Annotated in this window: 55 protein-coding genes and 1 tRNA gene (2 of these 56 running past the window's edge); 30 read left to right on the forward strand and 26 right to left on the reverse strand. The window is 69.2% G+C overall.

The window, feature by feature from the left end:
• The 5 genes from smc to EDC29_RS06895 all read left to right on the forward strand — a co-directional run.
• Positions 1–1,588: the final stretch of a chromosome segregation protein SMC gene (smc, locus tag EDC29_RS06875; protein WP_132229111.1), read on the forward strand. Its footprint begins 1,904 nt before the window's first position; the window shows 1,588 of its 3,492 coding nt (coding positions 1,905–3,492); the start codon falls outside the window, past its left edge; its stop codon occupies positions 1,586–1,588.
• A 342-nt stretch (positions 1,589–1,930) separates the two neighbouring features.
• Positions 1,931–2,656: a cell division protein ZipA gene (locus EDC29_RS06880; protein WP_123139376.1), complete on the forward strand. Its 726-nt coding sequence runs from the start codon at positions 1,931–1,933 to the stop codon at positions 2,654–2,656.
• The gene (ligA, locus tag EDC29_RS06885; protein WP_132229113.1) at positions 2,653–4,920 is read left to right on the forward strand and encodes an NAD-dependent DNA ligase LigA; all 2,268 of its coding nucleotides are present in this window, start codon (positions 2,653–2,655) and stop codon (positions 4,918–4,920) included. Before EDC29_RS06880 ends, ligA begins: the two co-directional genes overlap by 4 nt.
• A gap of 370 nt (positions 4,921–5,290) precedes the next feature.
• Positions 5,291–5,563 (forward strand): segregation and condensation protein A, encoded by a 273-nt coding sequence (locus tag EDC29_RS06890; RefSeq protein WP_123139374.1) that lies wholly within the window; start codon positions 5,291–5,293, stop codon positions 5,561–5,563.
• A gap of 4 nt (positions 5,564–5,567) precedes the next feature.
• The gene (locus EDC29_RS06895; RefSeq protein WP_123139373.1) at positions 5,568–6,350 is read left to right on the forward strand and encodes a carbonic anhydrase; all 783 of its coding nucleotides are present in this window, start codon (positions 5,568–5,570) and stop codon (positions 6,348–6,350) included.
• A 46-nt stretch (positions 6,351–6,396) separates the two neighbouring features.
• Here the strand turns inward: EDC29_RS06895 and EDC29_RS06900 are convergent, their stop codons facing one another.
• The 3 genes from EDC29_RS06900 to EDC29_RS06910 form a co-directional block, all read right to left on the reverse strand.
• Complete coding sequence (locus EDC29_RS06900) at positions 6,397–7,233, reverse strand: peptidylprolyl isomerase (protein ID WP_132229115.1); 837 nt, start codon at positions 7,231–7,233, stop codon at positions 6,397–6,399.
• A 122-nt stretch (positions 7,234–7,355) separates the two neighbouring features.
• Positions 7,356–7,667, reverse strand: coding sequence for a YciI family protein (locus EDC29_RS06905; protein WP_123139371.1), 312 nt, complete (start codon positions 7,665–7,667; stop codon positions 7,356–7,358).
• Position 7,668: 1 nt separating this feature from the next.
• Positions 7,669–8,343 (reverse strand): inner membrane-spanning protein YciB, encoded by a 675-nt coding sequence (locus EDC29_RS06910; protein WP_132229117.1) that lies wholly within the window; start codon positions 8,341–8,343, stop codon positions 7,669–7,671.
• 210 nt (positions 8,344–8,553) lie between these two features.
• On the opposite strand from EDC29_RS06910, the gene EDC29_RS06915 reads away from it, so the two are divergent.
• Entirely contained in the window at positions 8,554–9,891 is a 1,338-nt protein-coding gene (locus tag EDC29_RS06915; RefSeq protein WP_123139369.1) for an alanine/glycine:cation symporter family protein, read from the forward strand.
• Positions 9,892–9,907: 16 nt separating this feature from the next.
• Here EDC29_RS06915 and EDC29_RS06920 read toward each other — a convergent pair whose 3' ends face one another.
• The 7 genes from EDC29_RS06920 to petA all read right to left on the reverse strand — a co-directional run bounded on the left by EDC29_RS06920 (position 9,908) and on the right by petA (position 15,080).
• Positions 9,908–10,225, reverse strand: coding sequence for a BolA family protein (locus tag EDC29_RS06920; protein ID WP_123139368.1), 318 nt, complete (start codon positions 10,223–10,225; stop codon positions 9,908–9,910).
• On the reverse strand, positions 10,222–11,118 hold the full coding sequence (locus EDC29_RS06925; protein ID WP_123139367.1) for a hypothetical protein: 897 nt from the start codon (positions 11,116–11,118) through the stop codon (positions 10,222–10,224). Before EDC29_RS06925 ends, EDC29_RS06920 begins: the two co-directional genes overlap by 4 nt.
• Before the next feature lie 318 nt (positions 11,119–11,436).
• Positions 11,437–11,895, reverse strand: a complete 459-nt coding sequence (locus tag EDC29_RS06935) for a PAS domain-containing protein (protein WP_132229119.1) — start codon at positions 11,893–11,895, stop codon at positions 11,437–11,439.
• Between the two features lie 51 nt (positions 11,896–11,946).
• Entirely contained in the window at positions 11,947–12,405 is a 459-nt protein-coding gene (locus tag EDC29_RS06940) for an SRPBCC family protein (protein WP_123139365.1), read from the reverse strand.
• Between the two features lie 301 nt (positions 12,406–12,706).
• Entirely contained in the window at positions 12,707–13,261 is a 555-nt protein-coding gene (locus tag EDC29_RS06945) for an ankyrin repeat domain-containing protein (protein ID WP_123139364.1), read from the reverse strand.
• An 81-nt stretch (positions 13,262–13,342) separates the two neighbouring features.
• The gene (locus EDC29_RS06950) at positions 13,343–14,329 is read right to left on the reverse strand and encodes a hypothetical protein (protein ID WP_132229121.1); all 987 of its coding nucleotides are present in this window, start codon (positions 14,327–14,329) and stop codon (positions 13,343–13,345) included.
• Positions 14,330–14,486: 157 nt separating this feature from the next.
• Positions 14,487–15,080, reverse strand: coding sequence for a ubiquinol-cytochrome c reductase iron-sulfur subunit (gene petA / locus EDC29_RS06955; protein WP_123139362.1), 594 nt, complete (start codon positions 15,078–15,080; stop codon positions 14,487–14,489).
• 240 nt (positions 15,081–15,320) lie between these two features.
• On the opposite strand from petA, the gene EDC29_RS06960 reads away from it, so the two are divergent.
• From EDC29_RS06960 to EDC29_RS06980, 5 genes are read left to right on the forward strand one after another with little or no spacing between them, the layout of a single operon-like run.
• Positions 15,321–15,695, forward strand: coding sequence for a DUF134 domain-containing protein (locus EDC29_RS06960; protein ID WP_132229122.1), 375 nt, complete (start codon positions 15,321–15,323; stop codon positions 15,693–15,695).
• Positions 15,695–16,063, forward strand: coding sequence for a NifB/NifX family molybdenum-iron cluster-binding protein (locus tag EDC29_RS06965; RefSeq protein WP_132229123.1), 369 nt, complete (start codon positions 15,695–15,697; stop codon positions 16,061–16,063). The genes EDC29_RS06960 and EDC29_RS06965 overlap by 1 nt, the downstream gene beginning before the upstream one ends.
• A 23-nt stretch (positions 16,064–16,086) precedes the next feature.
• Positions 16,087–16,572: a NifB/NifX family molybdenum-iron cluster-binding protein gene (locus EDC29_RS06970; protein ID WP_132229125.1), complete on the forward strand. Its 486-nt coding sequence runs from the start codon at positions 16,087–16,089 to the stop codon at positions 16,570–16,572.
• Positions 16,573–16,575: 3 nt separating this feature from the next.
• Positions 16,576–17,424 carry an ATP-binding protein gene (locus tag EDC29_RS06975; RefSeq protein WP_123142846.1) on the forward strand — a complete coding sequence of 283 codons (849 nt, stop codon included), beginning with the start codon at positions 16,576–16,578 and terminating at the stop codon, positions 17,422–17,424.
• Positions 17,421–18,302 (forward strand): ATP-binding protein, encoded by an 882-nt coding sequence (locus EDC29_RS06980; RefSeq protein WP_242465990.1) that lies wholly within the window; start codon positions 17,421–17,423, stop codon positions 18,300–18,302. The genes EDC29_RS06975 and EDC29_RS06980 overlap by 4 nt, the downstream gene beginning before the upstream one ends.
• 18 nt (positions 18,303–18,320) lie before the next feature.
• Here EDC29_RS06980 and EDC29_RS06985 read toward each other — a convergent pair.
• The 5 genes from EDC29_RS06985 to EDC29_RS17260 all read right to left on the reverse strand — a co-directional run bounded on the left by EDC29_RS06985 (position 18,321) and on the right by EDC29_RS17260 (position 21,924).
• Positions 18,321–18,396 (reverse strand) — tRNA-Thr (locus tag EDC29_RS06985).
• Positions 18,397–18,947: 551 nt separating this feature from the next.
• On the reverse strand, positions 18,948–20,036 hold the full coding sequence (gene thiO, locus EDC29_RS06990; RefSeq protein ID WP_132229127.1) for a glycine oxidase ThiO: 1,089 nt from the start codon (positions 20,034–20,036) through the stop codon (positions 18,948–18,950).
• A gap of 130 nt (positions 20,037–20,166) precedes the next feature.
• Positions 20,167–21,114 carry a 4-hydroxy-3-methylbut-2-enyl diphosphate reductase gene (gene ispH / locus EDC29_RS06995; RefSeq protein WP_123139355.1) on the reverse strand — a complete coding sequence of 316 codons (948 nt, stop codon included), beginning with the start codon at positions 21,112–21,114 and terminating at the stop codon, positions 20,167–20,169.
• 95 nt (positions 21,115–21,209) lie between these two features.
• On the reverse strand, positions 21,210–21,692 hold the full coding sequence (locus EDC29_RS07000) for an FKBP-type peptidyl-prolyl cis-trans isomerase (protein ID WP_123139354.1): 483 nt from the start codon (positions 21,690–21,692) through the stop codon (positions 21,210–21,212).
• A 94-nt stretch (positions 21,693–21,786) separates the two neighbouring features.
• On the reverse strand, positions 21,787–21,924 hold the full coding sequence (locus EDC29_RS17260) for a hypothetical protein (protein ID WP_165913451.1): 138 nt from the start codon (positions 21,922–21,924) through the stop codon (positions 21,787–21,789).
• Between the two features lie 335 nt (positions 21,925–22,259).
• Between EDC29_RS17260 and rimO the strand changes: the two genes are divergently transcribed.
• Positions 22,260–23,564, forward strand: a complete 1,305-nt coding sequence (gene rimO / locus EDC29_RS07005) for a 30S ribosomal protein S12 methylthiotransferase RimO (RefSeq protein WP_200189299.1) — start codon at positions 22,260–22,262, stop codon at positions 23,562–23,564.
• 39 nt (positions 23,565–23,603) lie between these two features.
• Here rimO and EDC29_RS07010 read toward each other — a convergent pair whose 3' ends face one another.
• Positions 23,604–23,804: a YgaP family membrane protein gene (locus EDC29_RS07010; RefSeq protein ID WP_123139352.1), complete on the reverse strand. Its 201-nt coding sequence runs from the start codon at positions 23,802–23,804 to the stop codon at positions 23,604–23,606.
• Positions 23,805–23,918: 114 nt separating this feature from the next.
• Here EDC29_RS07010 and EDC29_RS07015 point away from each other — a divergent pair, with 114 nt between their 5' ends.
• On the forward strand, positions 23,919–25,520 hold the full coding sequence (locus tag EDC29_RS07015) for a bifunctional aminoglycoside phosphotransferase/ATP-binding protein (RefSeq protein ID WP_132229129.1): 1,602 nt from the start codon (positions 23,919–23,921) through the stop codon (positions 25,518–25,520).
• Positions 25,521–25,527: 7 nt separating this feature from the next.
• Here the strand turns inward: EDC29_RS07015 and EDC29_RS07020 are convergent, their stop codons facing one another.
• From EDC29_RS07020 to EDC29_RS07035, 4 genes are all read right to left on the reverse strand, one after another.
• A complete protein-coding gene (locus EDC29_RS07020; protein WP_123139350.1) occupies positions 25,528–26,406 on the reverse strand; it encodes an EamA family transporter in 879 nt (292 codons plus the stop codon).
• 15 nt (positions 26,407–26,421) lie between these two features.
• Positions 26,422–27,411, reverse strand: coding sequence for a tRNA dihydrouridine(20/20a) synthase DusA (gene dusA, locus EDC29_RS07025; protein ID WP_123139349.1), 990 nt, complete (start codon positions 27,409–27,411; stop codon positions 26,422–26,424).
• A 148-nt stretch (positions 27,412–27,559) separates the two neighbouring features.
• Entirely contained in the window at positions 27,560–28,951 is a 1,392-nt protein-coding gene (gene gorA / locus EDC29_RS07030) for a glutathione-disulfide reductase (protein WP_132229131.1), read from the reverse strand.
• Positions 28,952–29,136: 185 nt separating this feature from the next.
• On the reverse strand, positions 29,137–29,880 hold the full coding sequence (locus EDC29_RS07035; protein ID WP_123139347.1) for a glutathione peroxidase: 744 nt from the start codon (positions 29,878–29,880) through the stop codon (positions 29,137–29,139).
• A gap of 364 nt (positions 29,881–30,244) precedes the next feature.
• On the opposite strand from EDC29_RS07035, the gene EDC29_RS07040 reads away from it, so the two are divergent.
• From EDC29_RS07040 to galE, 16 genes are all read left to right on the forward strand, one after another.
• Positions 30,245–32,152, forward strand: coding sequence for a putative bifunctional diguanylate cyclase/phosphodiesterase (locus EDC29_RS07040; protein WP_123139346.1), 1,908 nt, complete (start codon positions 30,245–30,247; stop codon positions 32,150–32,152).
• A gap of 236 nt (positions 32,153–32,388) precedes the next feature.
• Positions 32,389–32,691: a sulfur globule protein CV3 gene (locus EDC29_RS07045; RefSeq protein WP_326490970.1), complete on the forward strand. Its 303-nt coding sequence runs from the start codon at positions 32,389–32,391 to the stop codon at positions 32,689–32,691.
• A gap of 129 nt (positions 32,692–32,820) precedes the next feature.
• Positions 32,821–33,810 (forward strand): glucokinase, encoded by a 990-nt coding sequence (gene glk / locus EDC29_RS07050; RefSeq protein ID WP_132229135.1) that lies wholly within the window; start codon positions 32,821–32,823, stop codon positions 33,808–33,810.
• A gap of 49 nt (positions 33,811–33,859) precedes the next feature.
• Positions 33,860–34,060: a CopZ family metallochaperone gene (locus tag EDC29_RS07055; RefSeq protein WP_123139343.1), complete on the forward strand. Its 201-nt coding sequence runs from the start codon at positions 33,860–33,862 to the stop codon at positions 34,058–34,060.
• 123 nt (positions 34,061–34,183) lie between these two features.
• Positions 34,184–34,993 carry an ion transporter gene (locus EDC29_RS07060; protein ID WP_123143484.1) on the forward strand — a complete coding sequence of 270 codons (810 nt, stop codon included), beginning with the start codon at positions 34,184–34,186 and terminating at the stop codon, positions 34,991–34,993.
• 221 nt (positions 34,994–35,214) lie between these two features.
• A complete protein-coding gene (locus EDC29_RS07065) occupies positions 35,215–36,918 on the forward strand; it encodes an autotransporter assembly complex protein TamA (protein WP_242465991.1) in 1,704 nt (567 codons plus the stop codon).
• On the forward strand, positions 36,915–40,916 hold the full coding sequence (locus EDC29_RS07070; protein ID WP_132229139.1) for a translocation/assembly module TamB domain-containing protein: 4,002 nt from the start codon (positions 36,915–36,917) through the stop codon (positions 40,914–40,916). The genes EDC29_RS07065 and EDC29_RS07070 overlap by 4 nt, the downstream gene beginning before the upstream one ends.
• A complete protein-coding gene (locus EDC29_RS07075; protein WP_123140047.1) occupies positions 40,916–41,842 on the forward strand; it encodes a lysophospholipid acyltransferase family protein in 927 nt (308 codons plus the stop codon). The genes EDC29_RS07070 and EDC29_RS07075 overlap by 1 nt, the downstream gene beginning before the upstream one ends.
• Positions 41,843–41,850: 8 nt before the next feature.
• A complete protein-coding gene (locus tag EDC29_RS07080) occupies positions 41,851–42,771 on the forward strand; it encodes a lysylphosphatidylglycerol synthase transmembrane domain-containing protein (RefSeq protein ID WP_223806169.1) in 921 nt (306 codons plus the stop codon).
• A 176-nt stretch (positions 42,772–42,947) separates the two neighbouring features.
• On the forward strand, positions 42,948–43,331 hold the full coding sequence (gene sdhC, locus EDC29_RS07085) for a succinate dehydrogenase, cytochrome b556 subunit (RefSeq protein WP_123143348.1): 384 nt from the start codon (positions 42,948–42,950) through the stop codon (positions 43,329–43,331).
• Entirely contained in the window at positions 43,328–43,672 is a 345-nt protein-coding gene (sdhD, locus tag EDC29_RS07090; protein ID WP_062271791.1) for a succinate dehydrogenase, hydrophobic membrane anchor protein, read from the forward strand. Before sdhC ends, sdhD begins: the two co-directional genes overlap by 4 nt.
• A gap of 8 nt (positions 43,673–43,680) precedes the next feature.
• Positions 43,681–45,444, forward strand: coding sequence for a succinate dehydrogenase flavoprotein subunit (sdhA, locus tag EDC29_RS07095; protein ID WP_123140050.1), 1,764 nt, complete (start codon positions 43,681–43,683; stop codon positions 45,442–45,444).
• A gap of 127 nt (positions 45,445–45,571) precedes the next feature.
• The gene (locus tag EDC29_RS07100) at positions 45,572–46,264 is read left to right on the forward strand and encodes a succinate dehydrogenase iron-sulfur subunit (RefSeq protein WP_005222533.1); all 693 of its coding nucleotides are present in this window, start codon (positions 45,572–45,574) and stop codon (positions 46,262–46,264) included.
• 87 nt (positions 46,265–46,351) lie between these two features.
• The gene (locus tag EDC29_RS07105; protein WP_123143347.1) at positions 46,352–46,621 is read left to right on the forward strand and encodes an FAD assembly factor SdhE; all 270 of its coding nucleotides are present in this window, start codon (positions 46,352–46,354) and stop codon (positions 46,619–46,621) included.
• 76 nt (positions 46,622–46,697) lie between these two features.
• Complete coding sequence (locus EDC29_RS07110; RefSeq protein WP_132229141.1) at positions 46,698–47,156, forward strand: protein YgfX; 459 nt, start codon at positions 46,698–46,700, stop codon at positions 47,154–47,156.
• Between the two features lie 50 nt (positions 47,157–47,206).
• Entirely contained in the window at positions 47,207–48,220 is a 1,014-nt protein-coding gene (gene galE / locus EDC29_RS07115; protein WP_132229143.1) for a UDP-glucose 4-epimerase GalE, read from the forward strand.
• A 6-nt stretch (positions 48,221–48,226) separates the two neighbouring features.
• Here the strand turns inward: galE and EDC29_RS07120 are convergent, their stop codons facing one another.
• The 6 genes from EDC29_RS07120 to mobA all read right to left on the reverse strand — a co-directional run bounded on the left by EDC29_RS07120 (position 48,227) and on the right by mobA (position 53,604).
• Entirely contained in the window at positions 48,227–48,490 is a 264-nt protein-coding gene (locus EDC29_RS07120) for a hypothetical protein (protein WP_123140054.1), read from the reverse strand.
• Entirely contained in the window at positions 48,487–49,449 is a 963-nt protein-coding gene (locus tag EDC29_RS07125; protein WP_123143344.1) for a DUF72 domain-containing protein, read from the reverse strand. Before EDC29_RS07125 ends, EDC29_RS07120 begins: the two co-directional genes overlap by 4 nt.
• Positions 49,450–49,453: 4 nt before the next feature.
• Positions 49,454–50,812: a Do family serine endopeptidase gene (locus tag EDC29_RS07130; RefSeq protein WP_123140056.1), complete on the reverse strand. Its 1,359-nt coding sequence runs from the start codon at positions 50,810–50,812 to the stop codon at positions 49,454–49,456.
• A 134-nt stretch (positions 50,813–50,946) separates the two neighbouring features.
• The gene (locus tag EDC29_RS07135; protein ID WP_123140057.1) at positions 50,947–51,420 is read right to left on the reverse strand and encodes an Hsp20 family protein; all 474 of its coding nucleotides are present in this window, start codon (positions 51,418–51,420) and stop codon (positions 50,947–50,949) included.
• 300 nt (positions 51,421–51,720) lie between these two features.
• On the reverse strand, positions 51,721–52,638 hold the full coding sequence (locus EDC29_RS07140) for a PEP-CTERM sorting domain-containing protein (RefSeq protein WP_200189297.1): 918 nt from the start codon (positions 52,636–52,638) through the stop codon (positions 51,721–51,723).
• Positions 52,639–52,965: 327 nt separating this feature from the next.
• Entirely contained in the window at positions 52,966–53,604 is a 639-nt protein-coding gene (gene mobA / locus EDC29_RS07145; RefSeq protein ID WP_123140058.1) for a molybdenum cofactor guanylyltransferase MobA, read from the reverse strand.
• A 133-nt stretch (positions 53,605–53,737) separates the two neighbouring features.
• On the opposite strand from mobA, the gene EDC29_RS07150 reads away from it, so the two are divergent.
• Positions 53,738–54,951, forward strand: partial view of a diguanylate cyclase gene (locus tag EDC29_RS07150; protein ID WP_132229145.1) — the 5' portion only. It continues 1,201 nt past the right edge of the window; 1,214 of the gene's 2,415 nt are visible here — the first part of the coding sequence; its start codon is at positions 53,738–53,740; its stop codon lies off the right edge, out of view.

Here is a 54,951-nt window from a genome sequence, read left to right on the forward strand (position 1 = left end):
CGGTCGCGACTGGTGGTGCGCGCCGCCGAGCGGCGACGATGGCGTGCTGGCGCGCGCCGAGGCGATCCGCGGTCTCGAGCAGCGGCTCGATGATCTGGCGGCGCGCGAGCAGGCGCTGCTCGAGGACGACGAGCAGCGTCGCGCCGCGCGCGCCGAGGCCGAGCAGGCGCGTGCTGCGAGCGCCGCCACCCTCGCCGAGTACCAGCGCGAGCTCTCCACGCTGCGCTCCGAGCTGGCCGGGTTGCGCACCCGTGACGAGCACCAGCGTGCCCGTCTGCAGGCGCTCGCCGAGGAGCGGACCGAGCTCGAGGAGCAGCGCGCCGAGGCGCTGCTGGAGATGGAGGACCGGCGCGAGCGCTTGCACGACCTGCTCGCCGAGGTCGACGCCCTGGCCGAGCGGCGCGAGTCGCTCGACGGCGAACGCGAGCGGCTGCGCGCGGTGGTCGCCGAGGGGCGCGAGCGCGAGCGTGGCTGTCGCGAACAGGCGCAGACGCTGCGGGTGCGGGTCGAGTCCAACCGCACCGCGCAGACCGCCACCCGTCACAGCCTGGACCGCGCCGAGGAGCGCGGCGCCCAGCTCGCCGAGCGCCGCGAGACCCTGCTCGACAGCCTGGAATCCGGGGTCGAGCCGCTCGCCGAGCAGCGCGAGCGGCTGGAGGAGCAGCTTGAACTGCGCCTCGAGGTCGAGGCCCGGCTGGGCGAGGCGCGTGCCCGGGTCGAGACCCTCGAGGCCGAGCAGCGCGCGCTCGAACAGGAACGCCAGCGTCTCGAACAGCTGCTCGCCGGCGCCCATCAGGGCTTGGATGCGCTGCGCCTGGCGCGACAGGAGCGGTTGGTACGCCAGCGCACCCTGGAGGAACAGCTCGCCGAGTCCGCCGCCAACGCCCCGGCGCTGCTCGAGGGTCTCGACCCCGAGGCCACCGAGGAGGTCTGGCAGCAACGCCTGACCCAGACCGGCAATCGCATCCAGCGACTCGGCGCGATCAACCTCGCCGCCATCGACGAGTTCAAGGAACAGTCGCAGCGCAAGACCTATCTCGACGCCCAGCATGCCGACATCTCCGACTCGCTCGAGACCCTGGAGCAGGCGATCCGCAAGATCGACCGCGAGACCCGCACCCGCTTCAAGGCGACCTACGAGCAGGTCAACAGCGGCTTCCAGGCCATCTTCCCGCGGCTGTTCGGCGGCGGTCACGCCTATCTGGAGCTGACCGACGACGACCTGCTGGAGACCGGGGTGAGCGTGATGGCGCGCCCGCCGGGCAAGCGCAACTCCAGCATCCATCTGCTCTCCGGCGGCGAGAAGGCGCTCACCGCGGTGGCCCTGGTGTTCGCCATCTTCGAGTTGAACCCGGCGCCCTTCTGCATGCTCGACGAGGTCGACGCCCCGCTCGACGACGCCAACGTCGGGCGCTTCTGCGAGCTGGTGCGCTCGATGTCCGACCGGGTGCAGTTCATCTTCATCAGCCACAACAAGGTGACCATGGAGATCGCCGACCACCTGCTCGGCGTCACCATGCACGAGCCCGGCGTCTCGCGCCTGGTCGCCGTCGACGTCGACGAGGCGGTGCGTCTGGCGGCGGTGTGAGAGCGAGCGACCAGCGACCAAGGGATTGAACCGCCAAGGCGCGAAGGACGCAAAGAAAAGTCCATGCTTACCGCTTCAGCACTGGCGCCAATCCCCGCTGGTGGCTGCTTGCTGGTAGCTGATCACTTTGTTCATCCTTTGCGCCCTTTGTGTCTTTGCGGTTCACCGTTACTGATCGCGCTCGCGCGGCGCTGCCCCTCTACAGCGCCGGGCCTTGGCATTGTTATACTCATGCGCACGAAAACGCGGGCCTGGGGCCGAGTCGCGCCATGGCCGTCCGCTGGAATCCCGCGCCTCTGCGCGGGGCGAGATCCCGTCACCCGTGCAGCAACCGAGAGCCGAATGGACGCCGATACGCTTCGCCTGATTCTGTTGGTCGTGGGGGCCATCCTGATCCTTGCCCTCTATCTCTGGGAGCGTGGTCACGAGCTCGAGGACCCCGCCGGTCCCGATGACGATGACGACGCCGGGCCCGCGCGCGCCTCGACCCGCGCCAAGCGCGAGCCGGCGCTCGGCGACTTCGATGCCGGTGACGAGCCGCGCGATCCCCGTCATCGTGAGGCGCGAGAGGACGCCCCCGAGGACTTCGATGACGCGCTCGAGGCCGCGCACCAGCAGGCGCTCGAGCCGCCTGCGCCCTTGTTGCTGCAGGTGAGCGTGGTCGCCCCGGACGAACGGCCCTTCACCGGCGAGGCGCTGATGGACGTGGCCGAGACCTGTGGCCTGCACCCCGGCGAGATGGAGATCTTCCACTACACCGATACCCTCGACGGCGAGCCGCGTTACGCCTTCAGCATGGCCAACATGGTCAAACCCGGTATCTTCCCTTTCGATGAGATGGAGACCTTCTCCACCCCCGGGCTGTTGCTGTTCGCCCAGCTCGAGGGTGAGCCGGAGGATATGGCGGTGTTCGACGAGATGATCGCCACCGCCCGCAAGCTCGCCACCATGCTCGACGGCGAGGTCCACGACGATCACCGCAAACCGCTGTCGATCAAGAAAGAAGAAGAGATGCGCCGCGCAGTGCGTGAGAACGAGCGCCTGTGGGCCGGAGTGACCCTGAATTGAACCCGCCCGATTCGGCGCGCGCCCGCGCCGAGGCGCTGCGCGCCGAACTGCTCCACCACAACTATCGCTATTACGTGCTCGACGATCCGGAGATCCCGGACGACGCGTACGATCGTCTGTTGCGCGAGCTGCAGGCGCTCGAGGCCGAATACCCCGAGCTGGTCAGCCCCGACTCACCGACCCAGCGTGTCGGCGCCGAGCCGCTGGCGGCCTTCGCCGAGGTCGAGCACCGGTTGCCGATGCTCTCGCTCGACAACGCCAAGAGCACCGAGGAGCTGGCCGCCTTCGCCACCCGGGTAGGCAGGGCGCTCGGGCGCGAGGCAGTCGACTTCGTCGCCGAGCCCAAGCTCGACGGGCTGGCGATTAATCTCACCTACGAGGACGGGGTGCTGAGCCGTGCCGCCACCCGGGGCGACGGTCGCCGCGGCGAGGATGTCACCGCTCAGGTGCGGACCGTGCGCAGCGTGCCGCTACGGCTGCGCGGCGCCGACTGGCCGCACCTGCTCGAGGTGCGCGGCGAGATCGTGCTGCCGACCGCAGGCTTCGTCCGGCTCAATGCGCGGATGCGCGAGAGCGATCAGCGCACCTTCGCCAACCCGCGCAACGCCGCCGCCGGCAGCCTCCGTCAGCTCGACCCCGCGGTCACCGCGACCCGACCGCTGGCCTTCGTCTGCTACGGCTTCGGCGCGGTCGAGGGCGGGCCGGCGTGCGCGACCCAATATGAGATGCTGCAGGCACTGCGCGATTGGGGACTGCCGCTCTCGCCGCAGCTCGAACGGGTGCGCGGGCTGGACGGCTGCGATGCCTACCAGCGCCGCATCGGCGCGCTGCGCGAACAGCTGCCCTATGACATCGACGGGGTGGTGTTCAAGGTCGACGCGCTGGCCGATCAGGCCTCCCTCGGCTTCGTCGCCCGCGCGCCGCGCTGGGCGATCGCCTTCAAATACCCGGCCCAGGAGGCGCTCACCCGGGTCGAGGCGGTCGAGTTCCAGGTCGGGCGCACCGGCGCCGTCACCCCGGTGGCACGGCTCGCCCCGGTCCAGGTCGGCGGGGTCACGGTCGCCAACGCGACCCTGCACAACATGGACGAGGTGGTGCGCAAGGACGTGCGCATCGGTGACACCGTCTATGTGCGGCGCGCCGGGGATGTCATCCCCGAGGTGGTGCGGGTGCTGGTCGAGCGCCGTCCCGCAGACGCCGAGGCGGTGGCGCTGCCCGCGCACTGCCCGGTGTGCGGGGCCGATGTCGTCCGTCCCGAGGGCGAGGCGGTGGCGCGCTGCTCCGGCGGGCTCTATTGCCCGGCGCAGCGCAAGGAGGCGCTCAAGCACTTCGCCTCGCGTCGCGCGCTCGACATCGAGGGGCTGGGCGACAAGCTGATCGATCAGCTCGTCGAGCGCGAGCTGGTGCACGGACCGGCCGATCTGTTCCGGCTCGATCAGGCACGGCTCGCCGGGCTCGAACGCATGGGCGAGAAATCGGCGGCGAACCTGATCGCCGCGCTCGATCGCGCCCGCTCGACCGATCTCGCCCGCTTCGTCTATGCGCTCGGCATCCGCGAGGTCGGCGAGAGCACGGCGCGCGCGCTGGCGCGTGGCTTCGGTTCGCTGGACGCGCTGATGGCGGCGCGCGAGGGCGACTTCGTGCAGCGGCGCGGGGTGCGCGGGATCGGTCCGGTGACCGCCGCGGCCCTGGCCGCGGCCCTGGCCGAGTCCGCCGATCCAGCCCCGGGGACGAGGCCGGTCGACTGGCTGCTCGGTCTCGGCGTACGCGGCCTGATCCGGCCTCGCGCCGAGACGCTGGTCGAGCACTTCGGCACCCTCGAGGCGCTGCGCGCGGCCGGCGCCGAGGACCTGCGCGCCGAGACCCGGAGCCTGATCGAGGGCATCGGTCCGGTGGTCGCGGCGCACATCGTCGCCTTCTTCGCCCAGCCGCACAATCGCGAGGCGATCGCGGCCTTGCGCGAGGTCGGCGTGCACTGGCCGGAGCAGGGCGCGGCGGAGGCCGATGACGCCCCGGTCGAGCCCGAAGCCCGACCGCTCGCCGGTCTGACCCTGGTCATCACCGGCACCCTGAGCCGCCCCCGGCCCGAGATCAAGGCGTGGGTCGAGTCGCTGGGCGCGCGGGTGAGCGGCAGCCTCTCGGGCAAGACCGACTATCTGCTCGCCGGCGAGGCCGCCGGCTCCAAGCTCGCCCGCGCCCGCGATCTCGGCGTCGAGGTCCTCGACGAGGCCGGCCTCGAGGCGCTGATCGGCGGCGCTGGGTAGGGGCGCCAGCCGCCAGTCGCCAGCAAATTGAACCGCTAAGACTCAAAGGGCGCAAAGAAAGCGTTTTAAAAGCGCTTTAGCGGCCGCTTTTCATGTGGAAGCTGGTACTCGACGACAGCGGTAAAGACGATCGAGACGAGCAGGGGAGGCTCTGCCCGCCAGTCACCAGTTGGTGGGCGGGCTCGTCTGTCGCCGCTGACGCCGGTGTGCACGCCCACTGGCGGCTGGGGGCTGATCGCTGGTAGCTGGCGACTGTCGCCCCTTCCCCCATTGCCCGGCGGCGGCGGCTGATGCAAGATTGGGGCGCGGGCTGGCGGTCTCGCCCGCGGGGTTTCACGGCGGCATGCCGCCCTCACCGCAGGGATCGATCATGAGCGAACTGTCCCCCGAGCAGCAGATCCTGATCACCATGCGCAAGACGCTGACCGCGATCGTGCGTGATCTCACTCCGCCGCAGGGGATGCGCCATCCTCTCTCGGCCTCCACCATCGACGACGTGCGTCGCTGTCTCGGCATGATCGCCGAGCGCGAGCGTCTGCTCGCCGAGCGCGACGGGCGCGGCGGCGAGCGTCCGGTCTATGCCGATCAGCCCGGCGCGGCGCAGGTGGTGCCGATCGACAGCCTCAGGTCGCGCAAGGACTGAGCCGGTGAGGAGCCAAAACCGGTGCGCGGTCGGGCTGGCCGTGCTGGCGGCGCTGTGGGGCGGCGGCGCGGTGGGCGATGACGGCCTGAGTTTCCCGGTCGATCCGCCCTGGGACTATGTCGGCGACGCCGGCCCGGAGCACTGGGGGGAGTTGGATCCGTCCTTCGCCACCTGCGCCGAGGGGCGTTCGCAGTCGCCGATCGATATCCGTGGTGCGCGCCGCATCGTCTACACGCCGCTGCTGTTTCGCTATCGCTCGCACCTGCTCGAGCTGGTCAACACCGGGCGGGGGATCCGACTGCTCACGCCGCCGGGGAGCGCGCTGGTGATCCGGGGCAGCGCCTACGATCTCTCCTACGTTGACTTCCATGTCCCTGGCGAGCACCGCATCGAGGGCGAGCGTTACGATGCCGAGCTGCAGCTGGTGCATCATGATCGTCAGGGTGGTCATGCGGTGGTGGCGGTGGGCCTGCGCGCCGCCGAGCGCGACAATCGCATCTTCGAGCGTATCCTCGATCATCTGCCGGCGCGCCCGGGCGAACGCACACGTCATCGTCAGATCGGGGTCAATCCGCTCTTCCTGCTGCCGCTCGATCGCGGCTATTTCCGCTATCACGGTTCGCTCACCCAGCCGCCGTGCCGCGAGTCGGCGCTGTGGCTGGTGTTCGGTGAGCCGCTCGAGGTGGGGGTGCGGCAGCTGCAACGGCTGCGTGCCGTGATCGGCGAGAATGCCCGCCCGGTTCAGCCGCGCAACGGGCGCGAGGTGCTGGCGCTGCCGCGCTACTGAACCGGGCGGGGGTGTCCCGCGTCCCGCCGGGACGCGGGGACTCGGGTCAATCCTCCTTGGGCGTGACCGTGACGATCTCCTCGTTGAGCTCGACCATGGCGCCGTCACGCATCTCGGTGAGCTGCTCGCCGAGCGCGCGACGCTTGAGCATGGCGCTGAGCTGCGGCTTGGCATCCTCGAAGCTCGGCGGCTCGGCCTTGCGGGTTTCCTGCAGTTCGATGACGTGCCAGCCGAACTGGGTCTGCACCGGCTTCTCGGAGTGGCTGCCGGGCTTCATCTCGGCGACCGCCTCGGCGAAGGGGGCGACCATCTGCCCGGCGTCGAACCAGTCGAGTTCGCCGCCGTTCTTGCCGGTCGGGCCGAGCGAGTGCTCCTTGGCCAGCTCGGCGAAGTCGGCGCCCTTGTCGAGTTGCTTGATCAGCTTCTTGGCCGTCGCCTCGTCCTTGACCAGGATGTGACGGGCCTTGTATTCGGTGCGGGCGGCACGCTCGACGACCTGGTCGTAGGCCTCCTTGAGCGCCTTGTCGGTCGGCTTGATGTCCTCGGCCATGGCGCCGAGCGCGGCGCTGGAGAGCACCTTCATGCGCTGCAGTTCAAGTGCCATGGCGACCTCGCGACTGTCGTCGAGGTCACGCCGCTCGGCCTCCTGGGAGGCCACCACCAGGTTCATGAACTCGTCGAAGGCGCGCTGCTGCACCGCCTGGGTGTCGGCCTCGGGGTTCTGCTGCAGCCGTTCCACATAGAACAGCCGGAAGAGGTCGAGCGGGTACTCGACACCGTTGACGGTGGCGATGACGGTGTCGGCGTCGGGCTCGGCCAGCGCGCTACCCGGTCCGGCGGCGAGCAGTGCGCAGACCAGGAGCGAGAGGGTGGATCTCTTCATGGTGAAACTTCCGTGGGTTGGGGTGAATGGGCAGGTGCCGGATCGCTCACGGGGCGACCTGTCGACGAATCCGCGTTCGGCGCTTTCTGCGACCCCGGACGGCGACGTCGGTTCCTTGGCGTTCAACCCGCCGTGGGCGGAAAGACCTGCTTGAAGGGGCGTACCTCGACCTCGGCGTAGACACCGGCGGCGCGATAGGGGTCGGCCTCGGCCCAGGCACGGGCGGCGTCGAGATCGGGGAATTCGGCGACCACCAGCGAGCCGGTGAAGCCGGCGCTGCCGGGGTCGGCGGCGTCGATCGCCGGGTGCGGACCGGCGAGCACCAGGCGCCCGGCGTCGTGCAGTTCGCGCAGTCGCTCGAGGTGCGCGGGGCGGGCCTTGAGGCGGCGTTCGAGGCTGTCCGGGGTATCGACGGCGATGATGGCATAGAGCACGTCAGTCGGCCTCCTGCGGGCGGGGTTCGTCTTCGATGTGACGGGCGAGATAGAACGCCTGGAGCAGCACGAAGACCAAGGTCATCCCCATCATACCGAACAGCTTGAAGTTGACCCAGATCTCCTCGCTGGCCTGGGCGCTGGTGCAGAGCGCGAGCAGCTCGCCCTGGAACTGGGCGGCGCAGCTGCTGAGGTCGACACTGGCAAGCCCGCTGCCGGCGAGCAGCGTTTGATGGGCGGCGAAGAAGCCGCTGGCGACATAGACCACGAACAGGTTGGTCAGTCCGAGCACCAGGAAGAAGACGACCCACATCAGGTTGAGCCGGCGCCACACCACCGGTTCGACGCTGACCGCGTGCCCCATGGTGCGCTCGACCAGGGTGCGTTGGCCGACCAGTTGGCTGGCGAGGAAGGCCGCGGCGAACAGCCAGTTGACGATGGTCGGCTTCCACATCACGAAGATCGGGTCGCGCAGGGCGAGGGTCATGCCGCCGAACACCACCAGCAGCCCCAGGGTGACCAGGTGCATGGTCTCGACCCGGCGCTGGCGCCACCAGGTCCAGCCGAGCTGCAGCGCCGCGGCGAGGATCGCCACCGTGGTGGCGACATAGATGCCGGCGAGCTTGTAGGCGACGAAGAACAGCAGGATGGGGAAAAAGTCGATCAGCAGTTTCATGGTGTGTGGTGGTGTCCTTCGTTGGCCTCTGGTCCGTGCCCGGCGCCGGATGGTCGCGCGACCGCTCCGGCGGCACCCGACTCCTCTTCAAGAGCATACGGGCAAGGGCCGGTCGCGGTAAATGGGGCCGCGCCGGCGTTGTAATCAACAGGGGCGGGCGCTGTATAGTGCCCGCTCGTCCTGAAGGCTTTGATTCGAGAGGAGGTGTGGATGGAATCCATGACGACATGGATCGGGGTGCTCAACGGCTGGGTCTGGGGGCCGCCGATGCTGGTGTTGATCCTCGGCACCGGGCTGTTCCTGCTGCTCGGCCTGCGGCTGATGCCCTGGCTCCGGCTCGGCTACGGCTTTCGCATGCTGTGGTCGGGACGGCGTGGGCGTGGCGAGGGGGACATCACCCCGTTCAACGCGCTGATGACCTCGCTGTCGGCAACCGTCGGGACCGGCAACATCGCCGGTGTCGGCACGGCGATCGCGATCGGCGGTCCCGGGGCGCTGTTCTGGATGTGGTGCACCGCACTGGTGGGCATGGCGACCAAGTATGCCGAGGGCGTGCTGGCGGTGAAGTACCGCGAGGTCGACGCCAAGGGCAACCATGTCGGCGGTCCGATGTACTACATCAAGAACGGTCTCGGGCGGCGCTGGTTGTGGCTGGGCGCGGCCTTTGCCGTGTTTGGTGCCATGGCCGGGTTCGGTATCGGCAACATGGTGCAGGCCAACTCGGTGGCCGACGCGCTCAACTCCAAGTTCGCGCTGCCCAAGGCCTGGGTCGGCGGGGTGATGGCGCTGTTGGTCGGGCTGGTGCTGATCGGCGGTATCCGCTGGATCGCCCAGGTCGCCGGCAAGCTGGTGCCCTTCATGGCGATCGCCTATGTGCTCGGCGGGCTGGTGGTGCTCGGGCTCAATGCCGAGGCGCTGCCCGGTGCGGTGGTGCAGATCGTCGAGTATGCCTTCTCGCCCACCGCCGCGGTCGGCGGGTTCGCCGGCGCGACCGTGATGATGGGCATCCAGATGGGGGTGGCACGCGGCGTCTTTTCCAACGAGGCCGGGCTCGGCAGCGCGCCGATCGCGCACGCCGCGGCGAAGAACGACAACCCCGTGCAGCAGGGCACCATCGCCATGCTCGGCACCTTCATCGACACCCTGATCATCTGCACCATCACCGGGCTGGTGATCATGGTCACCGGCGCCTGGACCAGTGGTGAGACCGGCGCCAGCCTCTCGACCGCGGCCTTCGGCGCCGGTCTGCCCGGAGTCGGCGGTTATGTGGTGGCGCTGGGTCTGGCGCTGTTCGCCTTTACCACCATCCTCGGCTGGAGCGTCTATGGCGAGCGTTGTGTCGAGTATCTGTTCGGGGTGCGCGCGATCCTGCCGTTCCGGTTGGTGTGGGTGGCGGCGATCCCGGTCGGCGCGATGGTCAAGCTGGAGTTCGTGTGGCTGGTGGCCGACACCCTCAACGCGATGATGGCGCTGCCCAACCTGCTGGCGCTGGTGCTGCTCAGCCCGGTGGTGTTCCGGCTGACGCGCGAGCACTTCGCCCGCGCCTGAGGTCGGGCTCCCGGGGTCAGGCGGCGCCGGAGCCGCCCTGGCAGGGCGGCGACTGCGGTGCGGCGCCGCCCTTCTCGTGCCATTCCTCCGGGGTCCAGGTGTGCTGACTGAGTGCGTGCAGGCCCTGCTCGAACTCGTCGGCGAGCAGGCTGTTGATGGCTCGGTGACGCTCGATCAGCGGCTGTCCGGAGAAGCCCTCGCTGACCACCAGCAGCTTGAAGTGCGACTCGGCGTCGGGGGCGACGGCGTGCATGTAGCTCTCGTCGACCACGTCGAGGTGCATGGGGTCGAATGCCTCGCGGATGCGGCGCTCGATGCGGGTCCGTCGGTTCATTGCTCATCTCTCCCTTGGTTCGATTGGATCGGCGGCGCTGCGCCGCCGGTGATCTCGATGTGCTCGGTCCAGCGCAGTGACTGTTGCATGGTCGCCAGGACCTGATCGAGCGCGGGGTCGTGACGCGGATCGGCGAGCGCGGCGTGGTCGATGCCCTCGACCCGGCCATAGAGCGCGCGGCGCAGGTGCTCGCGGGTGTGGATCTGGTGGCGCAGGTCCTCGATGAGGTGTTCGAGTTCGCTGCGGGTGGGCGCCTGACCGAGGGTATGGAACAGCTCGGCGAGCGCGGTGAACAGCCCCCGGGCACGAGTATCGAGCCCGAACTCGCGCGGATCCCAGTCGCGCAGCGTGGTGTCGCGTCCGACCCAGACCCGGTAGCTCTCCTTGTGCAGGGCGTGATAGAGCGCCTGCTCCGAGATCAGGAACACCAGCAGATGATGCCGGTTGGCGTCGTAGGGGGCGTCGCGTACCTGCCAACGGCACTCGCGCACCAAGCGATGGATGCGGATGTGTTCGCGGAAGTCGGCGGCCTGGAGCTGGTCGAGGATGAGCACCGTCGGTTCACCCTCGCTCTGCGCGCAGGCCTCGCTGACGGCAAGGTCCAGGGGCGCGATCGGCGGTTCCTCGCGACCGAGTTCGTCGCGGCTCGGTGGCAGGATCACCTCGGGCTGGGGAGGATGGGCGTCGGTGAAGTCGTGATAGACGATCTGGTCCATCCCCAGTGCCCGGGCCAGGGCGTTGGCGAAGGCGCTCTTGCGTCGGCCACCGTCGCCGGCGACATTGAGCGCGCGCAGCCCGCGCGGCCTGCTCTCGAGCAGACAGCGGATCTCGAATTCGTAGTCGTCGTTCGACTCGAACCCGTGCTCGGCCATGCGTTCGCGCAGACTGGACATGTACGGATGATAGCCGCTTGGTCGCGGCGGGAGCCAGCCTTCCAGCCGTCGGGCATTTGAGCCGCCGAGATATCAGCGACCAGCTATCAGCCTCCAGCGACCAGCGACCAGCGACCAGCGATCAGCCTCCAGCCTCCAGCCTCCAGCCTCCAGCCTCCAGTCGGGGAGACTGCGACTTGCCCGGTCTGCGGATCTGCAGACCGTTCGCTTGCTTTGCGTCCTTCGTGCCTTCGCGGTTCAATCCATGCTGGCGGCTGGCGGCTGGCGGCTGGCGGCTGGCGGCTGGCGGCTGGCGGCTGGCGGCTGGCGGCGCCCAACCTAGCCGCCGGCGTCCGTCTTGGCAAGCAGGGCGTTGAGGCGCGCGACCTCGGCCTCGGCCTCGACCTGGTTGGTGACGTCGTGCTGGATGCCGAGGTAGTAGATCAGCCGCCCCTCGCGGTCGAACAGCGGGCGGATGGTGAAGCGGTTGTAGAAGCGGCTGCCGTCCTTGCGGTAGTTGCGCAGGGTGACGGTCACCGGGTGGTTGCCGACCATCGCCTCGCGGATCTGCGCCACCCCTTCCTGATCGTGGTCCTCGCCCTGAAGGAAGCGACAGTTACGTCCGAGGATCTCCTCGCGGCTGTAGCCGGTGATCAACTCGAAGGCGGTGTTGGCATAGACGATGGGGTTGTCGTCCTGGTCGGGGTCGGAGAGGGTGATACCGTTGACGCAGGTGTCGAGGATCTGCGAGAGCACGAAGGGGATCACCCCCGCATCTTTGTCGACGACGAATTCCATGTGGTGACCTCGCTACAAGATTGATGGATCGTGCCTCGCCGGGTGTTTGCCTCAGTGCTGCGATACGGCTGTCGGGGCCTGTTCGAGCAGCCCCCTGATGTTGCCGACGACGCGCTCGCCGCCTTCCTGGATGGCGGCGCGGATCAGCTTCTCGAAGGGACGCATGAACAGCTCGAGCCGCGACAGTTCGAAGACGAAGGTCAGGCGGGTGCCGTCGGCGCTCGGCTCGAAGCGGTAGCTGATGTAGATCGGGGCGCTGAGTCCCTGGAAGTCGATGCGACGGTCCTGCTCGAAGACGCAGACCTCGAAGGTCGCCTCGGTGCGGCGACCGTGATCGACCCGTACCTGTCGGCCGCGGCTGCCCAGCCGGATCGGACCGGGCGAGAGCGCTTCGAGCGAGACCACCTCGGGCGACCAGCGCTGGTAATTGCTGAAGAAGTCGAGGGCGACGAAGGCGAAGACCTGATCCGGCGGGCGGGCGATGTGCGTGCTCGCTTGTGTTCTGACCATGGGTATCGGCTGCCGTGTGGCTGGAGTCGGCGCGTCCGTGCGCGGGCGGACGCTGGACGGGCATGCGCGATCGGGCCCGAAACGGCCCGCTGGTCTATCTGGCGGCGGGGTGGGGGGAATTCCAGGGGGCGGGTGCCAGTCACCAGTCACCAGTCATCAGCTTCCAGCCACCAGTCATCAGCTTCCAGCCACCAGTCATCAGCTTCCAGCCACCAGTAGGGATGGCGCTATGCTTTCGGCTGCTGGCTGCTGGCTGCTGGCTGCTGGCTGCTGGCTGCTGGCTGCTGGCTGCTGGCTGCGATCAACCCGCCTGCAGCAGTGCGAGGATCTCGGGCTTGTCGTTGAGGCGTGCCCAGTCGGCGGCGGTGTTGCCTTCGAAGTCCTTGAGGGTGCGATCGGCGCCGTGTTTCAGCAGGGTCTCGACGGCGGCGGTGCGGCCCTGGGTGGTGGCCCAGATCAGCGCGGTCCAGCCCTTGGTCTGCTCCTGGTGGTCGATCATCGCGCCCTGCTGCAACAGCATCTCGACGATCTCGGCGTGGTTGTTGGAGGCGGCGAGCATCATCGCGGTGTAGCCGCCCTTGTCCTCGGCGTCGACGGTGGCGCCGGCGGCGAGCAGGCGCTCGACCACGGCGGTGTGACCGTTGAGCGCGGCCTTCATCAGCGGGGTCCAGTCACAGCTGTCGCGCACGTCGGGGCGTCCGGTGCGCGAGAGCAGTCCATCGAGCGCGCCGAGATCGCCCTGTTCGGCGAACTCGAGCAGGGCGGGGTCGCCCGCCCCCTGGTCGTCCGGACCGCCGCAGCCGGTGAGGGCGGCGAGCAGCAGGGTGACGAGAAGGAGAATGCGTGCGGGAGTCATGGCGTTTTCCGAGTTGAATGATTGGTTATTATTCACCCGGCCTGACGTCCCGCGACAATGCGAATCCGCAATCTGGCGCCGTTACAGCAGTCCGCGACAGAGGCCGTCGTGACACTGCACCAGGATGCTGTCGGTGCCCTCGCAGGGGACCTTGTGGATCTCGCCATCGGAGCGGTTGTCGATCAGCACCGCGCCCTCGTCGGTCAACACGCAACCGCGCAATCTCGCATATTGCTCGGCATAGGCCGCCCAGGTGACGTCACGCTGCTGCGGGGTGAGGCTGAGCATCTGGGTCTGCGCCTGCGGCGGCTCGGGCGCGAGCGGCGGTGCCTCACGGAGCATCGGTGTGGCGTCGATCACCGGGGCCGGTCCCTGCTGAGGGCGCACGTCTCGCGAGGCGTTCGCCGGGTTGTCGGTCTGTGTCGCTGCAGTCAGCGGTTGGCGCTGTGTGGTCTCGCTGCCCTCGATGGGCGCGGCGGGGATGGCCGCCAGCGTCCCTGCCGGAGTCGCCTCGCCGTCGGTGCTCGGGGCGGGTTGCGGCGGCAGCGGCGGGGCGGCCTCGGCGAGTCGCTGGTGATGGGTCTGCCAGGCCCGTTCGAGCGCGGCGAGCGACTGGGTCAGCAGCGGCTGCAAGCGGCTGGTGACGTCGCGTCGTTCCGGCTCGGGCTGATCGGTGCGTGGGCGGATCAGGGCGGCGGCCGAGGCGACCCGCACGGCAGTCCCCTCGTCGATGAAATAGCTGGCGACCTCGAGTCTGGTGTCGGTCGGCAACTGCCCCGGGGGCAGGTCGAGGACACGGGCGAGCGTCGAGTCGGGCGTGACGGGGCGCTCGAGCAGCAGTCGTTCGGGGTCGCTCTGGGTGATCCGCCAGCCCTTGCTGCGGGCCGCGCCCATCGCCAGCGATCGCACCTGGTCGCGCTCGCTCGCCGCGAGCTGGATCTGGGGCAGGCTCGAGAGGTTGGCCGGGATCAGCGACTGGGGTCGGGTGTCGGGGCCGCTCGCGCAGCCGCCGAGCAGCCAGGCGGCGAGCATGAACAGGGGGAGATGGGCAGCCAGACGTCGGTTCACGCCGAGTCCTCTTGTCGGTTCTGGATGACGGGGAAGAGGCGGTCGCCTGATTGGGGGTGGGGCGACGGGCAGGTCGGACACAGGACCGGCGGTCGCGTGTCCGACCCAGGGGCGGAAATCTACGCCAAGCGTCTGGCGCTGTCGAGCGGGGGAGGGGTCAGGCGGCGCTGCCGTCCTCGCCGATCAGCAGGGTGGTGTCGTTGAGATAGGTGTGCTTGGGAATGACCAGGTTGGTCGGGGCCGGCACGCCCTTGAAGACGCGCGCGGCGAGATCGAAGCGCGAGCCGTGGCAGGGGCAGAAGAAGCCGCCCTTCCAGTCCGCGCCGAGGTCTTCGGGGGCGAACTCGGGGCGGTAGGTCGGCGAGCAGCCGAGGTGGGTGCAGATGCCGATGGCGACCAGATACTCGGGCTTGATCGAGCGGGTCGGGTTCTGGCAGTACTCGGGCTGCTGCGGCACCTCGGAGGCGGGGTCGACCAGCTTGGGGTCGTTGCTCGCCAGCATCTCGAGCATCTTCGGTGTGCGATGCACCACCCACACCGGTTTGCCGCGCCACTTGACGCGCAGCAGCGCGCCGGGCTCGATCTTGCTGATATCGGCCTCGACCGGCGCGCCTGCGGCACGGGCGCGCGCGCTCGGGTTCATCGAGGCGACGAAGGGTACGAGGGCGAAGCCGGCACCGACGGCGCCGACCGCGCTGGTCGCTGCGACCAGCAGGCGACGCCGTGTCTTGTTGACCGCTGTAGCGCTCATGATTCAAGGCTCCTTGTGTGATGCGTATCCCTGCATGGATGTCGGGTGGCGCTCGGGGCAACCGTGATCGCCCGGCGTCCGCTCGGGATGCGTGTCGTTGCGAAAAAGAATCTCTTAACGATGAATCCCAGTGTCTCGCCTTTCTTGACTAAAACACCCTGATATTTGTCAATGCAAAACGCACATATGTGCGTTTGAATGCATCCTCGAACCTACCCGAGACAGCCAAGCGGAGGCACTGTGCCCGGTCGAAGACGACGCGTCCGCCGGATCGGACTCGATCCCGGGCGGATCTGTTTCAAGCCCTGTGGCCGCCACGGTCACACCCTGGAGACGGTGATGTTGCGCGCCGACGAGATGGAGGCGCTGCGGTTGTGCGATCTCGAGGGGCTCTACCAGGAGGAGAGCGCCCGGCGCATGGGGATCTCGCGCACCACCCTGTCGCGCACCATCGCCCGGGCCCGCGCCAAGGTCACTGGCGCACTGCTCACCGGACAGCGGCTGGTGATCCAGATCCCGGAGCACGGGGAAGAGCCGCCGCAAGGTATCCAACACTCTGACAACGACCACCCCCGTTCGGTGCCCGGTTGTGCCGGACAGAGAGATGAGACCTGATGAAAAAGATCGTGATGACCGCCAACGATGCGCTCGGACTGGCCGGCGAGATGTCGATGCACTTCGGCCATTGCAGCCATTTCGTGGTTGCCCAGCTCGATGACACCGACCGGCTCGTCGGCGCCGAGGTGTTGGCCAACCCCTTCGCCGACGCCCATCAGCCGGGGCAGCTGCCGACCTACATCCAGTCGCTCGGCGCCGATGTGGTGCTCGCCGGCGGTATGGGCGCCAAGGCCATCGAGCTGTTCGCGCGCAATGGCATCGAGGTGGTCACCGGCGCCCGTCCCGGCGTCGGCGAGACCCTCAACGCCTATCTCGCCGGTGAACTGAACGGCGTCTCCCAATGCGCCCACGACCACGCCCACTGAATCGAACAACGAGGAATTGCCCCATGAAGATCGTGATCTCCGCAGCCGGCCAGGGTCAGGACGCCCCGGTCGACGCCCGACTCGGACGCTGCGCCTATTTCGCCGTGGTCGATACCGAGAGCGGTGACTTCCAGAGCATGCCCAACCCCTTCCTCGAGACCAACGGTGGCGCCGGCACCCGCACCGCGCAGTGGATCGCCGGCCAGCGCGCCGAGCTGCTGATCACTGGCCGCTGTGGCCCCAAGGCGGCGATGGTGCTCGAGCGCGCCGGGGTGCGGGTCGTCGAGGGTGTCTCCGGCACCGTGGCCGAGGCCGTCGAGCGCCATGCCGGGCAGGGCATGGCGCTCGCCGCCGCCGTGGCAGGCCGCGAACCCTGCGACGGCATTGCGCGCTGCGGTGGTGGTCGTGGCATGGCACATGGTCGTGGTGCCGGTGCCGGTGCCGGTGCCGGTGCCGGGCGCGGCATGGGCGTTGGTCGCGGGCTGGGCAACGGTCGCGGTCGGGGCTGAGCGATGCGGGCGCTGACCATCGCCGTGGCCAGCGGCAAGGGCGGCACCGGCAAGACTACGGTGGCGACCAATCTGGCGCTGGCGCTCGAGCGCGTGCAATACGCCGACTGCGACGTCGAGGCGCCCAACGGGCACCTGTTCCTGCGCCCGCACTTCGACCGGCGTGAGCCGGTCGGGGTGCGCGTCCCGCGCATCGACCCCGGGCGCTGTACCCTGTGCGGCGACTGTGTCGAGGCCTGTGCCTTCAACGCCCTGGCGCTCACGCCCGACGAGCTGATGGTGTTCGACGAGCTCTGCCACGGTTGCGGTGCCTGCGACTACGTCTGCCGTGTCGAGGGCGCGCTCGGCGAGGTCGAGCGCCCGATCGGCGAGATCGCCGCCGGTCAGGCCGACACCCTGCCGGTGCTCCAGGGTGAACTCGCCATCGGCGAGCGCTCGGCGGTGCCGGTGATCAAGGCGCTCAAGCGGCGTCTGGAGCCGGGGCTCGCGACCATCCTCGATGCCCCGCCGGGCACCGCCTGCCCGATGGTCGAGACCCTCGATGGGGTCGACTTCTGTCTGCTGGTCACCGAGCCCACCCCCTCGGGGCTGCACGACCTGGGCCTCGCCGTCGCGGTGGCGAGGGCGCTTGGGGTGCCCTGTGGAGTGGTGATCAACCGCTGCGACATCGGCGATCAGGGCGTGGCGGAGTACTGTCGCGCCGAGTCGATCCCGGTGCTGCTCGAGATCCCCTTCACCCGCGCGCTCGCCGAGGCCTACGCGCGTGGCGAGCCCTGGGTGCGTACCGCGCCCGAGTGGCGCGCGCGCTTCCAACAGCTCTATGCACAGATCGAGGGGATGCTCCCGTCATGATGAAGGAACTCACCATCATCAGCGGCAAGGGCGGCACCGGCAAGACCACGGTGAGCGCCGCCTTCGCCACCCTGGCTCAGCACAAGGTGGTGGCCGACTGTGACGTCGACGCCGCCGATATGCACCTGCTGCTCGACCCGCGTGAACGGACCGGCGGCGACTTCGTCGGCGGCGCGACACCACGGATCGACCCCGAGTTGTGCGCCGAGTGCGGGGACTGCGCCGCCTGGTGCCGGTTCGAGGCGATCGAGCTCGACTTCGACGCGGGCTATCGCATCAACCCCTTCGCCTGCGAGCACTGCGGGCTGTGCGCGCGGGTCTGTCCCGAGGAGGCGATCGTCCTGGAGACCCGTCCGAACGGTCGCTGGATGGTCTCCGACAGCCGTCACGGCACCCTGGTCCACGCCCAGCTCGGCGTCGGTGAGGACAACTCCGGCAAGCTCGTCACCCTGGTGCGGCGCGAGGCGCGACGTCAGGCCGAGGCCGAGGGCGCGACGCTGATCCTCAACGACGGCCCGCCCGGGATCGGCTGTCCGGTGAGTGCCGCCATCACCGGTGTCGATCTGGTGCTCGCCGTCACCGAGCCGACCCTCTCCGGGCTGCACGACCTGCAACGCGTCGCCGAACTCTGCGTCCACTTCGCCATCCCCTTGGTCGTCTGCATCAACAAGGCCGATCTCAACCTGGAGAACGGTGTGACGATCCGGGAGTGGTGTGGTGCGCGCGACATCGAGGTGATCGGTGAACTGCCCTTCGACCCCGTGGTCGCCCGCGCCTTGGTCGCGCGCAAGAGCCTCGCCGAGTACGACGGCGGTGCCGCATCGAGTGCGGTGATCGAGCTGTGGGAACGGGTGAAAACGCGCCTGGGGGTGGACTGAGACGGGCGCTTGGGGAGATGGAGCCGATGAGCGGATTCGAACCGCTGACCCACGCATTACGAATGCGTTGCTCTACCAACTGAGCTACATCGGCTACTCAAGCTCGAGAATTCTAGCCAGCTTTCCGCCGGACATCAATCCCTGTCTGGGGAAAGCCTCCAGCCGCCGGAAGATTGAACCGCGAAGCCGCCAAGGACGTGAAGAAAGCGACCAGCCTTCAGCAAGCAGCCTCCAGTGTCGGTTTGCAGTCAACCTTGGCGGTACGAGATAAGCCTGTTCTTCTTGCCGGAGGCTGATCGTAGGAAGCCTTTCTTCTCTCCGTGTTCTTTGCGGCCTTGCGGTTCGATCCGCTGGCTGCCGCCTGATGACGATGTTGGGTTGCCCGTCCTGGCATCCCGGCGATTCGTCGATCAGGTAGTGCATGAGCAACCCAACCGACGGGCTGGAGGCTGGTCGCTGAAGGCTTTTCTCCCCTTTGCGTGCTTTGTGTCTTTGCGGTTCGAACCAGCTTCCAGCGATCAGCTTCCAGCCTCCAGTCGGGGAGGCAGGTGTTGCATGATCGTCGATTGACAGGCAAGACGGTATCTTCACGGTTCATCATCCCCGGCGGCTGGCGGCTGGCGGCTGGCGGCTGATCGCCCTCGATCAGTCCCGCGCGGCGTCGAGCGCATAGGGCGCGGCGTCGAGGATGGGGTCGCGCTCGAGCACCAGGTCGGTGAGCAGGCGGGCCGAGGCCGGGCCGGTGACCAGGCCGTTGCGGTAGTGGCCGGCGTTGAAATAGAGCCCGTCGATGCCGAGGTAGGCGCCGATATAGGGGATGCCGCTGGGCGAGCCGGGTCGCAGTCCGGACCAGTGGTCCTCGATCGGGGTGCGCTTGAGCAGCGGGTAGAGTTCGACGGCGGCGCGATAGAGCTCCTCCTTGGCCTCGGCGGTGGTGCGCTTGACGAAGCCGGCCTGCTCCAGGGTCGAGCCGAAGAGGATGCGACCGTCGCGCCGGGGGATGATGTAGCGCTCGCGGTGCAGGGTGATGTGATGGACCTGGCCGGGGTGGGCGTAGAAGAGGATCATCTGGCCGCGCACCGGCTGGATCTCGGGGCTGTTGCCGAGCTGTTCGAGCAGCTTGGCGGTCCAGGCGCCGGCGCAGATGATGACGCGCTCGGCGCGGATCTCGCCCTTGGGGGTGCGCACCCCGACCGCGCGCCCGCCCTCGATCAGCAGCTCCAGCACCTCCTCCTGCTCGCGCAGCGTCACCTTGCGCTCGATGGCGCGGCGCAGCGCGCGGGTCAGGCGCGGGTTGCGCACCTGGCCGATGCCCGGGAGCAGCAGCGCCTGCTCGGGACGGGGGCCGAGCTCGGGCTCGCTGGCGTGGAGCTGGCGGGCGTCGAGCACCTCGATGGCGGTGTCGTGGCGCGCGGCCCAGTCGAGTGCGCGCTGGCGCTCCTCGGTGTCGAGCACCAGCATGCCGTTGACGGTGAGCTCGGGGTCGATCCCGGTCTCGTCGAGCAGTTCGGTGGCCAGCGCCGGATAGACCCGCTGGCTCCAGGCGGCCAGCCGCCCGACCGCGTCGGGATAGCGCCAGGGGTAGAGTGGGGAGAGGATGCCGCCGCCGGCCCAGGACGACTGCTGGCCGGTCTTGCCCATCTCGACCAGGGTGGTGTCGACACCGGCGCGCGCCAACTCGCGCGCGGTCAGCAACCCGATGACGCCGCCACCGATGACCAGGATCTCGCTCATGCAACTCCTCTCCTCGCGGCCTGGCGGGCGCCGGGCCGTCTCGCTCAGGGACCGGGGCGGCCTGTCTGGCCGCCTCCAGCCTCATTAGGTGCGGTTCGGTCGGTCGAGGTGCAAGCGCGAGGGGCGGGGTTCAGTCCTCGGCCGGCTCCCTGGTCAGCTCGCGCGGCAGCGCGAACACCACCTGCTCGCGGATGCCGGGCTGTTCCTCGACCTGCTCCACGCCCCAGTCGCGCAGCTGGGCGATGACCCGCTCGACGAGGACCTCGGGGGCCGATGCGCCGGCGGTGAGGCCGATGCGCGAGATGCCCTCGAGCCAGCCGCGCTCGATGTCCTCGGGGCCGTCGATCAGATAGGCGCTGCAGCCGCGCTTTTCGGCCAGTTCACGCAGCCGGTTGGAGTTGGAGCTGTTGGGCGAGCCGACCACCAGCAGCAGCTCGCAGCTCTCGGCCAGGGTCTTGACCGCGTCCTGGCGGTTCTGGGTGGCGTAGCAGATATCGCTCTTCTTCGGTCCCTGGATGGCCGGGAAGCGCTCGCGCAGTGCCGCGACGATGGTGGTGGTGTCGTCCATCGACAGCGTGGTCTGGGTGACGTAGGCGATGCGCTCGGGATCGGCGATCTCGAGTCCGGCGACGTCCTCGGGACGTTCGACCAGGTGCACCGGGGCGCCCTCGGGGTCGCACTGGCCGAGGGTGCCGTCGACCTCGGGATGACCGCGATGGCCGATGAGCACGGTCTCGATGCCGTTGCGACAGTGCCGGGTGACCTCGAGGTGGACCTTGGTGACCAGCGGGCAGGTGGCATCGAACACCCGCAGCCCGCGCGCCTCGGCCTCGCGCCGTACCGCTTGGGGCACGCCGTGGGCGCTGAACACCAGGGTGGCGTCGTCCGGCACCTCGTCGAGGTCCTCGACGAAGATGGCGCCGCGCGCGCGCAGTCCCTCGACGACGAAGCGGTTGTGCACCACCTCGTGACGGACATAAATGGGCGCACCGTAGCGTTCGAGGACGCGCTCGACGATGGCGATGGCGCGATCGACGCCGGCACAGAAACCGCGGGGATTGGCTAGCAGGATAGTCATGGCTCGGAACAGGATAGGCGGTCGGCGGGGATTGAAAACAGCGGGTGGTGTTCGGGGTTATTGCGCGCGGCCGGTGGCGCCGGCCGCGCCCGGGTTCAGGTCTCGACGGAGAGAATGGCGATGCGCAGCTGTAACGCGCGTCCGGCGAAGGGGTGGTTGAAGTCGACCCGCACCCGCTCGCCCTCGGTCTCCAGCACCATGCCGCTGGTCTCCTGGCCGGCCGGGGTCTCGAAGGCGATGACCTTGCCCGGCTCGGGCTGGAGCTCGGGCGGGAATTCGCTGCGTTCGAGCCAGAAGACATTGTTCTCGTCGTAGGTGGCGAACAGCTCGGAGCCGTCGCCGGCGAACTCGGTCTCGCTGCCGGCGAGCAGTCCGTCGATGGCCGTCTCCAGTGCCGGGGTCAGGGTGCCGTCGCCGACGGTGCAACGAATCGGTTCTTCCTTGAAGGTGGAAAAGGCGACGAAACCGTCCGGGAAGCGGACCTGGAGGTGAAAGGCGATGCGTCGTCCCGCGGCGACCGCGAGCGGTGGCTCGCTGACGGTCTCGGCGGGCGTGGACAGGGTGTCGTTGATGACCATGGTGCAGTGGGTCCATTGCAACGGCGAGGGCGGGACCGGATGGCCCGCAAGGGCTCGACGTCTCCCGCCCCCGCTACGGATAGGGTGGGCGCCGCTACAACAGCTCCTGGGTCACGAAGAGGTAACCGAGCGAGGTCGCGACGACCGCGATCGCGACGTACGGGATCAGGACGCAGACGCCGGGCAGGTCGTTGCAGAGTGCGCTGAACTTGCAGAGTTTGCAGTGCTTCATCTGTCTCGACCCTCCTGTTGCCATGCGCCCGGGCGCCGGCCTGTCCGTGTTCGCGCCGCGCCATTGGCGCGCGCGGGGGCGATCGCTGCCAGTATCGATCCCGCCTCGGAGTCCTGGCCGTGTCACGTCTCTTCAAGCGTGTCCCGTGATGCCGTCGCGTTAGATGGCAAACGCCGCTATCGTTACCGATATACAGGGGACGATCAAGCACGACGCGTCGCCGCGATGACGTGCGCCCGGTCTCGGCTGGGCGATAATGCCCGCCAGTCCCCAACCGCAACCAGATCAGCGAGCTTCATTTGGACATCTCATCCCCATCCGCCGCCGTGCCCACCGTGGGCTTCGTCAGCCTCGGCTGCCCCAAGGCCACGGTCGACTCCGAACTCATCCTCACCCGGCTGCGCGCCGAGGGCTATCGGGTGGTGCACGACTATGACGACGCCGAGCTGGTGGTCATCAACACCTGCGCCTTCATCGACGCCGCCGAGCGCGAGTCGCTGGAGGTGATCGGCGAGGCCCTGGAAGAGAACGGCCGGGTCGTGGTCACCGGCTGTCTCGGCGCCCGCGCCGAACGCATCCGCGCCGCCTATCCCGAGGTGCTGGCGATCACCGGACCGCACGCGCTCGAGGAGGTGATGGCGGTGGTGCACGAGGCGCTGCCTGCCCCGCACGACCCCTTCACCAGTCTGGTGCCGCCCCAAGGCGTGCGGCTCACCCCGCGTCACTACGCCTATCTCAAGATCTCCGAGGGCTGCGACCATCGCTGCACCTTCTGCATCATCCCCAGCCTGCGCGGCGACCTGGTCAGTCGTGGTCTCGGTGAGGTGCTCGGCGAGGCCGAACGGCTGGTCGAGGCCGGGGTGCGCGAACTGCTGGTGGTCGCCCAGGACACCAGCGCCTATGGCCGCGACCTCAAGTACGCGCCGGGCTTCCACGGCGGGCGACCGCTGCGTACCGACATCACCACCCTGGCGCGCGAGCTCGGCCAGTTGCCGGCGTGGACGCGACTGCACTACGTCTACCCCTATCCCCAGGTCGACGAGCTGATCCCGTTGATGGCCGAGGGGCTGATCCTGCCCTATCTCGACATGCCGCTGCAGCACGGCAACACCCGGGTGCTGCGCGCGATGCGCCGTCCGGCGGCCACCGAGCGGGTGCTCGAGCGTCTCGCACGCTGGCGCGCGCAATGTCCCGAGCTGGTGCTGCGCAGCACCTTCATCGTCGGCTTCCCCGGTGAGACCGAGGCCGAGTTCGAGTCGCTGCTGGACTTCCTCCGCGAGGCGCGGCTCGACCGCGTCGGCTGCTTCCCCTACTCGCCGGTGGACGGCGCGGCGGCCAACGATCTGGCCGATGCGGTGCCTGCCGAAGAGCGCGAGGAGCGCCGCGAGCGCTTCATGGAGGTCCAGGCCGAGATCAGCCGCGACAAGCTCGCCGCGCGGGTCGGCGAGCGCATGACGGTGCTGGTTGACGAGGTGCACGAAGACGAGGTGGTGGCGCGCAGCTATGGCGATGCGCCCGAGATCGACGGCAACGTGCTGGTGCCGGGGGCCTGGGAGATCGACCCCGGCGACTTCATCGAGGTCGAGATCACCGCCTCGGGCGATCACGACCTGTGGGCCCAGCCGGTCGATCCGGCATGAGCCTTGGCGCCGGGCGGCGGGGTGCCGCCCGGCGGCCGATCAGAAGGCCGGGCCGGGGGTCTTGCCGAGCTTCTTGAGGATGATGGCCAGCGGGCAGAAGCCGGTGAAGGCCGACTGCAGCAGGTTGGCGCCGACGAAGCCGGTGAACCACAGGAAGTGGATGCTGACGGTGGCCGCGAGGATGGCCGAGAGCAGCACAAAGGCGCCGGCGACGGCGAAGACGATACGTTCGATGGACATGGGTGCTTCCGTTTCGGTTGCGATGGGTGTAAGCGGCGGAGTATTAACCAATGCTTATACTTGATTCAAGATCGGGCAGTCACCGAGACCGTCGGCTGTCTTGGAGGTGGTGTCATGGATGCCAGTGAGTTCCCCCGGCTGATCGCGGCGCTGCAGCGCCCCGAGGCCTATCCCCATCCGGTCGATCGGATCGAGCACATCGAAACCCATATCTCCCACGTGCTGCTCGCCGGCGACTTCGCCTACAAGCTCAAGAAGCCGCTCGATCTTGGCTTTCTCGACTGCTCCACCCTGGCGTTGCGTCGTCACTGCTGTGAGGAGGAGATTCGCCTCAACAGCCGGCTCGCGCCGACGATCTATCTCGACGTGGTGGCGATCGGCGGCGAGGCCGCGCACCCGCGCATCGGCGCCGCGGGCGCGGCGTTGGAGTACGCGGTACGGATGCGCCGTTTCGCGCAGTCGGCGTTGCTCGCGCACCGCCCCCTCGACGGTCCCCTGATTGACCGGCTCGCCGAGCGCTTGGCCGATTTCCACGCCGCCATCCCGGCCGCCGCGCCCGATGCCCCCTGGGGGGCGCCCGACATGGTGCTCGCGCCGATGATCGAGAACGTCGAGCAGATCCGGGCGCGGGTCGAGGCGCCGGCGCTGCTGAGGCGTCTCCAACGCATCGAGGACTGGACCCGGGCACGCTGGCGGGTGCTGCGTCCGCTGCTCGAGCAGCGTCGCGCCGAGGGCTGGATTCGCGAGTGTCACGGCGACATGCATCGCGGCAACATCGCGTTGATCGACGGCGAGCCGCAGATCTTCGACGGTATCGACTTCGCCCCCGAGCTGCGCTGGATCGACACCGCCAGCGAGCTCGCCTTCCTGGTCATGGACCTGGAGGCCGCCGGTGAGCCGGGGTTGGCGCAGCGTCTGCTCAACGGCTATCTGGAGCGCGGCGGTGACTACGGGTTGCTGGCACTGCTGCGTCTCTATCAGTGCTATCGGGCGATGGTGCGCGCCAAGGTCGGCGCGATCCGCGCCGGTCAGACGGGGCTGGCGGCGCCTGAGCGCGCCGCCGCCTGGGATGCGTGCGCGCGCTATCTGGCGCTGGCCGAGGGCTATACCCGGGCGAGACGGCCGCGGCTGCTGATCGCCTGCGGGCTGTCGGGCTCGGGCAAGAGCCACATGGCCAGCGCGCTCTGCGAGCGGCTGCCCTTCGTCCATCTGCGCTCGGACGTCGAGCGCAAGCGACTGTTCGGGCTCGAGGCGCAGGCGCGCACCAATACCGGGGTCGATGGCGGGATCTATTTCCCCTCGGCCACCGATTGGACCTACGAGCGGCTGCTGCACCTGGCCGAGACCATCCTCGCCAGTGGTCACGACGTGCTGGTCGATGCCACCTTCACCGCGCACCAGCGGCGCGTCGGTTTCGCTGCGCTGGCGCGCCGTCATCACGCCGGGTTCGCCATCCTCGCGCTGGAGGCGCCGCTGGCGGTGCTGCGCGAGCGCGTCACCCGGCGTCTGGCCGCCGGTAACGACGCCTCCGAGGCGACGCTCGCGGTGCTCGAGCGCCAGCATGCGCGCTGCGAGCCGCCGCAGGGCGAGGAGTGCGACCGGCTGGTGCGCGTCGACACCAGCGCCGACCCCGCCATCGAGCGGGTGAGCGAGCAGCTCGAGACCGTGTTCGCCGGACAAGCCCAGTCCTGCGACCTTGCCGAGCCGCCCCACTGAGTCCGTCTCATCCCTGCAGCACCAGCGCCGCGCCGGCGAGCATCAGCACGCCGGCGGGCAGGCGCGCACGCAGCCCGCGCTCGCCGAAGCAGAGCGCGCCGTAGAGCATGCCGAAGAGCAGGCTGGTGCGCTTGAGCGCGATCATGTAGGCGACCTCGGTCGCGGCGATGGCGAGGAAGTGGGTGTAGACCATCACCGCGCTCAGCGCCGCGACCGCCAGCACCGCCCAGGGATGGCGCGCCAGCGCGAGCAGCCGGCGCGGGCGCGGCAGCGCCAGCACCAGCAGTGCGACGACCCCGAGCAGGGCGAAGTAGAAGGCGCCGAACTGCGCCGGCGGCAGATACTGCATCGCGCCCTTGCCGAGGGTGGCGGTGAGGGCGTAGATCGCCGCCACCGCGAGCATCAGCCGCGCGCCGCGCTGCTCGAGGATGGCGCCGAGCGGGCGCAGCCAGCTGCGCCAGTCGCGCGCCCGGGCATGGCCGACGTTGAGCAGCCAGGCCCCGGCCACCACCAGCACCACCCCAAAGGCGCCGCGCGCGCTCACCGTCTCGTCGAGCAGCAGCCAGGCGACCAGCAGCACGAACACCGGGGTGAAGGCGAGATAGGGCAGGGTGAGCGAGAGCGGGTGGTCGCGGATGGCGCGCATGTAGAGCAGCATCGCCGCGATCTCCAGCGGCACCAGTGCCGCCAGCCAGCCCCAGAAGGCGGGCGCGAGGGTGGCGAGCGGCGGCAGGTCGGCGAGCAGCGGGGCGAGCAGCACGCCGCTCAGGGTGAGGCGCACCAGCGCCAGCTCGGCGGCCGAGAGCGCGCCGAGCCAGGCCTTGGTGGCGGCATCGGCGCTGGCCAGGGCGAGGGCGCAGAGCAGCGACAGGCTCACCCAGTCCATGGCCGCGGCGCCGGATCAGTCGGCGGCGGCGGGTTGCATGCGCCGCGGCAGCGCCTCGGTCAGCACCTCGCAGCCGGCGCCGGGGAGATGGGCGTGCTCGCTGATCCAGCGGCGCCAGACGCGCGCGCCGGGACGGCCCTGGAAGAGTCCGAGCAGGTGACGGCTGATCGCGGTCAGCGGCACCCCGGCGTCGAGCTCGCGCTGGATATAGGGCAGCATCCGCTCGATGACCTGGTGGCGGGTCGGCGGCGGGGTCGGGTCGGCGAAGATGCGCGCGTCGGCCGCGGCGAGGATCCAGGGGTTGTGGTAGGCCTCACGACCGATCATCACCCCATCGAGGGTCTCGAGCAGGGCGCAGGCCTGGTCGAGGTCCTGCACCCCGCCGTTGAGGCTGATCGAGAGCGCGGGGAAGTCGCGCTTGAGCTGCAGCACCACGTCGTAGCGCAGCGGCGGGATGTCGCGGTTCTCCTTCGGGCTCAGCCCGGAGAGCCAGGCCTTGCGCGCGTGCACGATCAGCGCGTCGCAGCCGGCCTCGACCTGGGCGCCGACGAAGTCGACCAGCTCGCCGTAGCTGTCGCGATCGTCGATGCCGATGCGGCTCTTGACCGTCACCGGGACCGCCACCGCGTCCTTCATCGCCCGCACGCAGTCGGCCACCACCCCGGGCTCGGCCATCAGACAGGCACCGAAGCGCCCGTTCTGCACCCGGTCGGAGGGGCAGCCGACGTTGATGTTGATCTCGTCGTAGCCGTACTCGGCGCCGAGTCGGGCGCAGGTGGCCATGTCGGCGGGATCGGAGCCGCCGAGCTGCAGCGCCACCGGATGCTCGCTCGGATCGAAGCGCAGGAAGCGCTCGCGGTCGCCGTGGAGCAGCGCGCCGGTGGTCACCATCTCGGTGTAGAGCAGGGTGTGACGGCTGATCAGCCGGAGGAAATAACGGCAGTGGCGATCGGTCCAGTCCAACATCGGGGCGATGGACAGACGACGGTCTAGCGGTGCAGGCATGGCGCGGGTCGGGCTCGGGCTGGGGACGCCGGCGGAGGCGTGGCCGGGTCGTTGATCTCGAGCGGGGATTGTCCGCGACCGGGCCGATTTTTTCCATCATCGGCGCGCTCGCGGCGAGGCCCGCCCGCCGGGCGGCGGGCGGGCAGCCTCAGGCCGCGCCCTCGGGGAGCGGGTCGCCGGGGCGGCGCACCGGCTCCTTGAGGGTGACCAGCTCCTCGGCGCTACCGGGGTGGATGGCGACGGTGTTGTCGAAGTCGGCCTTGGTCGCGCCCATCTTCACCGCCACGGCGAAGCCCTGGAGCATCTCGTCGGCGCCGTCGCCGATGACGTGGACACCGACCACGCGCTGCTCGGGACCGGCACAGACCAGCTTCATCGCGGTCTTGGCGCCGTGCTCGTTGAGCGCGTAGCGCATCGGGGTGAAGCTGGTCTCGTAGACGGTGAGCACGTCACCGAGGCGCTCGCGCGCCTCCGGCTCACTCAGCCCGACCTTGGACAACGGCGGGTGGGCGAAGACCACGGTGGGGATGTTGTCGTAGTCGAGCTTGCGCTCGCTCTGGCCGTCGAACAGGCGCTCGGCGAGGCGGCGCCCGGCGGCGATCGCCACCGGGGTGAGCTGGTCGCGTCCGGTGATGTCGCCGAGCGCGTAGACGCCGGGGACATTGGTGTTCTGATAGGCGTCGGTGGGCACCATGCCGTTGGGTTGGACCTCGATGCCGGCGGTCTCGAGCCCGAGGTCGCGGGTGTTGGGCGCGCGCCCGACGGCCCAGATCACGCTGTCGAAGCCCTCGAGCCGGGTGCCGTCCTGGGCCACCAGGGTGGTGCCCTGGGCGTCGCGCTCGAGTGCGGCGACGGCGAACTCGAGATGGGTCTCGATGCCCTGGGCGTGCATGTTCTCGGCCAGGGTGGCGCTGAGCAGGGGGTCGAACTGGAACAGCAACCGGTCCTCGAGCGCCACCACGGTGACCTCGGAGCCGAAGCTGCGCAGCAGCCCGGCCAGCTCGATGCCGATATAGCCGGCACCGATGATGGCCACGCGCTTGGGTTGTTGCTGCAGGGCGAAGAAGCCGTCGGAGGTGATGCCGTGCTCGGCGCCGGGCAGACGCGGCACGATCGGGCGCCCGCCGGTGGCGATGACGATGTGATCGGCGCTGAGACGCTGACCCTCGACCTCGATGGTGTGGGCGTCGACGAAGCGGGCGTGGCCATCGATCCGGGTGATGCCGAGGCGCTCGACATAGCCGTCCCAGAAGCTGTTGATGGCACTGATGTAGCGATCGCGCCCGGCCACCAGCTTGGGCCAGTCGAGCTCGCCGCCGCTGGCCTGGACGCCGAAGCCGGGGGCGTCGCGCACCGCCTCGGCGAGGTGCGAGGCGTACCACATCACCTTCTTGGGTACGCAGCCGACGTTGACGCAGGTGCCGCCGAGCGCCTTGGACTCGATCAGGGCGACGCGCTTGCCGAAGGCGGCGGCCTTCTCGGCCACCGCCAGGCCGCCGCTGCCACCGCCGATCGCGATCAGGTCGAAATGCTGGGTCATGGTTCTGCTTCCTGATAATGCTGTGACCGAGGATCATACCCGTGGCCCGGATGAGGCGCAGCGGGTGGTCCGAGAGCGGTCCTGTCCATAGCAAAGGGGTCGGTAACCCATGGGTTGCCCGACCCCCTCGAATCTGCCGACGCCGGCCGGCGTCGGCAGCTGTGGTCCTCCGGCGTGCTCCCGGATCAGGCGCTGGCGCGCTCCTTGAGCCAGCCCTCGACCGCCTCCGAGCCACCGATCAGCTCACCGTTGACGAACACCTGCGGCACGGTACGGGCGTTGGCCACGGCGCGCAGCGTCTGCTCGGTGTAGTCCTCGTTGAGCACCAGCTCCTCGAAGTCGATGCCGGCGTTGCGCAGGGCCTCCTTGGCCTTGACGCAGAACGGGCAGCCGTCGCGGGTGAACACGCTCACGTCCATCGGCTTGGGCGCGTTCGGGGCGAGGTGGGCGAGCATGGTATCGGCGTCGGAGACCTCGTAGGGGTCGCCTTCGACCTCGGGCTCGATGAACATCTTCTCCACCACGCCGTCGCGTACCAGCATCGAGTAGCGCCAGGAGCGCTTGCCGAAGCCGAGATCGTCCTTCTCGACCAGCATCCCCATGCCCTCGGTGAACTCGCCGTTGCCGTCGGGGATGAACAGCAGGTCATCGGCGTGCTGGGTCTTCTGCCACTCGTTCATCACGAAGGTGTCGTTGACCGAGACGCAGGCCACGGTATCGACCCCGTGCTCCTTGAACATCGGTACCAGCTGGTTGTAGCGCGGCACGTGCGAGGAGGAGCAGGTGGGGGTGAAGGCACCCGGCAGCGAGAACACCACCACGGTCTTACCGGCAAAGATCTCGTCGGTGGTCAGGTCGACCCACTCGTGTCCGCTACGGGTGTGGAAGGTGACCTGAGGAACGCGGCTTCCGGTGCGATCTTGCAACATGTGTCGATTCTCCATGGTTGTCGCTGTGGGATTTGGGTCAAAAGTTCTTGAGCGATCGTCGCGCCCCCGAAGAGGATGGCGTGTCGACGGTGCTAAGATTACGTCCTGATGGCCGATGCGTGAAATGGATAATAAAAATTGATCTGATTGTCTGAGACGATCGTTCGGCTCGGTCTGGCGCACACCTGATCGTGTCTGTTGCCATCCAGACAGCACCGCTCACCCGCTGCGGTTCCGGCGACGCTCGGCGCACACCCACACTTAGGATGCGGCAGTTCCCCCTGTGAACCAAGGGGACTGCCCAAGCGATCGGCCAAGTGTGCGACGATCGGATCCTCCTCGACGGACGCAGGAGTCCCCCAGAATGACAGGTTCCGAGGATCCGAAGGTGCCCGCTCAGGACGAGATGGCACAAGACCTCTATGTACAGGCCAGACGGGCATTGGAGCGCGGCGATTTCGACCGGCTCGGTCGGTTGCTCGGGCAGGGTGAGATCGATCTCACCACGCTGACCGAGGAGCTGCGCATCTATCAGGCTGAGCTCGAGGTGCAGAACGCCGAGCTGCGCGAGGCCCAGGTCGCCTCCGAGCGCATGGCGCAGCGTTACAACACGCTGTTCTCGGCAATGCCGCTGGCGCAGCTGGTGGTCGATGGTAACGGTCTGGTGCTCGATGCCAATGCGCTTGCCGAGCAGCTGTTCGGGCTGGGCAACCGGCATCTGCGTCATCATTTCCTGCAGCGATTGGTGATCCCGCTCGATCGTGAGCGGCTGGCCTCGGCGTTGAGTCGGGCGCGACAGAGCGAGGGCGAGGTGGTCGAGGGGGTGCACTTCCTCGCCGATGGCGGTGATGTCTTCGGTGGCGAGCTGCACATGGCGCGACTGGCCGTCGACGCCGACGAGCCGTCGCAGTTCGTTTGCGCGGTGCTCGATCTGAGCAAGCTGCTGCGCCAGCAGGATGCGCTGCGCCGCTCCGAGGAGAAGCTCGAGTTCCTCGCCCATCACGACACCCTCACCCACCTGCCCAATCGCACCCTGCTCAACGACCGGCTCGCCCAGGGGGTGAGTCGCGCCCACCGTCATCATGGGGTGATGGCGGTGCTGTTCGTCGATCTCGACCGCTTCAAGATCATCAACGACCGCTATGGTCATGGCGCCGGCGACGAGCTGCTGCGCGAGGTGGCCGAGCGGATGCAAGGCCAGCTGCGCGACAGCGACACCCTGGCGCGGGTCGGCGGCGACGAGTTCGTGGTGTTGCTCGAGGACGCCGACTGCGCGCGGCGCGCCGGACGGGTGGCCAACCGGTTGCTGCAGGTCTTCGGCCCGCCCTTCCAGGTCGGCAGGGAACGCTTCCAGGTCAGCGCCAGCATCGGCATCAGCCTCTATCCGGTCGATGGCACCGATCCGGACACCCTGCTCAGGCACGCCGACATCGCCATGTACGAGGCCAAGTCGCGCGGGCGCAACGACTTCCAGTTCTTCCATGCCGACATGGCCGGCGGCGTGGTCGCGCAGCTCGAGCTGGTGCACGCGCTGCGCGGCGCGCTGCGCCGGCACGAGTTCGTGCTCTATTTCCAACCCCAGATCGATCTCGGCAGCGGTCGCCTGCTCGGGGTGGAGGCGCTGCTGCGCTGGCACCACTCCCGTCAGGGGCTGTTGCCGCCGGCGCGCTTCATCGCCCTGGCCGAGGAGATCGGCGTGCTCGGCGAGGTCGGCGACTGGGTGCTGGAGACGGCCTGCGCCCAGCTCGCCGCCTGGCGCAACAGCGGGCTGGAGGTGCCGCGCATGGCCGTCAATCTGGTGTTGCAGCAGCTCGAGCAGGCGCATTTCGTCGAGCGTGTCGAGGGGGTGTTGCAGCGCTATCAGCTGTCGCCCGGGGCGTTGCAGCTGGAGGTCACCGAGGCGATGCTGATGCGTCAGGCCGAGCGCGCGCTGGCGCACCTGCATGCGCTGCGTGCGCTCGGCGTCGGCATCGCGGTCGATGACTTCGGTACCGGCTACTCCTCGCTCGGGCGCATCCATCGACTGCCGATCGACCAGCTCAAGATTGATCGCTCCTTCGTCGGTGACATCGGTCGTGACTCGGCCGACGAGACCACGGTGCGCTCCATCATCGGTCTCGGCAAGACCCTGGGCCTGGAGGTGCTCGCCGAGGGGATCGAGTGCGACGACCAGGTGCTCTTCCTGGCGCGCGAGGGTTGTCGGGCGGGGCAGGGATTTCTCTACGGACGGCCGGTCTCGGCGCGCGAGATCCTCGAGACCTATGGCCGTTGATCCTCGTGCAGTTGAATATTAGCGAATATTGATTGACGTCAACGCTGTCGTCTCGGGCGCGGCCTAGGCTAGCCCCGAGGACGGCCTCAGGCGACGTCCTCCGGCCCTTGGCCAGGGATGACGCCTGGGCCGGGTCCACGGGTCGCGGTTCCCTGTCGCGACCGCGCCGCCTGCCCCAGGGACGGGGGCCGGTGGCGTTTCCCTGAATCATCTATGGGAGTTGAGCGATGACGCGCATGAAACGACTGATGCTTGCAGCCACCGTCGCGGGTGTCTCCGCGCTCGGTTCCATGTCCGCCAACGCCTTCTGGGGCTGGGGGCCGTTCGGGATGTTCCCGGGTGGCTGGGGCGGTCCCTGGGGTGGCCCCTGGTATGGCGGCGCGCCTTATTACGGCTATCACCATCCCTATGGCTACGGCTATCCCTATCACGCCCCCTATGGCGCCTGGGGTGCCCCCTACGGTTGGGGCGCGCCGGTCTACGGTCAGCCCTACTACGGCGACCCCGCCGCCAACCAGCCGACGGCCAGCAACGACTGAGTCAGCCCGTGCGCCCCGCCCGCCGGCGGGGCGCTGTCATCGTCGCCCGCGCGGCTGCTATCATCCCCGCCACACGCACCGACGGCGGTCCCGCCAGGCCGCCGTCCGCACCCTGTGGAGGTCTGCGCCATGCGCATCCTGGTGGGGGACATCGGGGGCACCAAGACGGCGCTCGCCATCGCCGCGCCGGACGCCGGCGGTGGTCTCGTGCTGCACCATCCCGAACGCTATCCGAGTGCCGAGCATGCGGGGCTCGAGTCGATCGTGCGCCATTATCTGGCCACGCACGCGGTCTCCTGCAGCGGTGCGGCGTTCGCCATCGCCGGCCCGGTGTCGGGGCGCCGCAGCCAGGTCACCAACCTGACCTGGCAGATCGACGCCGATGCCCTCGAGCGGGCGCTCGGTCTCTCGCGAGTGTTGTTGCTCAACGACCTCGAGGCGGTGGCCTGGGGAATCGCGGCGCTGGCGCCGGAGGATGTCTGCGAGCTCCAGCCGGGTGAGCCCGGGGCCGTCGGCAACCGCTGCGTGATCGCCGCCGGGACCGGGCTCGGCGAGGCCGGTCTGTTCTGGGACGGACATCGCCATCATCCCTTCGCCACCGAGGGCGGGCACGCCGAGTTCGCCGCGACCGATGCCCGTGAGTGGGCGCTGCGTGAATTCCTCCGGCGCCGTCACGCCCGGGTGAGCTGGGAGCGGCTGGTCTCCGGGATGGGCATCAGCGCCCTCCACGCCTTCTGTTGCGAGTACGCCGGCGGGCGGTCACCGCAACCCGTGCTCGAGCCGGCCGCGGTCGCCGTCGGCGCGCGCGAGGGCGATGCCCGCTGTGTCGAGACGATGGCGCTGTTCTTCCGTCTCTATGGACGCGAGGCCGGCGACCTGGCGCTCAAGCAGATGGCGCTCGGCGGGGTCTATCTCGGCGGCGGCATCGCCCCGCGCAACCTCGAGGCGCTGCGTGCCAGCGCCTTCCTCGATGGCTTTCTCGACAAGGGGCGGATGCGCGGGTTGATGACGCGCATGCCGGTGCGGGTGATCCTGCAGCCGCAGGTGGCGCTGCTCGGTGCGGCGCGCGCCTGGCAGGATGATCAGTCGCCCGGGCGGCCCGTCGTGGCAGCCGGGTGAGGTCAACGACGAGTGCGCGCCGCGAGCGCGCGTCACAGGAGAACAACCTTTGAGCCAGCAACTGAAGATCACCGGGATGAGCTGTCAGCACTGCGAGCGTCGCGTCCGCGAGGCGCTGGTCGCGGTCGCCGGGGTCGAGTCGGTGAGCATCGACCTCGCGGCCGGTCGCGCGCGGGTGGAGGGCGCGGTCGAGTCCGCCACCCTGATCGCCGCCGTGGAGGCTGCCGGCTACCAGGCCGAGCCCTGCTGAGTGCGCTCATCCGCGCGCCCGCCCGGGGCGCGCATCCTGCGCTAACACGTCTTTCAATACGCCCTCGCCAGTTCGTGCCGGCGGGGGCGTCGTTCGTCATGGAGAACCTGGAGAATCTGTCGTATGTCGAGTCGTGAACGGATCGGTGCCTGGATCGAGTCCGATCCCGTCCAGCGCGTGATCATCGCGCTGATCGTCCTCAACGCCGTCACCCTGGGGTTGCAGACCTCGCCGGCGTTGGTCGCCGGCTTCGGCGGCGTGCTGCACCTGATCGATCAGGCGGTGCTCGCGGTGTTCGTGGTCGAGATCCTGCTCAAGCTCTATGCGCGGGGGGTGCGCTTCTTCGCCAGTGGCTGGAACCTGTTCGACTTCACCGTGGTGGCCATCGCCCTGGTCCCGGCCAGCGGACCGCTGGCGGTGTTGCGCGCGCTGCGCGTGCTGCGGGTGCTGCGACTGATCTCGATGGCGCCGCGACTGCGCTTCGTGGTCGAGGCGTTGCTCAAGGCGCTGCCCGGGATCTCCTCGATCGCGCTGCTGATGCTGATCCTCTTCTACGTCTTCGCGGTGATGGCCACCGGGCTGTTCGGCGAGCGCTTCCCGGAGTGGTTCGGCGGGCTCGGCGCCTCCATGTACACCCTGTTTCAGGTGATGACCCTGGAGAGCTGGTCGATGGGGATCGTGCGTCCGGTGATGGCGGCCTATCCGCTGGCCTGGCTGTTCTTCATCCCCTTCATCCTCATCGCCACCTTCACCATGCTCAACCTGTTCATCGGCATCATCGTCGACACCATGCAGACACTGCACGATGCCCAGCACCAGGGGGTACGCGATGAGCTGGAGCGCTCGATGCACCGTGACAGCGTCCAGCTCGAGCACGAGCTGCAGGCGTTGCGCGCCGAGGTGCGCGCGCTGCGCGAGGCGTTGGGGCGCTGAGTCGGGCGGGGTGGTTCTGCTATGATCGGTCGCGATCGCGGGACGGATGTCCGCTGCGCGACCGCGCCGTCGGCATCATCAATGGGGATCGGATTCTCGTGCGAGGGGAGCGGATCGTGACACAGCCAGCGCGGCGCGCCAGCGACGCCCACTCTCCCGGTCTTGCGGGACCGGGCCGTCATTGGTTGGCGCTCCTGCTGCTCGGGTGGATGGCGCCGGTCATGGCGCTCGGGCTGAAGGTCGAGGTCAGCGGGCTCGAGGGCAAGGAGCGCGACAACGTCCTGGCGTTGCTCGACATCTATCAGGAGCGCGACGCCGCCGGGCTCGATCTGCCGCGGGTGCGCGCGCTGCACCGTCTCGCCCCGCAGCAGATCCGCGACGCCCTGGCTCCCTTCGGTCTGTATCGGGTGGCGATCGATGCCGCCCTCAAGCAGTCCGCCCCGCCCGACGGTCCCTGGCTGGCGCGCTATCGGGTGAGTCCCGGCGAACCGGTGCGCATCGGCGCCGTCGACTACCAGGTGCGCGGTCCCGGCGAGGACGATCCGGCCTTCCCCGAGCGCTTCCCGATGCAGCGCGGCGACGTGCTGCTGCACGCCGACTACGAGCGCGCCAAGTCGGAGCTGCGCTATGCCGCCTCGGCCAACGGCTATCTCGACTACCGCCTGCCCCGTCACCAGGTGCTGGTCGACCCCGAGGCCGACAGCGCGGCGGTCCACTTCCATCTCGACACCGGTCCCCAGTACCACCTCGGTGAGGTGACCTTCAACCAGGACCTGCTCGATGACGGGTTGTTGCAGCGCTATCTGCGTTTCGCCCCGGGGGCGGTCTACGATCCCGATCTGCTGCTCGAGCTGCAGAGCAGGCTGCTCGGCAGCGAGTACTACAGCGAGGTCGAGATCGTGCCGCACAAGGAGGCGCGCGACGATGAGGGGCGTATCCCCATCGAGGTCATCGCCACCCGCAACAAGGCCAACAAGTACCGTCTCGGCGTCGGCTTCGCCACCGACAGCGGGCCGCGCTTCAGCATGGACTGGCGGCGGCGCTATCTCAATCGCTGGGGCCACAAGTTCCGCACCGAGCTGATCCTCTCGCCGCGTCACTCGGAATGGAACCTCGACTACCGTATCCCGGTCCAGGACCCGACCCGCGACTATCTCACCATCAGGCCGCAATCGGTCTATGACGATACCGCCAGTCGCAAGGGCTGGGTCCACACCGTGCAGTTCGCCCACTCGCGCCTCACCGGCGAGGGTTGGCGGCGCACCGGCGGGTTCGACTTCCGCTACGAGGACGTCGCCATCAACGACGCCCCGGCGCAACGCACCAGCGAGCTGGTGCCCAACATCTCCTGGTCGAAGACGGTCTCCGACGACCCGGTCAACACCAATCGCGGCTATCGCATCAAGTACACCCTGCTCGGCACCTTCGGCGGCGTGCTCGCCGAGCACTCCTATCTGAGCGGTCAGATCCAGTTCAAGTGGGTGCGCCGCTTCGCCGAGCGCTATCGGCTGATCGCCCGCACCGATCTCGGTGCCACCCTCGCCGATTCGGTCGACGACCTGCCGGCGAGCCGCCGCTTCTATGCCGGTGGCGATGCCTCGATCCGGGGCTGGGACTACGATGCCCTGGGCCCGACCGACCCGCTCACCGGTCAGACCGTCGGCGGGCGCTATCTCGCCGTCGGCAGCCTCGAGCTCGAGCGCGAGATCCGCGGCCCCTGGAGCGCGGCGCTGTTCACCGACTTCGGTAACGCCTTCGATCCCGACTACGATCAGCAGCTCGCCTACAGCGCCGGGGTCGGGGTGCGCTGGGCCTCGCCGATCGGGCAGGTCCGGCTCGATCTCGCCTTTGCGCTCAGCAAGGACAACGACAACGGCGGCTGGCCCCCGGCGCGGCTGCACATCGTGATCGGTCCCGACCTATGAACGACGCCGCCCGCGCCGCGCCACCCGCCGCGCCGTCCCCGCCAGCTGCGCGGCCCCGCCGCCGCTGGCCGCGCCGGCTGCTGCTCGCGCTGCTCACCTTGCTGCTCGTCTTGGTGTTGCTGCTCGGCTGGCTGCTCGGCACCCAGCGCGGGCTGCACGGCCTGCTCGCGCTGGGCGAGCGTCTCGCCCCCGGGGTGGTGCAGGTCGAGCGCGCCGAGGGGCGGGTGCTCGGCCCGCTCGATCTCACCGGGCTGGCACTGCGCCTCGACGGTATCAGTCTCGACGTCGAGCACGCCCGGCTCGACTGGTCGCCCGGCGCGCTGTTGCGCGGTCGGCTGCGGGTGCGCGCACTGACCGTCGCCGGGGTCGATCTCGCGCTCGCGCCGAGCCCGGAGGAGCCCGACCCGACGCCGCTGACCCTGCCCGATCTGAGCCTGCCGCTGGCCGTCGAGGTCGACTCGCTGACCCTCGAGCGGCTGCGGCTCCGCGCCCCGGAGACGGCCCCCTGGCTGGTGCTCGAACGCGCCGAGCTGGGCGCCGCGCTGACCCGGGGGGCGCTGACGCTGGAGGTGCTGGAGGTCGAGCTGAGCGAGCCGCGCGCCGCGCTCACCGCCGCCGGTGGGGCGACCCTGAGTGGTGACTATCCGCTCGATCTTGCCCTCGACTGGCGCCTCGGGCTGGACCCCGCGATCGCGCTCCGGGGCGAGGGCTTTGCGCGGGGTGATCTCGCCCGGCTCGCCCTCGAGCAGCGTCTGAGCGGCACGGTCGAGGCGCTGCTCCGAGGCGAGATCGAAGGGGTGCTGGAGGCGCCGCGCTGGTCGGCGACGCTGGAGCTGGCCGGGGTGCGTCTGGCCGACATCCAGCCCGACGCGCCGGCGGTCGAGCTCAGCGCCAGCCTGCGCAGTGCCGGCGATCTCGATCGCGCCACCCTCGATGGACAGCTCGACGCCCGCGCCCCGGAGCTGCCCGATTTCGGTCATCTGGCGCTGCGGCTCGACGGCGACTGGCTGGCCCCGGCGCTGGAGCTGCGCGCGCTCGAGATCACCGAGCGGGTCTCCGGGGCGCGGCTCGCCGCCAGCGGTCGGGTGGTGCTCGACCCGGCGCCGCCGGCGCTGCAGCTCGAGGCCGACTGGTCGCGACTGCGCTGGCCGCTGAGCGGCGCGGCGCTGGTGCGCGCCCCCGAGGGCTCGCTGCGTCTCGACGGCACCCTGGAGGACTTCGCCTATCGTCTTGCCGCGGCGATCGAGGGGGAGTCCTTCCCCGCGCTCGAGCTGCGGGCGTCGGGGCAGGGGAGTTCGACCCAGGTCGCGCTCGACAGTCTGCGTCTGGAGACGCTCGACGGGACGATCAGCGGCGAGGGCGAGCTGGTCTGGGCGCCGGGGTTGCGCTGGCGTCTGGCGCTCGACGGCGAGGGGCTGGACCCGGGGCAATGGATCGACGGGCTCGACGATCGGGTCGCGCTGTCGCTGGCCAGCACCGGCGACCTCGCGGCCTTCGACTACCGGCTGGAGGCGAGCACCCGGGGGCCGGGTCTGCCGGTACTGGCGCTGCACGCCGAGGGTGCCGGCAGCGCCGAGCGGATCGCGCTCGAGCAGTTCACCCTCGACGGGCTCGATGGCCGGGTCAGTGGCGAGGCTGAGGTGACGCTCGCGCCCGAGACGGCATGGCAGGGCGCGGTACGGATCGCCGGGATCGACCCCGGGGTGCTCGACCCGGCCTGGCGCGGTCGGCTCGATGGCGCCATCGATCTCGACGGCGGGCTGGGTGCGGACGGGCTGCGCCTCGATGCCCGGCTCGAGCGGATCGCCGGCACCCTGCGCGGTTATCCGGTGGCGCTTGCCGGCCGGCTCGCGCTCGCCGGCGAGGTGCTGCAGATCGACGGGTTGCGGCTCGACTCCGGGCCGACCCGCGCCAGCCTCGCCGGCAGCCTGGCGCGCGAGCAACTGGCACTCGATCTCGGCTTCGACTCGCCCGATCTCGGCAGCCTGCTGCCGGACGCTCGCGGCCAGCTGCGCGTCTCCGCTCGGCTCGGCGGCAGCGTCGCCGATCCGCGCCTCAAGCTGCGCGCGCTGGCGCGCGATGTGCTGGTGGCGGGGCAGGGGGTGGCTCGGCTCGAACTCGACAGCGCGCTCGGACTCGACCCCGCCGCGCCGCTGGAGATCCGGCTCGATGCCCGTGATCTCAGCCTCGGCGGTGCCTGGTCGCGGCTGACGCTCGCCGGGAGCGGGACCACCGCCGCGCACCGGCTCGATGCCGAACTCGCCGGTGAGCTGCTCGAGGCCCGCCTCGGCCTTGCCGGTGGACTCGATGCCGAGGGCCGCTACGATGGGCGTCTGGCGGCGCTGCGGGTGGCCGGCGAGGCACTCGGCGACTGGTCGCTGACGCGTCCGGCGTCGCTGCGCCTGGCCCTGCCCGAGGCTGGGTTGGGGCCGCTGTGTCTGCGCGAGCGCGGCGGCTCGGGCGGCTGTCTTGACGCGGCGCTCCATGAGACCGGCTGGGAGGCTGGGATCGACGGACTGAGGCTCGATCTCGGGCTGGTCGAGCAGGCGCTCGACGACACGCTCGATCTCGCCGGGACGCTCGCCGTCGACGGCCGGCTGCGCGCCGAGTCGACGGTGCTCGACGGCGGGCTGGTGGCCCGGGTCGAGGACGGGCGGCTGCGTACCCTGATGACCCGGGGGGAGGAGGCGCTGGTCGAGTTCTCGGGCAGCGCGCTGCGTCTCGAGGCCGGTCCGGCTGCGCTCGTCGCACGGCTCGAGCTGCCGCTGCGCGGGCTCGGCGCCCTCGCCGGCGAGGTGCGTCTGCCGGACTGGCGGCTCGACGCCCCGGCTCGGCCCGATCAATCGCTAGGTGGTGAGTTGCGTGTCGATCTCGACGACTTCTCGCGTGTTCCAGACCTGTTGCCGGATATCGCCTCGATGCGCGGTACCCTGCGCGGGCGTCTCGCGCTCGCCGGCACCCTGGCCGCGCCCGGGGTGAGGGGCGAGGCGCGGCTGGCCGGGGTCGGCTTCGAGGTGCCGCTGGTCGGGCTCGAGGTCGATGACCTCGGGCTGACGCTGGAGGCGCGCTCGCGCGAGCGGCTGACGCTCGGCGGTTCGGCCCGGCTCGGCAAGGGGCTGCTCGAGATCGAGGGTGGCGCCGATCTCGGCGCCCTGGACGGCTGGGTGACCCTCGCCGGCGAGCGGCTGACGGTGGCCGACACCGCCGAGTACTTCGCCCTGGTCTCGCCCGAACTGCGTCTCGAGGCGGGTACGAGTGGGGCGCGGTTGCGCGGCGAGATCCGCGTGCCGGAGGCGCGTATCCGCACCCGCACCCTGCCCGCGGGCACGGTCTCGCCGTCGAGCGACGTGGTGCTCGCCGGCAGCGAGACCAGTCCGCCCTATCCGCTCGACATCGATCTGCGGCTGGTGCTCGGCGATGAGGTGACGATCGATGCCTTCGGCGTCAATGGCCGGCTCGCCGGCGCGCTCGGGGTGAGCCAGCGTCCCGGGCGCGACATGCTCGGCGACGGCCAGCTGCAGATCATCGACGGTCAGTACCGCTTCTCCGCCGGCTTCGGGCTCGGCGCCGAGCTGGGGGTGCCGCTGACCATCGAGCAGGGCCGGCTGATCTATGCCAAGAGCGTGATCGACAACCCCGGGCTGTTGCTCCAGGCGCAGCGCGAGGGCGGTGACACCTCGGCCGGGGTGCGTGTGCTCGGCACCCTGCGCGACCCGCGGCTGGCCTTCTTCTCCGACACCGATCCGGAGATGAGCCAGTCGGAGATCATCAAGTATCTGGTCACCGGCATCGCGCCGCAGGACAATGACCGGATCAACGACACCGGCCTCGCGGTCGGGACCTATGTCGCGCCCAAGGTCTACATGGAATACGAGAGCGGTCTCGGCGATGAGCCGAACAAGGTCAGATTGCGGTACGATCTCTCGCGTCGCATCGAGCTGCAGACCGAGACCGGTGAGAGCCAGGGTGCGGATATCTTCTTCAAGTTCGAGAACTGATGCTTGCGCACCCGAAACACTGGCCCAGCTGGTTGCTGCTGGGGCTGATCTACGCCCTCGGGCGTCTTCCATTCCCCGTACTCTGGGCGCTCGGCTCGCTGGCCGGGCGGCTCGGCTACCTGCTCGCGCGCGAACGGCGCGAGGTGGCCCGACGCAATCTCGCCATCTGTCTCGCCGATCGCACCCCGGCCGAGCGTGAGCGGGTGCTGCGCGCGCACTTCGGCTGGCTCGGCGTGGCTGCGCTCAGTCAGGGCGTCGGCTGGGGCATCTCGCGCGCGCGCCTGCAGCGACTGGTGCGTATCGAGGGGCGCGAGCGGATCGATGACGCAGTGGCCGAGGGGCGCGCGACGATCGTGCTGGTGCCGCACTTCGTCGGGCTGGAACTCGGCGGCGCGGCCTTCACCGCACTGGTCCATCCCGGCGTCTACATGTACCAGAAGATCCGCAATCCGGTGGTCGACTGGCAGGTGCGTCGTGCCCGGCGTCAGTACGGCAGCCGCTCGATCGAGCGTCACGACGATCTGCGCGGCCTGATCCGCGCGCTGCGCGAGGGCATCCCCTTCTTCTATCTGCCCGACCAGGACGGCGGACGCAACGGGGTGTTCGTGCCCTTCTGCGGGGTGAGTGCCTCGACCGTGCCCATGCTCGGGCGTTTTGCGGCGATGTCCGACGCCCAGGTGATCCCGACCTTCGCGCGCTATCTGCCCTGGGGGCGGGGGCTCGAGCTGCGCTTCGCGTCGCCGCTGGAGGACTTCCCGACGGGCGACCGCGAGGCCGATACCGCGCACATGAACCGGGCGATCGAGGCCGAGGTGCGGGCGATGCCGGAGCAGTACTTCTGGGTGCACCGGCGCTTCAAGACCCGTCCTCCGGGCGAGGCGCCGATCTATCCGCCGAAGCGCAGACGCAAGCGCAAGCGTCGATGAAGCGCGCGATGTCGTTGCGTCTCGGGCGGCTGCGCGACTGGCTGATCGGCGCGCTGCTGCTGGTCGCGTTGCTGGTCACGGTCGAGCTGGCGGTGGGCTGGTCGACCCTGCTCGCGCCCTGGGCGAGCTTCCCGCCGCTGACCCTGATCTGGCTGGTCGCGCTGCTGGCATTGAGCTATGTGCTGCGCGCAGTACGCGTCTACGAGTATTATGTCAGGCGCCTCGAAGGGCGTTTCGTGTTGGTGCTGCGCCTGAGCGTGCTGCACAATGTCGCGAACAATCTGTTGCCGATGCGCGCCGGCGAGCTGGTCTTCCCCTGGCTGATGCGGCGCTATTTCGGTCACGATTTCCTCGGGGCCGCCTTCTCGCTGGTGTGGATCCGCGTGCTCGACCTGCATTTTCTGGGGTTGATCGGGCTGTGGATCCTGTCGCTGCGTCATCCATCCTGGATCTGGTGGGGACTTGCCGGGTGCTGGCTGGCCATGCTGGTGGTGCTCGCCTGGGTGGGCCGTGGCGGCGCGCGCTGGTCGCCGCGTTCCCGACCGGGCCGTGCGCTGGCGCGGGTGGCCGAGGCCGCGCCGCGCGATCTCGGCGTGGTTGCACGCGTCTATCTGTGGACCGCCGCGAGCTGGTCGCTGAAGTTCGCCGCCTTCGCCGGCGTGCTCCAGCACTTCATGGCGGTCGACTTCTGGCGCGTGCTGGCCGGCGTGATGGGGGCGGAACTCTCGAGCGTATTGCCGTTCCATGGCATCGCTGGCAGTGGCAGTTATGAGCTCGCCGCCGTGGCCGCGCTGGTACCCCTTGGCGTGGATCCGCGGCTGGCGCTGAGCGGTGCGGTGAACCTGCACCTGTTCCTGCTCGGGGCGACGCTCCTGTTCGGGGCGCTCGCGCTACTGCTGCCGAGAGCGAGTATCGACGAAAACGATTGATGGTGCCGAAGAGGCCCGGATATCCTGTTGCGGACCACGAACCGGATGCGGTAGATCGCCGACCCGCACTGGCCCGCCGCTGGGACCTCTTCGTTTGCTGACAACTTACCAGAACCGCGCAAACGCCGGTGGTCGAATGATCGGCGTGCACCCTGCGCATCACCAAAGGTTCGAGAATGCACATCACTAGACCTGTCTTTCTGGATCTGTGGCGGATCAAGCTGCCGATTCCAGCATTCGTCTCCATCCTGCATCGTGTCAGCGGGGTGCTGATGATCCTGGCGATCCCGGTCGCCGCCGTCCTCTTCGATCGCGCGCTGTCCGATCCCGAGGGCTTCGCCCTCGCCGCGGCGCTGTTCGATTCCTGGTTCATCAAGGCGGCGCTCGCACTGATGATCTGGAGCCTGCTCCACCATCTGATCGCCGGTCTCCGCTTCCTGGTGCTCGACCTGGGCCTGGGGCTCGACCGTCCGGTGGCGCGCGCCACCGCCTGGACCGCGCTGCTCGCCGCCCTGGCCGCGCTGGTTGCCGTGATCGCCCTGGGAGGGACCTTCCGATGAGTCGACAAGCTTCCGGTCTCATGGCCTGGCTGATCCAGCGCGCCTCGGCCGTCTATCTCGCCCTGTTCCTGGGCTATGTCCTGGTGTTCTTCAGCTTCGCCGCGCCGGCCGATCATGCCGCGCTGGTCGACTGGATCACCACCCCCTGGGTCACCGCCGGCTGGCTGCTGTTCCTGCCGCTGCTGCTCGCGCACGCCTGGATCGGCATCCGTGACGTGCTGATCGACTATGTCCATCATCTCGGCGCCCGTGTCGCGCTGCTGACCCTGTTCGCTTTCATCTTCGTCGCCTCCGGCCTGTGGGCCTTCAAGGCGATCATTACCGCCGGTCTCGGGGAGTAAGGTCACGCATGAGTATCCCAACACGCCATTTCGACGCGCTGATCATCGGAGCCGGTGGCGCCGGCCTCAACGCCGCGTTGCAGCTGGCGAGCGCCGACGTGCGCGTCGCCGTGGTCTCCAAGGTCTTCCCGACCCGCTCGCACACCGTCGCCGCGCAGGGTGGCGTCAACGCCGCGCTGGCCAATGTGCTGCCCGACTCCTGGCACTGGCACATGTTCGATACCGTCAAGGGTTCGGACTATCTCGGTGACCAGGACGCCATCGAGTTCATGTGTCGCGAGGCCATCCCCACCGTCTACGAGCTGGAGCACGCCGGCGTGCCCTTCTCGCGGCTCGACAACGGCAAGATCTACCAGCGTCCGTTCGGTGGCCAGAGCCAGAACTTCGGTGGCGACCAGGCCGCGCGCACCTGTGCCGCGGCCGACCGCACCGGTCACGCCATCCTCCACACCCTCTATCAGCAGAACATCCGCTCGCGCACCCACTTCTTCGACGAGTTCTTCGCGCTCGATCTGGTGCGCGATGCCGAGGGCGTGATCTGCGGTGCGCTGGTGCTCGAGATCGAGACCGGCGAGCCGATGCTGATCGAGGCCAAGGCGACGCTGCTCGCCACCGGCGGCTTCGGCCAGGTGTTCCGCACCACCTCCAACGCCCACATCAACACCGGTGACGGCGTGGCGATGGCGCTGCGCGCCGACATCCCGCTGATGGACATGGAGTTCTTCCAGTTCCACCCCACCGGCATCGCCGGCAAGGGCATGCTGATCACCGAGGGCGTGCGCGGCGAGGGCGGCTATCTGATCAACAAGGACGGCGAGCGCTTCATGGAGCGCTATGCCCCGCGTGCCAAGGACCTCGCCAGCCGCGACGTGGTCTCGCGCGCCATCGTCACCGAGGTCAAGGAGGGTCGCGGCTGCGGTCCCAACGGCGATCACGTGCTGCTCAAGGTCGACCACCTCGGCGAGGACATCATCTCCAAGCGGCTGCCGAGCATCCGCGAGTCGAGCAAGATCTTCGCCGGCGCCGACCCGGTGCGCGAGCCGATCCCGGTCTTCCCTACCGCCCACTACGCGATGGGCGGCATTCCCACCGACCGCTTCGGTCGGGTGGCGGTGCCCGCCGGTCACGGCGCCGAGGAGATCGTCCCTGGGCTCTACGCCGCCGGCGAGTGCGCCTGTGCCTCGGTGCACGGCGCCAACCGTCTCGGCGGCAACTCGTTGCTCGACATCCTGGTGTTCGGCCGCCTGGCGGGCAAGAACATCATCGACTACGTGCGCGAGAACCCCTATCAGCGCACCACCGACTCGGCCAGCCTGGAGCAGGCGATGTCGCGCCTGACCCGCTGGGAGCAGAAGGGCGAGGGCATCCCGGTGTCGCAGCTGCGCGCCGAGTTCCGCAAGTGCATGGAGGACCACGCCGGGGTGTTCCGCACCGAGGAGATCATGACCGAGGGCTACGAGCGGCTCTGCGAGCTGCGCGAGCGTCTGCCCGAGGTGCGCCTGCACGATCACTCCAAGGTGTTCAACACCGCGCGCATCGAGGCGCTCGAGCTCGAGAACATGATGGACGTGGGCATGTCGATCGCCGTCTCCGCGCTCAAGCGCCAGGAGAGCCGCGGCGCCCACTCGCGCCCCGACTACCCCGATCGCGACGACCAGAACTGGCTCAAGCACAGTCTCTACTATCGCGAGGGCGATCGCATGGACTACAAGCCGGTGCGCACCAAGCCGCTGACCGTCGAGTCCTTCCCGCCGAAGGAACGGGTGTACTGAGCCCCGCCTCGCGCCGCCGCGTCCAGGGTCCGTTTGCCGGGCCGTCGGGCGCGGCGCTGGTTGAACTCCATTCCGGTCGGGGCGGCGCCGCGTGCGTTCACCGCCCCGACCCCATCAGGTACCGAGCATGAAAATCAGCGTCTATCGCTACAATCCGGACATCGACGAACGGCCGCGGATGCAGGACTTCGAGGTCGAGCCCTTCCAGGGCATGATGCTTCGCGACGCCCTGCTGGAGATCAAGAAGCAGGACGAGAGCTTCAGCTTCCGTCACTCCTGCGGCGAGGGGGTGTGCGGATCGGACGCCGTCAACGTCAACGGGCGCAACATGTTGGCCTGTGTCACCCCGGTCGCCGAGCTGGGCAGGTCGATCAAGGTGCGCCCGCTGCCGGGTCGCCCGATCATCCGTGACCTGGTCGTCGACATGACCCAGTTCTACGAGCAGTATCGTGCGGTCAAGCCCTATCTGGTGCGCAACGATCCGCTGCCGGAGCAGGAGATCCTGCAGTCGCCGGCCGATCGCGACAAGCTCGACGGACTCTACGAGTGCATCCTCTGCGGTTGCTGTTCGACGGCCTGTCCGTCGTTCTGGTGGAATCCGGAGAAGTTCCACGGTCCGGCGGCGCTGCTGCAGTCCTGGCGCTTCCTCGCCGACAGCCGCGACCAGGCCACCGAGGAGCGGCTCGACGCCCTCACCGGGCCTTACAAGCTGTTCCGCTGCCACACCATCATGAACTGCGTCGAGGTCTGCCCCAAGGGCCTGAACCCGACCCGCGCCATCGGTCACATCAAGGACCTGATGCTCGACAAGGGGATCTAGGCCCGCGCGACCATGCCGTCCCCGGCCCGCCGCCTGTCGCGCCGGGCCGGGGCGTCCGACCGATGCCGCTTCACAGGAACCTCGTTCATGACCGATTCCACCCCCGCGTCCGAGCGTCAACGCCTGGCCTGGCAGTGTCGCCGTGGCCTGTTGGAACTCGACCATCTGTTCTCCCGCTTTCTCGAACTCGGCTACGATGACCTCGATGCCGCCGGGCGCGTGGCCTTCCAGCGCCTGCTCGGCGAGCAGGACCAGATCCTCAACGACTGGTTCATGATGGGCGTCGAGGCGCCCGACCCGGAGATCGCCGTCATGGTGGAGCGGATCCTCGCGGTGGTCAGCGTACAGCGCGACTGACGCCGTCCTCCGGCACGCGTCTCTGCCCCGCGTGCCGGTCCCGCGGGCGTCGTCTCCAGCCTCATGGAGTCCGCCGATGTCCGCCACCCACTTCCCGCCACTGTCGATCCGCCCCCGTCGCTCGTCCCGTCTGCTGCTCTGGATCCTGCTCGTGCACACGCTCGCCGTTGCGGTGGCGCTGGCCTTGCCGCTGGGCCACTGGCGCTGGGCGCTGGCCGCGCTGATCCTGCTCGGCGCCGGTTTCGCGCTGCTCGATCGTGTCCATGCCCGACTGCCCTGGTCGATCGTGGCGGCGCGTTGGGAGGCCGACGGCGGCTGGCGGCTGTGGTTGCGCGACGGGCGCGAGCTGAACGCGCGACTCAGTGCGGCGAGCTTCGTCGCGCCCCGACTGGTGGTGTTGCACTGGCGCGTCGGCCGGCTGCGGCGGCGCTCCCTGGTGCTGTTCGTCGATGCGCTCGACGCCGATACCCTGCGCTGGCTGCGGGTGCGGCTGCGCCATCGGGGCGTGGCTGAGGGCGCCGGGGGATTGGGTTAGACTGCGGGCGCTCGGAGAAGGATCGTCCATTGATCGAGAGGAGAGAGTCGATGCGTGTTCTGGTCACCGGCGGCGCCGGTTATATCGGCAGCCACACCTGTGTCGAACTGCTCGAGGCGGGCAACGAGGTGGTGGTCGTCGACAACCTCAGCAACAGCAGCGAGGTCTCGCTGCATCGGGTGCGGGAGATCACCGGCCGCGCAGTCGCGCTCCACGCCATCGATCTGCGCGATCGCGCCGCGCTCGCCGCGGTGTTCGCCGCCGCGCCGATCGACGCGGTGATCCACTTCGCCGGGCTCAAGGCCGTCGGCGAGTCAGTCGAGCAGCCGCTGCGCTACTACGACAACAACCTCGGCGCCACCCTCACGCTCTGTGAGGTGATGGCCGAGGCCGGGGTGCGCGATCTGGTGTTCAGCTCCTCGGCCACCGTCTACGGCGATCCGGCGCGGGTGCCGATCACCGAGGACTTCGCGCTCTCGGCGACCAACCCCTATGGCCGCTCCAAGCTCTTCATCGAGCAGATGCTCGGCGACCTGCATCGTGCCGACCCGCGCTGGAATCTGGCGTTGCTGCGCTACTTCAACCCGGTCGGGGCGCACCCGAGCGGGCGTATCGGCGAGGACCCGCGCGGCATCCCCAACAACCTCATGCCCTACGTCGCCCAGGTCGCGATCGGGCGACGGCCCCGGCTGCAGGTGTTCGGCGACGACTATCCCACCGCCGATGGCACCGGGGTGCGCGACTACATCCATGTCGTCGACCTCGCGCGCGGTCATCTCGCCGCGCTGCGCCGGTTGCGCGAGGCGCGCCCCGGGGTCGAGGCGATCAACCTCGGCACCGGACGCGGCTACAGCGTGCTGGAGATGGTCGATGCCTTCGAGCGGGTCAGCGGACGCCCGGTGCCCTACGAGATCGTCGCCCGCCGTCCCGGCGACATCGCCACCTGTTACGCCGACCCCGGCCGCGCCCGCGCGCTGCTCGGCTGGGAGGCCGTGCTCGACATCGATGCCATGGTCGGGGATGCCTGGCGCTGGCAGTCCGACAACCCCGGGGGCTATGCCTGAGGGCGGTCAGCGCCGTGGCGGCCAGGGTCGGGGCCAGGGGCGTGGTGGCCAGGGGCGCGGCGCTGGTCGCATCGGCACCACGACCTCGACCCGGGGCGGCGGCATGACCAGCGGCGGCGGTGCCGGCTGACGCTGGCTCGGGCGGGTGCTGTAGTGCTTGTCCTGTCGCGGCGCCGGCGCGTCCTCGAGCAGCGGGTCCACCCCGGCGATCGCGCCGGGGGCGCCGAGACCGAGCGCCAGTACCAGGATCGGGTCGAGTCGCCGTCTCATCCTTCCCCTCCCAGGATCTCCGCCCCCAGTGCCTCCAGGCTCAGCGGGGCGCAACCCTCGGCCTTGTTGTTGACGATCACATAGACCGACTCGCCGGCGCCGAGTGCCGCACGCACCAGCCGGGCGATCGCGGCGCGACTGGCCGGGTCGGGGTCGTGGAGACGGTCGAAGGGGGCGTAGCGCCGGCGCGCGGCCTCGTAGCCGAACCCGGCGTGGAGCATCCAGCGGATCACCACCGGACCCGGCGGCAGGTCGGCGAAGCATTGCTGTTGTGCGGCGAGGTCGGGGAGACGCGGGTGCAGGGCATGGGCCGGACGGGCACCGCCGTGACGCAGCGCCTCGGCCAGATCGCGGGTGAGCAGGTCGCGATCGCGCACCTCGACGGCATAGCAGGGCCCCTGCGGCAGGCGGTGGAGGAAGCGGTAGAGCGCCTCGGCGAAGCGGCGTGGTTGCTCGGCGAGGGCGCGCCCGAGCGGCGGGAACTGGAACAGCAGTACCCCGGCGCGGTCGCCCAGAGCCTCGACGAAGGGGGCGACGGCCAGCTCGGTGGCGCGCGCCGGATCGAGAAAGCCGGGGTTGGCGGCTTGGGGGACCCCGCCGCCGCCCCGCTCGAAGGGATCGGTGACCAGCGCCGGGGCCTTGACCAGAAAGCGGAAGTCGGGCGGTACCTGCTCGGCATAGCCGGCCAGGCGCGCGCGCGGCAGCGGCGCATGGTAACCGCTGTCGACGCCGACGGTGCGATACCAGGGGTGGGCGGCATAGGCGCCGAGCCCGTGGCGCGAGAGCCGGCTGCTGGGGTGGGCGCCGGCATAGACCAGTCCGTCCCAGCCGGGGAAGGACCAGGACGAGGTGCCGAGGCGTAGCCCCGCCGGGAGTGACTGCTCGGGTTGGGACCGGGGGGCGGGGGCGACGGTCTCGGCCGCCGTCGGGGCGCCGAACAGATCGAGCTGCTCGGTCATGGTCTCAGCGCCGCGACAGGCGCACCAGCTCGTCGCCGCGTTGCAGGCTCAGGCTGTAGAGCCCGCCGGCGCGGCGCAGTACGCGCGCCAGGGTCTGCAGTGCGTCGATGCGCACGCCGTTGGCGTTGAGGATGCGGTCGCCCTCGCGCAGCCCCGCCGCCCAGGCCGGCGAGTCGGGCTCGACCCTGCCCACCGGCAGCCCGGGGACGCCGCCGCTGCGATCGAAGGCGCCGATCAGCGCGCCGGCGAGGGCCTCGTCGATGCGCGCGCCGGGGAGGTAGTCGCGGTAGGGATCGGCGATCAGCCCATTCAGGCGCAACGCGCGCCCGTCGCGGACGATGTCGAGCGCGACCCGGCTGCCGACCCGCAGCACGCCGAAGCGGTTGCGAACGTCGCTGGCGTTGGCGATCGGCTCGTCGTTGACGCCGAGGATGACGTCGCCGACCCGCAGCCCGGCCGCGGCGGCGGCCGAGTCGGGGTCGATGCGGGTGACCACGGCGCCGGCGCGGTGCTCGAGTCCGAGCGCGGCGGCCAGGGCGTGATCGATGTTCTGTACCGCCGCGCCGAACTGGCCGCGACGCATCTCGCCGTGCTCGACGAGCTGGGTCATGATCGCGCGCGCCATGTCCACCGGGATGGCGAAGCCGATGCCGATGTTGCCGCCGCCGGGGGCGAGGATGGCGGTGTTGATGCCGATCAGCTCGCCGCGCAGGTTGACCAGCGGGCCGCCGGAGTTGCCGGGGTTGATCGAGGCATCGGTCTGGATGAAGTTCTCGTAGCCCTCGATGCCGAGCCCGGAGCGCCCCAGCCCGCTGACGATCCCCGAGGTCACCGTCTGGCGCAGCCCGAAGGGGTTGCCGATGGCGACCACGAAGTCGCCGACGGCGAGTGTGTCGGCGGCGGCGAAGGGCAGGGCGCTGAGCCCCGCGGCGGGGATCTCCAGCACCGCGATGTCGGTCTCGGGGTCGGTGCCGATCAGGCTGGCCTCGAGCGCGCGCCCGTCCTGCAGGGTGACGCGGATCTGGTCGGCCTTGTCGATGACGTGGTGGTTGGTCAGCACCAGCCCGCGGCGGGCGTCGACGATCACCCCCGAGCCGAGACTGCTGTTCTCGCGCTTGCGTTCGCGCGGCAGATCGAAGAAGCGGCGGAAGAAGGGGTCGCGCAGCAGCGGGTGGTCGGCGGTCTCGATCGCGGTGACGGTGGAGATGTTGACCACCGCCGGCAGCACCCGTTCGAGCATCGGCGCCAGGCTCGGCAGCGGCTGGCCGTCGACGGCCAGCGGGAGCGCGGCCTGGGGGAGCGGCGCGGTGCAGAGCAGCACGAGCGCGAGCGCGAGACGGGGGAGCGCGGAGGAACGCCTCATCGGTTGTCTCGATGTCCTCGGGATGGGCGAAGCAAGGGGCTGGACCGGTCGGGGGCGCCCCGGGAATGCGGCACGGGCCGGGCGTGCGCCCGGCCCGTGGTCCGGTGCATGGTCCGGGAGGACCCTCACCGGTATCAGGCGGCCTCGACCTTGCCGCTCCCCTGGTCGGCGAGATAGTGCTCGCCGTCGGCGCCACGGATGGCGATCCTGCGCGGCTTCATCGCCTCGGGGATCTCACGGCGCAGCTCGATGTGCAGCAGACCGTTCTCCAGTCGCGCATCCAGCACCCGCACGTACTCGGCGAGCTGGAACTTGCGCTCGAAGCTGCGGTTGGCAATCCCGCGATAGAGATACTCGCCGGGCTCCTCGGCCTGCTCCGGTCGCGATCCCGAGACGGTGAGGATGTTCTCCTTGACCTCAAGCCCGAGGTCCTGCTCGGAGAAGCCGGCCACCGCCATGGTGATGCGATAGTCGTTCTCGCCGCGCCGCTCGATGTTGTAGGGGGGGTAGCCGCCGGGCTCCGAGTGATAGGCGTTCTCGAGCGCGGAGGTCATGCGATCGAAGCCGATCATGGAACGCAGCAGCGGGGAGAAGTCGATGGTCGTCATGTGCATATCCTCTTCATTGAGCAATATGGGATCGAGCGTTCCGTGGAACCGCCCGGTTTCAGTCAGCAGGCCTCGATGAGCGCCTGCGTTATGTAAAGTAGAATCGACCGAAAACGATGTCAAGGGGTGTCGGCAAATTTTTTATGTCAATTCGATCGACAGCCCTCGGCACCGTGATCTGGGGGCTGAGGCGCGGGTTGCAAGACGACTGTGAGATGAGGACGAGGGGAGACGAGGCGGACCGCTCGCGGGGATGTGCGCGATGGGGCCGCCCTGGACGGGCGGCCTGAAGTGAAGGGCTCAGGTGCGGCGGTTGCGGCGCTTGCTGCTTGCAACCAGACCGAGTGCGCCCACCGCCGAGAGCAGCAGGGTTCCCGGCAGGGGCACGGTCCCTGGGTTGGAGACCTGCTGTTGGATCTCGGTGGCCTTGATGTTGACGAAGGCGGTGCTGAAGGAGTCGGCCATCAGGCCACCGGCGCGCAGTTGGTTGAGGTCCCAGGCCGCGCCCTTGGTGGCGAGCGCGAGGTCGACATAGTCGGGGATGGTGGAACCATAGCCGTTCAGTGCCGAGGCGCCGCTGAGCATGGTGAAGCCGCCGTTGCCGTCGGCCTGGTAGCCGGTGCCCTGACTGTCGAACCCGAGCAGGTTGCCGACGGTCTGGGTGCCGAAATCGGCCTCGACGACGACGTTGAGCATGGCATTGATGCTGTTGAGGTCGCCGAGGATGCTGCTGTAGTCGAGCGCGCTGTTGGTGTTGTCGCGATCCTCGTCGGTGATCAGGATGACGTTGAGCGCGGCGTCCGCGCGGGGTGTGTAGTTGTCGAGGAAGTAGTCGATGGCCGAGTAGCCGTCCTCGGTGCCGCCGGAGGTGACCAGGTTGCCGGTGGCCGAGCCGAAGGTGCCGGCGGACATCCAGGTGTCGTTCTCGCGCGCCTGATCATCGATGCCCACCCCGCCGGTCTGCCCCGAGGAGCTGGCGCCGAATCCGATCAGCGCATAGCGGTTCTCGCCGTCGGTGCCGTCACCGATGCCGTGTGAGATGAGCTGGCTTTCGAGCGAGCTGATCGCGCCCGACAGCCAGGCCTGTTCCCCGCCCATTGAGCCTGACTCGTCGATCAGGATGGCGATGTCGGCGATCTTGCCGGCCTGCGCTGCGCCACTCATGCAGAGTCCGGCGAGCAAGGCGACGCTCAACAGTTTGGGTGTGTGTTGCATCATGCGTGACTCCATGTTCCGTTTCTTTTGCTTATCGATTCCGCGATCCCTGAGACCTGCTGGATAGCCGCCCGCGTTGCAACCCAAGCCTTTCAACATGCGTTTTTGCCGGCGATCCGTCAGCGGCTCATAACTCAATCAAGCATGAATTGTGCCTTTGATGGCATTCGGTTTATATTTTTTTAATCAATTGCTTATGATCCAACGCGCTGCGATCTGCGCAACGGTGTCAAATAATTCGACAGGTTTGGTGTTGTGTCGGGCGGGATTGATCAGCCAAGTTCAAGCTGAATCAATCAGATAGATAGAGGAGGGTGGTGTCGGGCGCTGTTACAGGGTGCGCGATGCCCCGTCGGCGTCTTTGCTGGCCAGGAGTCTGGCCTCGGCGTGGTGTCGCTGCTCGGGGGTGTTGAGGTTGAGATCGGGCCAGGTGGAGGCATTGTAGTGGGCGTGTGCAAGGCGATGGCGCGTCAGCCATGACCACAAGCGGCGCTCCCCGTCGGCGAGATAGCCCGCCAGATCGGGGGCCAGTGCGGTTGGCAGCAACGCATGCAGGGGTTGAGGCCGCACGCCATCATGTGCGCAGGCGACGACGGCTCCCTGTTCGGTCAGTGCGGTGCGTAGTCGTGCGAGCAGGTCACGAGGCGGGAGGGGGGCGTCACAGGGCAGGGTGAGGATCCAATCGGTCGATGCGGTGCGCATTGCGCCGAGGATGCCGGCGAGCGGTCCCGGGTAGTCGGGCAGTGGGTCGCGGATCACCGGGTGGCCGTAGGCTGAGTAGCGTTCGAGGTTGCGATTGGCGCTGATCAATATGCTGTCGACCTGGGGGTGCAAGGCCGTCAGTGTCCACTCGATCAGCGGTCGTCCGGCGACTGCAACCAACCCTTTGTCCATTCCGCCCATGCGCCTTGCACGCCCACCGGCGAGGATGACACCGGTGATTGCGTCATGAGCACTGGGTGGATGCATCCTGTCTACCCTCGGTGGTCTGGTGCGTGGTCCCGCAGCCGTTGCTTCGGGCGACAACAGTGAGGTGATCATGACCAGCAGTCGATCAGCCGCAGCTCGCCCCCGAAGTCGCGGATTGCCGATCGTGGGGTTGATGTTGGCATCCCTGCTGGGCGCCCCGGCACAGGCGCACGAATCACCGGTGACGCTGCAGCTGAAGTGGCGCCACCAGTTCCAGTTCGCCGGCTACTACATGGCCGAGCACCTCGGATTCTATCGCGAGCGCGGCATCGAGGTGCGCTTTCGCGAGGCTGGCCCGGAGACCGACGTGGTTGCTGCAGTGGTCTCCGGCGAGGCCGAGTTCGGGGTTGCCGCAAGCGAGCTGCTGCTCGCCGCTCAGTATGCGCCGGTCGTCGCCCTGGCGCCGATCTTCCAGCACTCGCCCTATGTGCTCTTGACCCTCGACGGCACAGCCGATCTGGCGACGCTTGCTGGCGAGCCGGTGATGCTCGATCGTGGTGCCGCCGAGATTCGTGCGCTCCTGCTGAAGATCGGGGTCCCCGCCGAGGCGCTCACCATCCGCGGCTATCAGGACGGTGTGGCGGCGTTGCTCGCCGGCGAGGTCGCGGCGATCGCGGCCTATTCCACCACCGAGCCCTACTGGCTGCGCCGGGCCGGGGCCGCTCCGCGGATGTTCTCGGCGCGTGATCACGGTATCGATCTCTACGGTGACATGCTGTTCACCCGCAAGGCATTGCTGCGCGATCATCCTGATCTGGTGCGCGACTTCGTCGCCGCCAGTCTCGCCGGCTGGAAGGCGGCGCTGCGCGACCCCGAGCAGGCGATCGCGCTGATCCTCGCCGACTACAACACTCAAGGTCTCGATGCCGCGTTCTACCGTTTCGAGGCCGCCGAGACCCGGCGGCTGATCCAGCCCGAGGTGATCGAGGTCGGGCACGTCAACCCCGGTCGCTGGCGCCATATCGCCGAGGTCTATGCCGGGCTCGGCATGTTGCCCGAGACGGTCTCGCTCGATGGCTTCGTCTATGACCCCGGACCGATCGATATCGCCCCGCGGGTGGTGCTGGCGCTGATCGCCGCGCTGCTGATCGCCGCGTTGCTGGGTCTGCTGAGCTGGCGGGTGCACAGCCTCAACCAGCGGCTGCGCCGCGAGATCGTGCAGCGTGAGAGCGATCATCGTCGACTCGCCGAGAGCGAGGCGCTGCATCGCCTGCTCACCGAGAACAGCGGGGATGTGATCTGGATGCTCGATATCGATCGCTGGCGCTTCGACTATGTCAGCCCCTCGGTGCAGCGACTGCGTGGCTTCAGCCCGGAGGAGGTGATGTCCGTGCCGATCGACGCATC

Origin of the sequence: Marichromatium gracile (genome assembly GCF_004343155.1) — a bacterium.
Classification (GTDB): Bacteria; Pseudomonadota; Gammaproteobacteria; order Chromatiales; family Chromatiaceae; genus Marichromatium; species Marichromatium gracile.

What these genes read in the sequence shown, in the direction of transcription:
- EDC29_RS06880 (WP_123139376.1), top strand. Translation starts at nt 1,931, where the DNA reads ATGGACGCCGATACGCTTCGCCTGATTCTGTTGGTCGTGGGGGCCATC.
- EDC29_RS06890 (WP_123139374.1), top strand. Translation starts at nt 5,291, where the DNA reads ATGAGCGAACTGTCCCCCGAGCAGCAGATCCTGATCACCATGCGCAAG.
- EDC29_RS06900 (WP_132229115.1), bottom strand. Translation starts at nt 7,233, where the DNA reads ATGAAGAGATCCACCCTCTCGCTCCTGGTCTGCGCACTGCTCGCCGCC.
- EDC29_RS06910 (WP_132229117.1), bottom strand. Translation starts at nt 8,343, where the DNA reads ATGAAACTGCTGATCGACTTTTTCCCCATCCTGCTGTTCTTCGTCGCC.
- EDC29_RS06915 (WP_123139369.1), top strand. Translation starts at nt 8,554, where the DNA reads ATGGAATCCATGACGACATGGATCGGGGTGCTCAACGGCTGGGTCTGG.
- EDC29_RS06920 (WP_123139368.1), bottom strand. Translation starts at nt 10,225, where the DNA reads ATGAACCGACGGACCCGCATCGAGCGCCGCATCCGCGAGGCATTCGAC.
- EDC29_RS06925 (WP_123139367.1), bottom strand. Translation starts at nt 11,118, where the DNA reads ATGTCCAGTCTGCGCGAACGCATGGCCGAGCACGGGTTCGAGTCGAAC.
- EDC29_RS06935 (WP_132229119.1), bottom strand. Translation starts at nt 11,895, where the DNA reads ATGGAATTCGTCGTCGACAAAGATGCGGGGGTGATCCCCTTCGTGCTC.
- EDC29_RS06940 (WP_123139365.1), bottom strand. Translation starts at nt 12,405, where the DNA reads ATGGTCAGAACACAAGCGAGCACGCACATCGCCCGCCCGCCGGATCAG.
- EDC29_RS06945 (WP_123139364.1), bottom strand. Translation starts at nt 13,261, where the DNA reads ATGACTCCCGCACGCATTCTCCTTCTCGTCACCCTGCTGCTCGCCGCC.
- petA (WP_123139362.1), bottom strand. Translation starts at nt 15,080, where the DNA reads ATGAGCGCTACAGCGGTCAACAAGACACGGCGTCGCCTGCTGGTCGCA.
- EDC29_RS06965 (WP_132229123.1), top strand. Translation starts at nt 15,695, where the DNA reads ATGAAAAAGATCGTGATGACCGCCAACGATGCGCTCGGACTGGCCGGC.
- EDC29_RS06970 (WP_132229125.1), top strand. Translation starts at nt 16,087, where the DNA reads ATGAAGATCGTGATCTCCGCAGCCGGCCAGGGTCAGGACGCCCCGGTC.
- EDC29_RS06975 (WP_123142846.1), top strand. Translation starts at nt 16,576, where the DNA reads ATGCGGGCGCTGACCATCGCCGTGGCCAGCGGCAAGGGCGGCACCGGC.
- EDC29_RS06980 (WP_242465990.1), top strand. Translation starts at nt 17,421, where the DNA reads ATGATGAAGGAACTCACCATCATCAGCGGCAAGGGCGGCACCGGCAAG.
- thiO (WP_132229127.1), bottom strand. Translation starts at nt 20,036, where the DNA reads ATGAGCGAGATCCTGGTCATCGGTGGCGGCGTCATCGGGTTGCTGACC.
- ispH (WP_123139355.1), bottom strand. Translation starts at nt 21,114, where the DNA reads ATGACTATCCTGCTAGCCAATCCCCGCGGTTTCTGTGCCGGCGTCGAT.
- EDC29_RS07000 (WP_123139354.1), bottom strand. Translation starts at nt 21,692, where the DNA reads ATGGTCATCAACGACACCCTGTCCACGCCCGCCGAGACCGTCAGCGAG.
- EDC29_RS17260 (WP_165913451.1), bottom strand. Translation starts at nt 21,924, where the DNA reads ATGAAGCACTGCAAACTCTGCAAGTTCAGCGCACTCTGCAACGACCTG.
- EDC29_RS07010 (WP_123139352.1), bottom strand. Translation starts at nt 23,804, where the DNA reads ATGTCCATCGAACGTATCGTCTTCGCCGTCGCCGGCGCCTTTGTGCTG.
- EDC29_RS07015 (WP_132229129.1), top strand. Translation starts at nt 23,919, where the DNA reads ATGGATGCCAGTGAGTTCCCCCGGCTGATCGCGGCGCTGCAGCGCCCC.
- EDC29_RS07020 (WP_123139350.1), bottom strand. Translation starts at nt 26,406, where the DNA reads ATGGACTGGGTGAGCCTGTCGCTGCTCTGCGCCCTCGCCCTGGCCAGC.
- dusA (WP_123139349.1), bottom strand. Translation starts at nt 27,411, where the DNA reads ATGCCTGCACCGCTAGACCGTCGTCTGTCCATCGCCCCGATGTTGGAC.
- gorA (WP_132229131.1), bottom strand. Translation starts at nt 28,951, where the DNA reads ATGACCCAGCATTTCGACCTGATCGCGATCGGCGGTGGCAGCGGCGGC.
- EDC29_RS07035 (WP_123139347.1), bottom strand. Translation starts at nt 29,880, where the DNA reads ATGTTGCAAGATCGCACCGGAAGCCGCGTTCCTCAGGTCACCTTCCAC.
- EDC29_RS07040 (WP_123139346.1), top strand. Translation starts at nt 30,245, where the DNA reads ATGACAGGTTCCGAGGATCCGAAGGTGCCCGCTCAGGACGAGATGGCA.
- EDC29_RS07045 (WP_326490970.1), top strand. Translation starts at nt 32,389, where the DNA reads ATGAAACGACTGATGCTTGCAGCCACCGTCGCGGGTGTCTCCGCGCTC.
- glk (WP_132229135.1), top strand. Translation starts at nt 32,821, where the DNA reads ATGCGCATCCTGGTGGGGGACATCGGGGGCACCAAGACGGCGCTCGCC.
- EDC29_RS07060 (WP_123143484.1), top strand. Translation starts at nt 34,184, where the DNA reads ATGTCGAGTCGTGAACGGATCGGTGCCTGGATCGAGTCCGATCCCGTC.
- EDC29_RS07065 (WP_242465991.1), top strand. Translation starts at nt 35,215, where the DNA reads ATGGCGCTCGGGCTGAAGGTCGAGGTCAGCGGGCTCGAGGGCAAGGAG.
- EDC29_RS07070 (WP_132229139.1), top strand. Translation starts at nt 36,915, where the DNA reads ATGAACGACGCCGCCCGCGCCGCGCCACCCGCCGCGCCGTCCCCGCCA.
- EDC29_RS07075 (WP_123140047.1), top strand. Translation starts at nt 40,916, where the DNA reads ATGCTTGCGCACCCGAAACACTGGCCCAGCTGGTTGCTGCTGGGGCTG.
- EDC29_RS07080 (WP_223806169.1), top strand. Translation starts at nt 41,851, where the DNA reads ATGTCGTTGCGTCTCGGGCGGCTGCGCGACTGGCTGATCGGCGCGCTG.
- sdhC (WP_123143348.1), top strand. Translation starts at nt 42,948, where the DNA reads ATGCACATCACTAGACCTGTCTTTCTGGATCTGTGGCGGATCAAGCTG.
- sdhD (WP_062271791.1), top strand. Translation starts at nt 43,328, where the DNA reads ATGAGTCGACAAGCTTCCGGTCTCATGGCCTGGCTGATCCAGCGCGCC.
- sdhA (WP_123140050.1), top strand. Translation starts at nt 43,681, where the DNA reads ATGAGTATCCCAACACGCCATTTCGACGCGCTGATCATCGGAGCCGGT.
- EDC29_RS07100 (WP_005222533.1), top strand. Translation starts at nt 45,572, where the DNA reads ATGAAAATCAGCGTCTATCGCTACAATCCGGACATCGACGAACGGCCG.
- EDC29_RS07105 (WP_123143347.1), top strand. Translation starts at nt 46,352, where the DNA reads ATGACCGATTCCACCCCCGCGTCCGAGCGTCAACGCCTGGCCTGGCAG.
- EDC29_RS07110 (WP_132229141.1), top strand. Translation starts at nt 46,698, where the DNA reads ATGTCCGCCACCCACTTCCCGCCACTGTCGATCCGCCCCCGTCGCTCG.
- galE (WP_132229143.1), top strand. Translation starts at nt 47,207, where the DNA reads ATGCGTGTTCTGGTCACCGGCGGCGCCGGTTATATCGGCAGCCACACC.
- EDC29_RS07120 (WP_123140054.1), bottom strand. Translation starts at nt 48,490, where the DNA reads ATGAGACGGCGACTCGACCCGATCCTGGTACTGGCGCTCGGTCTCGGC.
- EDC29_RS07125 (WP_123143344.1), bottom strand. Translation starts at nt 49,449, where the DNA reads ATGACCGAGCAGCTCGATCTGTTCGGCGCCCCGACGGCGGCCGAGACC.
- EDC29_RS07130 (WP_123140056.1), bottom strand. Translation starts at nt 50,812, where the DNA reads ATGAGGCGTTCCTCCGCGCTCCCCCGTCTCGCGCTCGCGCTCGTGCTG.
- EDC29_RS07135 (WP_123140057.1), bottom strand. Translation starts at nt 51,420, where the DNA reads ATGACGACCATCGACTTCTCCCCGCTGCTGCGTTCCATGATCGGCTTC.
- EDC29_RS07140 (WP_200189297.1), bottom strand. Translation starts at nt 52,638, where the DNA reads ATGATGCAACACACACCCAAACTGTTGAGCGTCGCCTTGCTCGCCGGA.
- mobA (WP_123140058.1), bottom strand. Translation starts at nt 53,604, where the DNA reads ATGCATCCACCCAGTGCTCATGACGCAATCACCGGTGTCATCCTCGCC.